This is a genomic window from Anatilimnocola floriformis, assembly GCF_024256385.1.
Lineage (GTDB): Bacteria > Planctomycetota > Planctomycetia > Pirellulales > Pirellulaceae > Anatilimnocola > Anatilimnocola floriformis.
Map to the genome: position 1 here is coordinate 1,553,700 of NZ_JAMLFW010000002.1, position 57,671 is coordinate 1,611,370.

General features: G+C 59.7%; 45 protein-coding genes (2 of these 45 cut by a window edge). 16 read left to right on the top strand and 29 right to left on the bottom strand.

Going from position 1 to position 57,671, the window contains the following annotated elements:
* The 4 genes from M9Q49_RS30750 to M9Q49_RS30765 all read right to left on the bottom strand — a co-directional run.
* Positions 1 to 867 carry the 5' portion of a DUF1501 domain-containing protein gene (locus M9Q49_RS30750; protein ID WP_254513133.1) on the bottom strand. It extends 669 nt beyond the left edge of the window, so 867 of the gene's 1,536 nt are visible here — the first part of the coding sequence; its start codon is at positions 865 to 867; the stop codon falls past the left edge of the window.
* Positions 868 to 915: 48 nt separating this feature from the next.
* Positions 916 to 1,407: a hypothetical protein gene (locus M9Q49_RS30755; RefSeq protein WP_254513134.1), complete on the bottom strand. Its 492-nt coding sequence runs from the start codon at positions 1,405 to 1,407 to the stop codon at positions 916 to 918.
* 4 nt (positions 1,408 to 1,411) lie between these two features.
* Complete coding sequence (locus M9Q49_RS30760) at positions 1,412 to 1,999, bottom strand: hypothetical protein (protein WP_254513135.1); 588 nt, start codon at positions 1,997 to 1,999, stop codon at positions 1,412 to 1,414.
* A gap of 182 nt (positions 2,000 to 2,181) precedes the next feature.
* Positions 2,182 to 3,792, bottom strand: a complete 1,611-nt coding sequence (locus tag M9Q49_RS30765) for a sigma-54 interaction domain-containing protein (protein ID WP_254513136.1) — start codon at positions 3,790 to 3,792, stop codon at positions 2,182 to 2,184.
* Positions 3,793 to 4,007: 215 nt separating this feature from the next.
* Here M9Q49_RS30765 and M9Q49_RS30770 point away from each other — a divergent pair, with 215 nt between their 5' ends.
* The 5 genes from M9Q49_RS30770 to M9Q49_RS30790 are packed head-to-tail and all read left to right on the top strand — an operon-like array spanning position 4,008 to position 8,215.
* On the top strand, positions 4,008 to 5,120 hold the full coding sequence (locus tag M9Q49_RS30770; RefSeq protein WP_254513137.1) for a sulfate ABC transporter substrate-binding protein: 1,113 nt from the start codon (positions 4,008 to 4,010) through the stop codon (positions 5,118 to 5,120).
* Between the two features lie 37 nt (positions 5,121 to 5,157).
* Positions 5,158 to 6,000, top strand: coding sequence for a sulfate ABC transporter permease subunit CysT (gene cysT / locus M9Q49_RS30775; RefSeq protein ID WP_254513138.1), 843 nt, complete (start codon positions 5,158 to 5,160; stop codon positions 5,998 to 6,000).
* Between the two features lies 1 nt (position 6,001).
* On the top strand, positions 6,002 to 6,859 hold the full coding sequence (gene cysW / locus M9Q49_RS30780) for a sulfate ABC transporter permease subunit CysW (RefSeq protein ID WP_254513139.1): 858 nt from the start codon (positions 6,002 to 6,004) through the stop codon (positions 6,857 to 6,859).
* Between the two features lie 49 nt (positions 6,860 to 6,908).
* Positions 6,909 to 7,976, top strand: coding sequence for a sulfate/molybdate ABC transporter ATP-binding protein (locus M9Q49_RS30785; protein WP_254513140.1), 1,068 nt, complete (start codon positions 6,909 to 6,911; stop codon positions 7,974 to 7,976).
* Positions 7,977 to 8,026: 50 nt separating this feature from the next.
* Positions 8,027 to 8,215 carry a YezD family protein gene (locus tag M9Q49_RS30790; protein WP_254513141.1) on the top strand — a complete coding sequence of 63 codons (189 nt, stop codon included), beginning with the start codon at positions 8,027 to 8,029 and terminating at the stop codon, positions 8,213 to 8,215.
* Between the two features lies 1 nt (position 8,216).
* Here the strand turns inward: M9Q49_RS30790 and M9Q49_RS30795 are convergent, their stop codons facing one another.
* From M9Q49_RS30795 to M9Q49_RS30805, 3 genes are all read right to left on the bottom strand, one after another.
* Positions 8,217 to 9,026, bottom strand: a complete 810-nt coding sequence (locus M9Q49_RS30795; RefSeq protein ID WP_254513142.1) for a glycerophosphodiester phosphodiesterase — start codon at positions 9,024 to 9,026, stop codon at positions 8,217 to 8,219.
* Between the two features lie 139 nt (positions 9,027 to 9,165).
* Positions 9,166 to 9,447, bottom strand: coding sequence for a hypothetical protein (locus M9Q49_RS30800; RefSeq protein ID WP_254513143.1), 282 nt, complete (start codon positions 9,445 to 9,447; stop codon positions 9,166 to 9,168).
* A 567-nt stretch (positions 9,448 to 10,014) separates the two neighbouring features.
* Positions 10,015 to 11,208, bottom strand: coding sequence for an ADP-ribosylation factor-directed GTPase activating protein isoform b (locus M9Q49_RS30805; protein WP_254513144.1), 1,194 nt, complete (start codon positions 11,206 to 11,208; stop codon positions 10,015 to 10,017).
* A gap of 495 nt (positions 11,209 to 11,703) precedes the next feature.
* On the opposite strand from M9Q49_RS30805, the gene M9Q49_RS30810 reads away from it, so the two are divergent.
* Complete coding sequence (locus M9Q49_RS30810; RefSeq protein ID WP_254513145.1) at positions 11,704 to 12,486, top strand: MBL fold metallo-hydrolase; 783 nt, start codon at positions 11,704 to 11,706, stop codon at positions 12,484 to 12,486.
* An 879-nt stretch (positions 12,487 to 13,365) separates the two neighbouring features.
* On the opposite strand, the gene M9Q49_RS30815 is transcribed toward M9Q49_RS30810, so the two are convergent.
* The 5 genes from M9Q49_RS30815 to M9Q49_RS30835 all read right to left on the bottom strand — a co-directional run bounded on the left by M9Q49_RS30815 (position 13,366) and on the right by M9Q49_RS30835 (position 17,809).
* Positions 13,366 to 13,830 (bottom strand): bis(5'-nucleosyl)-tetraphosphatase, encoded by a 465-nt coding sequence (locus M9Q49_RS30815; RefSeq protein WP_254513146.1) that lies wholly within the window; start codon positions 13,828 to 13,830, stop codon positions 13,366 to 13,368.
* A 124-nt stretch (positions 13,831 to 13,954) separates the two neighbouring features.
* Positions 13,955 to 14,908, bottom strand: a complete 954-nt coding sequence (locus tag M9Q49_RS30820) for an energy transducer TonB (RefSeq protein ID WP_254513147.1) — start codon at positions 14,906 to 14,908, stop codon at positions 13,955 to 13,957.
* Between the two features lie 39 nt (positions 14,909 to 14,947).
* Positions 14,948 to 15,388, bottom strand: coding sequence for an ExbD/TolR family protein (locus M9Q49_RS30825; RefSeq protein ID WP_254513148.1), 441 nt, complete (start codon positions 15,386 to 15,388; stop codon positions 14,948 to 14,950).
* 55 nt (positions 15,389 to 15,443) lie between these two features.
* Positions 15,444 to 16,178: a MotA/TolQ/ExbB proton channel family protein gene (locus tag M9Q49_RS30830; protein ID WP_254513149.1), complete on the bottom strand. Its 735-nt coding sequence runs from the start codon at positions 16,176 to 16,178 to the stop codon at positions 15,444 to 15,446.
* 254 nt (positions 16,179 to 16,432) lie between these two features.
* The gene (locus tag M9Q49_RS30835) at positions 16,433 to 17,809 is read right to left on the bottom strand and encodes a cation:proton antiporter domain-containing protein (RefSeq protein WP_254513150.1); all 1,377 of its coding nucleotides are present in this window, start codon (positions 17,807 to 17,809) and stop codon (positions 16,433 to 16,435) included.
* Between the two features lie 279 nt (positions 17,810 to 18,088).
* Here M9Q49_RS30835 and M9Q49_RS30840 point away from each other — a divergent pair, with 279 nt between their 5' ends.
* The 5 genes from M9Q49_RS30840 (at position 18,089) to M9Q49_RS30860 (ending at position 22,898) form a co-directional block, all read left to right on the top strand.
* A complete protein-coding gene (locus M9Q49_RS30840) occupies positions 18,089 to 20,101 on the top strand; it encodes a family 16 glycoside hydrolase (RefSeq protein WP_254513151.1) in 2,013 nt (670 codons plus the stop codon).
* Between the two features lie 213 nt (positions 20,102 to 20,314).
* Positions 20,315 to 20,566, top strand: coding sequence for a DUF4177 domain-containing protein (locus M9Q49_RS30845; protein WP_254513152.1), 252 nt, complete (start codon positions 20,315 to 20,317; stop codon positions 20,564 to 20,566).
* A 16-nt stretch (positions 20,567 to 20,582) separates the two neighbouring features.
* Positions 20,583 to 20,900 carry a hypothetical protein gene (locus tag M9Q49_RS30850; protein WP_254513153.1) on the top strand — a complete coding sequence of 106 codons (318 nt, stop codon included), beginning with the start codon at positions 20,583 to 20,585 and terminating at the stop codon, positions 20,898 to 20,900.
* On the top strand, positions 20,897 to 21,574 hold the full coding sequence (locus M9Q49_RS30855; RefSeq protein WP_254513154.1) for a hypothetical protein: 678 nt from the start codon (positions 20,897 to 20,899) through the stop codon (positions 21,572 to 21,574). Before M9Q49_RS30850 ends, M9Q49_RS30855 begins: the two co-directional genes overlap by 4 nt.
* A gap of 361 nt (positions 21,575 to 21,935) precedes the next feature.
* A complete protein-coding gene (locus tag M9Q49_RS30860) occupies positions 21,936 to 22,898 on the top strand; it encodes a glycosyltransferase family 2 protein (RefSeq protein WP_254513155.1) in 963 nt (320 codons plus the stop codon).
* A 14-nt stretch (positions 22,899 to 22,912) separates the two neighbouring features.
* Here M9Q49_RS30860 and mutY read toward each other — a convergent pair whose 3' ends face one another.
* From mutY to M9Q49_RS30875, 3 genes are read right to left on the bottom strand one after another with little or no spacing between them, the layout of a single operon-like run.
* Entirely contained in the window at positions 22,913 to 24,034 is a 1,122-nt protein-coding gene (gene mutY / locus M9Q49_RS30865) for an A/G-specific adenine glycosylase (RefSeq protein ID WP_254513156.1), read from the bottom strand.
* Between the two features lie 8 nt (positions 24,035 to 24,042).
* Complete coding sequence (locus tag M9Q49_RS30870; RefSeq protein WP_254513157.1) at positions 24,043 to 24,978, bottom strand: peptidylprolyl isomerase; 936 nt, start codon at positions 24,976 to 24,978, stop codon at positions 24,043 to 24,045.
* A complete protein-coding gene (locus M9Q49_RS30875; RefSeq protein ID WP_254513158.1) occupies positions 24,975 to 26,315 on the bottom strand; it encodes a hypothetical protein in 1,341 nt (446 codons plus the stop codon). The genes M9Q49_RS30870 and M9Q49_RS30875 overlap by 4 nt, the downstream gene beginning before the upstream one ends.
* 152 nt (positions 26,316 to 26,467) lie before the next feature.
* Between M9Q49_RS30875 and M9Q49_RS30880 the strand changes: the two genes are divergently transcribed.
* The gene (locus M9Q49_RS30880) at positions 26,468 to 27,304 is read left to right on the top strand and encodes a hypothetical protein (protein ID WP_254513159.1); all 837 of its coding nucleotides are present in this window, start codon (positions 26,468 to 26,470) and stop codon (positions 27,302 to 27,304) included.
* A gap of 18 nt (positions 27,305 to 27,322) precedes the next feature.
* Here M9Q49_RS30880 and M9Q49_RS30885 read toward each other — a convergent pair whose 3' ends face one another.
* The 3 genes from M9Q49_RS30885 to M9Q49_RS30895 form a co-directional block, all read right to left on the bottom strand.
* A complete protein-coding gene (locus tag M9Q49_RS30885; RefSeq protein WP_254513160.1) occupies positions 27,323 to 28,126 on the bottom strand; it encodes a sugar phosphate isomerase/epimerase family protein in 804 nt (267 codons plus the stop codon).
* A 198-nt stretch (positions 28,127 to 28,324) separates the two neighbouring features.
* Entirely contained in the window at positions 28,325 to 29,245 is a 921-nt protein-coding gene (locus tag M9Q49_RS30890) for a cation diffusion facilitator family transporter (RefSeq protein ID WP_254513161.1), read from the bottom strand.
* A gap of 35 nt (positions 29,246 to 29,280) precedes the next feature.
* Positions 29,281 to 30,228, bottom strand: coding sequence for a hypothetical protein (locus tag M9Q49_RS30895; protein WP_254513162.1), 948 nt, complete (start codon positions 30,226 to 30,228; stop codon positions 29,281 to 29,283).
* Between the two features lie 213 nt (positions 30,229 to 30,441).
* On the opposite strand from M9Q49_RS30895, the gene M9Q49_RS30900 reads away from it, so the two are divergent.
* Complete coding sequence (locus tag M9Q49_RS30900) at positions 30,442 to 33,687, top strand: PSD1 and planctomycete cytochrome C domain-containing protein (RefSeq protein ID WP_254513163.1); 3,246 nt, start codon at positions 30,442 to 30,444, stop codon at positions 33,685 to 33,687.
* Positions 33,688 to 33,792: 105 nt separating this feature from the next.
* Here M9Q49_RS30900 and acpS read toward each other — a convergent pair whose 3' ends face one another.
* Together acpS and M9Q49_RS30910 are read right to left on the bottom strand one after the other, a co-directional pair.
* The gene (gene acpS / locus M9Q49_RS30905; RefSeq protein ID WP_254513164.1) at positions 33,793 to 34,206 is read right to left on the bottom strand and encodes a holo-ACP synthase; all 414 of its coding nucleotides are present in this window, start codon (positions 34,204 to 34,206) and stop codon (positions 33,793 to 33,795) included.
* Positions 34,207 to 34,316: 110 nt separating this feature from the next.
* A complete protein-coding gene (locus M9Q49_RS30910) occupies positions 34,317 to 34,652 on the bottom strand; it encodes a co-chaperone GroES (protein ID WP_254513165.1) in 336 nt (111 codons plus the stop codon).
* A gap of 122 nt (positions 34,653 to 34,774) precedes the next feature.
* Here M9Q49_RS30910 and M9Q49_RS30915 point away from each other — a divergent pair, with 122 nt between their 5' ends.
* Positions 34,775 to 35,335 (top strand): DUF4416 family protein, encoded by a 561-nt coding sequence (locus M9Q49_RS30915; RefSeq protein ID WP_254513167.1) that lies wholly within the window; start codon positions 34,775 to 34,777, stop codon positions 35,333 to 35,335.
* Here M9Q49_RS30915 and M9Q49_RS30920 read toward each other — a convergent pair.
* From M9Q49_RS30920 to M9Q49_RS30935, 4 genes are all read right to left on the bottom strand, one after another.
* Complete coding sequence (locus M9Q49_RS30920; RefSeq protein WP_254513168.1) at positions 35,332 to 35,847, bottom strand: flagellar export chaperone FliS; 516 nt, start codon at positions 35,845 to 35,847, stop codon at positions 35,332 to 35,334. The genes M9Q49_RS30915 and M9Q49_RS30920 overlap by 4 nt on opposite strands.
* 35 nt (positions 35,848 to 35,882) lie before the next feature.
* Positions 35,883 to 38,618 carry a flagellar filament capping protein FliD gene (gene fliD / locus M9Q49_RS30925; RefSeq protein WP_254513169.1) on the bottom strand — a complete coding sequence of 912 codons (2,736 nt, stop codon included), beginning with the start codon at positions 38,616 to 38,618 and terminating at the stop codon, positions 35,883 to 35,885.
* Positions 38,619 to 38,950: 332 nt separating this feature from the next.
* A complete protein-coding gene (locus tag M9Q49_RS30930) occupies positions 38,951 to 41,728 on the bottom strand; it encodes a flagellin N-terminal helical domain-containing protein (RefSeq protein WP_254513170.1) in 2,778 nt (925 codons plus the stop codon).
* Positions 41,729 to 42,221: 493 nt separating this feature from the next.
* Positions 42,222 to 43,832 (bottom strand): L-serine ammonia-lyase, iron-sulfur-dependent, subunit alpha, encoded by a 1,611-nt coding sequence (locus tag M9Q49_RS30935; protein WP_254513171.1) that lies wholly within the window; start codon positions 43,830 to 43,832, stop codon positions 42,222 to 42,224.
* 255 nt (positions 43,833 to 44,087) lie between these two features.
* On the opposite strand from M9Q49_RS30935, the gene M9Q49_RS30940 reads away from it, so the two are divergent.
* Together M9Q49_RS30940 and M9Q49_RS30945 are read left to right on the top strand one after the other, a co-directional pair.
* The gene (locus tag M9Q49_RS30940) at positions 44,088 to 44,672 is read left to right on the top strand and encodes a helix-turn-helix domain-containing protein (protein ID WP_254507121.1); all 585 of its coding nucleotides are present in this window, start codon (positions 44,088 to 44,090) and stop codon (positions 44,670 to 44,672) included.
* Positions 44,673 to 44,691: 19 nt separating this feature from the next.
* Positions 44,692 to 45,300 (top strand): hypothetical protein, encoded by a 609-nt coding sequence (locus M9Q49_RS30945; RefSeq protein ID WP_254507120.1) that lies wholly within the window; start codon positions 44,692 to 44,694, stop codon positions 45,298 to 45,300.
* Between the two features lie 386 nt (positions 45,301 to 45,686).
* On the opposite strand, the gene M9Q49_RS30950 is transcribed toward M9Q49_RS30945, so the two are convergent.
* From M9Q49_RS30950 to M9Q49_RS30970, 5 genes are all read right to left on the bottom strand, one after another.
* On the bottom strand, positions 45,687 to 47,897 hold the full coding sequence (locus M9Q49_RS30950) for a hypothetical protein (RefSeq protein ID WP_254513172.1): 2,211 nt from the start codon (positions 47,895 to 47,897) through the stop codon (positions 45,687 to 45,689).
* A gap of 60 nt (positions 47,898 to 47,957) precedes the next feature.
* Positions 47,958 to 50,531, bottom strand: coding sequence for a hypothetical protein (locus M9Q49_RS30955; RefSeq protein WP_254513173.1), 2,574 nt, complete (start codon positions 50,529 to 50,531; stop codon positions 47,958 to 47,960).
* A gap of 67 nt (positions 50,532 to 50,598) precedes the next feature.
* Positions 50,599 to 52,254 carry an outer membrane protein assembly factor BamB family protein gene (locus M9Q49_RS30960; protein ID WP_254513174.1) on the bottom strand — a complete coding sequence of 552 codons (1,656 nt, stop codon included), beginning with the start codon at positions 52,252 to 52,254 and terminating at the stop codon, positions 50,599 to 50,601.
* 2 nt (positions 52,255 to 52,256) lie between these two features.
* Positions 52,257 to 56,267: an outer membrane protein assembly factor BamB family protein gene (locus tag M9Q49_RS30965; RefSeq protein ID WP_254513176.1), complete on the bottom strand. Its 4,011-nt coding sequence runs from the start codon at positions 56,265 to 56,267 to the stop codon at positions 52,257 to 52,259.
* A 46-nt stretch (positions 56,268 to 56,313) separates the two neighbouring features.
* Positions 56,314 to 57,671 carry the 3' portion of a BatA domain-containing protein gene (locus M9Q49_RS30970; protein ID WP_254513177.1) on the bottom strand. Its footprint extends 1,051 nt past the window's final position, so only the last 1,358 of its 2,409 coding nucleotides appear in the window; its start codon lies off the right edge, out of view; its stop codon occupies positions 56,314 to 56,316.

A 57,671-nucleotide genomic window follows, 5' to 3' on the forward strand; every position in this document is an offset into this window, starting at 1 on the left:
TTGCTGCAGCAGTTGAAAACGACTCTGCAGCGTTTCCGCCGTCACGCCGTTTTGCAATTGCAGCGCGGGCAACTGCCAGGTTGTCTTGTTGGGATCGCCCGTGGCGAGTAACGCATCGTAAGCAGGACCCAGCCAACCGCCGTGCTGTCCCGGCGCTTGTCCGCCGGGCGCCGAAGGATGAAAGACTTTCCACGGCAACATGACGAACGGCGGCATGCCGGCTGACTTTTCGTCGATCGCGATTTTCTTCTCTTCGCGCAGTTTGCTGAGCACCGAACCAATGTGCGGCGTATCGCGCGAGCTCGGCGGTGTGGCATCGCTGCGCACGACCGGCGCGAGTTGCCCCGTCACCGTGGTGTGGCCGCTCGAAAGATGGGCCGGGTCGTTGTGCGACAAGCTGCGCACGACGGCGACCTTGTCCATCACGCCGGCGAGATCCTTGAAATGCTCGCTGATCTGCAAGCCGGGGACCTTGGTGCTGATCGGTTTGAACGGGCCGCGAATGTTGTCGGGTGCGTTCGGCTTCATGTCGAAGGTGTCGAGCTGACTCGGGCCACCCCACATGAAGAGAAAGATGCAGCGCTTCGCCTTGCCGAAACCGGCGAGCTGATTCGCCGCGCCCGCATTCGCAACACCCGCTGCCTGAGCCTGGCCAGCGAGGAGCGCAGGCAACCCAAGACCCAACAGCGAAGCGGCCCCGGCTTGCACGACCGCGCGACGCGAGGCGCGCAGCGAACGGAATTCGGCGCAAGGCTGATCGGCGGGCGATTGGCGGTTGCTGTGGTCGCACAGACGGCGCATCGGCTCGATCTCGGGGTGGGCTATGCAGGTGGGAACCGGCGCGGGACGCCGGCTGGTGGGTTCCATCGTAACCTTCCGCACGGCGCAAGGGAACATCGAACTGGGTGCAGCTGGTTACGTACTCCGCAGCGGCACCTTGTGTTGTCGCAACAGCCGAGCCACGCGAATGGCTTGATAAGAGTTGAGCACACCCAGCATGAAACCACCCAAAAGGCAAATTCGGGCAACCAGCGTGAAGGGGACCATCAGGACCAACGCCGCGTCGATCACCAGGGCTGCATAAATGGCCCAGACGTGGCCGGCCCGAATGAACATGCCCGCCGCCGTGAGTCCGCAGAGGAGCGTGAAGGCGAGGGCGTTGTCGTTCCATTCCGCGACGATGCCGTTCGCGAAGGGCCAATTGCCGAGCAGCCAATAGAACGCATAGGTCACTGCGCCGAGCAGACCGAGGAAGAGCCAAAAGCTGCCGAGATCGCGCGATTGGCGTTGCCAGCCGGCGAAGAAAATCTTACGGCGCTGCTGCACGATCTCGGCTTCGATTTCCGCATCGTCGACTTCGGCGTTGTTGTTTTCGGTAGCGTCGTCGCTGGAATTTTCCTGAGACATGCGGCTACTTTTTCATTTCGGCCGACAGCCAGGTCAAGAAGGCGGCAACGTCTTCGCGGCTCGCTTTCTTTTCTTCAGGAAACCATGTGGCTCGTACTTTAATGAAGTGGTCTTTGTAGACGAACAGATAGAGCGCGCTTTCGCGCGCTTCTTCAGCCAGCGTGAACGAGAGCAAAACTTTGTGGGCCTTCGGCGCGGCGTCGCCTTTCGCGATCGGCACCACTTCATTGCTAATTACTTTGAGGTCCTTTAATAGACCTTTTTCGGCAGCCAATTTGATGCCGCTCAACGCCTCCTCGACTTGTTCTTTGACACGCGGATCGGCAGGATCCGCGGCAATCGTTTTCAAGCCCAAGTTGTAAATGATGGCATCGATTCGCAAGCCTTCCGGCGAACGATAGCGGATTCCAACTCCAAGCTGCACATCGCCGTAGTCCGCCTTGCTTACGAATTTCAGTCGCTCGATCGTGCTCGGAAATTTCAAGCCAGTTTGCAGATCGGTATACGAATCGGGCTTTGCTTCCTGCGCGTACAATGACGTATGCGCTAGCGTGAAAGCAAATAACAAACAGAAGATCAAACGAGATTTCATCGGCATGCGACTCCTTGAAGTGCAAGCCGCAGAATAACGCATCGACGCCGCGCATGGCAAACGCGCCGCCCGTAGGACGGACCATTGGTCCGTCTAAGAGCAGCAAGTAGAGAAATTTGGCTTGGTACCCACTTCAGGCCGGACCAATGGTCCGGCCTACGCAATACCGCCAGAGCCTCGTCTCAACCGTGCCGAAAACGGCTCCAGTCGACGCCGAGCTTGCGCATCCGCGCGCGGAGGGTGTGAGGGTTAATGCTCAACAACGCAGCAGCGCCATGCGGGCCTTCGATCTTGCCGCGTGAAGCAGTCAGGGCTTTCTCGATGTGCTCGACCATCGCCTTGTTCAGCGTCGGCACTTCGGAGTGATTGTTGTTCGCCGGTCCGCCGATTTCGGAGGTCGCCACCAACGGCTGATCGGCGACGGGAATCACTTCGTAGAGCGTCGGGCCATCGGCAGGTGGTGGCGGTGGTGGCTTGTAGGAACCGAGGGCGAGATCCACTTTCAGCGCGCGGCCGTTGCCAAGGATCGCCGCGCGATCGATCACCGCGCCGAGTTCGCGAATGTTCCCCGGCCAGGAATAATTCATCAGCAAGTGCAAATCGCCGACGGTCGGTTCAGCGACCGGCAAGCCGAAGCGATTCGAGGCCCGCAAGGCAAAGTGCCGCGCGAGGGCGGGAATGTCTTCCTTTCGTTCCCGCAGTGTCGGCAGGATGATCGGAAAGACGTTGATGCGGTACCACAAGTCTTCGCGAAACTCGCGCCGCGAAACCATCAAGCCCAAGTCGCGATGCGTGGCGGCGACGATGCGCACGTCGACGTGAATCGGACTCTTGCCGCCGACCCGCTCGACCTGATGATCTTGCAACACGCGCAGCAAACGAACTTGCGCGGCGAGGGGGAGTTCGCCGATCTCATCGAGAAACAGCGTGCCGCCGTCGGCCCGTTCGAACCAACCTTGATGTTGATCGTGAGCGCCGGTGAAGCTTCCCTTTTCATGGCCGAAGAGTTGCGAGTCGATGAGTTCGGCAGGAATAGCGCCGCAGTTCACGCGAATGAACGGCCCGCTCGAGCGCGCCGAACGATTGTGAATGGCGCGGCTAACCACTTCCTTGCCGGTGCCCGTTTCGCCGAGGATCAGCACGGGCACGTCGGAGCGCGCGACGAGATCGACTCGCTCCATGACTTGCTTCAGGCCCGAGTCGGCGCCCACGACCGTGTCGTTCATCTCCTGACGACCGAGTCGCGAGAGGAGCGAACGCCGATCGGCTTCGGCGGCTTCGCGAAGCGTGGCGAGCTCGTGCAATCGGAGATCGTTTTCGAGTGCCACTGAAAGTGGTTCGAGCAGCAGTTGCGCCAGGTCGCGATGATCGGCATGAAAGCGCTCTCCCGGGAGCGCGGCAAATACGATGATACCGCGAAGTGCCTGCGCATCGCCGAGCGGCCCGGCCATCACGTGGGCGACGATTCCCGGCGGTACGATCTTGGCAAAGCCTTCCGGCGCGGGATCACCAGCTCGCCAAACTTCGGCGCCTTGGGCCCAAGTCGAGACTTGCTTCCATTCGCGCAAAGCCAGGTTACTGTTCGGGGCGTTGGCCGAGTGCAACGGCCGCGGTGAACCGACGGCGACGGTCTCGAGCAATTCGTCGCGAGCATTCCAGCGACGGATATAGATGGCATCGAGCGGCAGGCGGCGCTGCAGGATCGCGGCGACGTTTTGCGCGGCTTCGCGGATCTCCACATGGCGACCAACCTCGCGCCAAATGGCCAATAAAACGTCTTGATAGCGGTCCATAGCGGCACCCGTGAAATGTTCTGGACCGTTATATATCACGGCTGTGTTCCATCATAATTGCTGGGTACTGCGGCCTGCAGCCCCTTTTCTCTTACCCTACGCAACATTCTTGCCGGAATTTTGGATTCTTAGGGCGTGGCATTGTTATTGCGATCGATACAGGCCAGACCCCATCGCGGGGCTGGATGCCCGTTACCTCCACAGGGATTGAACCCGTGAAATATTCCCGCCTGAGTGTTGCTCTGTTTGTTCTTTCCGCTGTGGCCGTAGGAACCTGGATTGGCTGCAAGAGCGAGTCGAATTCGACGAACTCCAGCGGTGGCGGCGCTGCCAAGCCCGCAGTCACCTTGCTGAACGTTTCTTACGATCCGACCCGTGAGCTCTACAACGAGTTCAACAAGTCGTTTGCCGAATACTGGAAAGAGAAGAACAGCCAGGACGTGAAGATCGAAACCACGCACGCTGGTTCTGGCAAGCAGGCCCGCGCGGTGATCGATGGTTTGGAAGCCGACGTCGTGACGCTGGCCCTGGCTTATGACATTGATGTCATTGCCGAAAAGGGAAAGCTGCTGCCAGACGATTGGCAAGCCAAGTTGCCGAACAACAGCTCGCCTTACACGTCGACGATCGTGTTCCTGGTTCGCAAGGGGAACCCGAAGAAGATCAAGGACTGGAGCGACTTGGTGAAGGGTGATGTGCAAGTCATCACGCCGAGCCCGAAGACGAGCGGTGGTGCTCGCTGGAATTATCTCGCAGCTTGGGGCTTTGCCCTGCAGAAGGAACTCGGCGACCTGAGCAAGCTCGCCGATGTCGATGCCAAGGCCCGCGAAGCTGCCGATGTGAAAGCCAAGGAATTCGTCGCCGAGATCTTCCGCCGCGTGCCGGTGCTCGATACGGGTGCTCGTGGCGCCACACAGTCGTTCATCAAGAACGGTCAGGGAGACGTGCTCCTCACTTGGGAAAACGAAGCTTACCTGGCGGTGAAGAATGAACCGGCTGGTGAATATGAAATCGTGACTCCCTCGCTCAGCATCCTGGCCGAACCGCCGGTGGCAGTGGTCGAAAATTTTGCCGCGAAGCACAAGACAACCGAAGTGGCCGAAGCTTACCTGCAGCATCTTTATTCGCCGCAAGGCCAACAGCTGGCCGCCAAGCACTTCTATCGCCCCGCCAAGCCGGAAACCCTTTCGGCCGAACAGCGAGCCCAGTTTGCCGATGTGAAGCTCTTCAAGATCAACGAAGCCTTCGGCAGCTGGAAAGAAGCGCAAGCCAAACATTTCAATGACGGCGGCGTGTTCGATCAGATCTATCAACCTGGCAGCAAGTAAGAAGTCGTCCGATTTCACAACGAAAAGGACTTTGCGCATGCGACTCTCTTTGCGTGAACATAGCGTCATACCCGGCTTCGGGTTGACGCTGGGCTACACGCTCGTGTATCTCAGCTTGATTGTGCTCCTCCCGCTGTCGGCGCTGTTTCTCAAAACAGCCGGAGTGCCCTGGAGCAAACTTTGGACAATCGTCACCGAGCCACGCGTGATGGCTTCTTACAAGTTGACGTTCGGCGCGTCGCTCATTGGCGCGCTGGTGAACGTGGTGTTTGGCTTCATCACGGCCTGGTGCCTGGTGCGCTATCGCTTTCCGGGCCGCAAGCTGCTCGACGCAGTGGTCGATCTGCCGTTTGCGCTGCCGACGGCCGTGTCGGGCATCGCGCTCACGGCGATCTACAACAAGAACGGCTGGATCGGCCAGTTCCTCGAACCGCTGGGCATTAAAGCGGCCTTTTCGCAGCTGGGCGTGGTCATCGCGATGACGTTCATTGGTCTGCCGTTCGTGGTTCGCACGTTGCAGCCCGCGCTGGAAGAACTCGACGGCGAATCGGAAGAAGCAGCCGCGAGCCTCGGTGCCTCGCGCTGGCAAACATTCTGGCGCGTGATCCTGCCGACGATTGCGCCGTCGCTAGTGACTGGTTTTTCGTTGGCCTTTGCCCGCGCACTCGGTGAATACGGCAGCGTGGTCTTTATCTCCGGCAACATGCCGATGAAGACCGAGATCACTTCGCTGCTGATCATCACCAAGCTCGAACAATACGACTACGCCGGCGCTGCCGCGATCGCGGTCGTTATGCTCCTCGCTTCCTTTCTTATTCTCCTCGGCGTGAACGTCCTGCAGTGGTGGGTTAGCCGCGGTTATCAGAAAGGAACTACCTAACATGTCTGGACCCGGCGGAAAAACTCGCTCCGCAGCCAAGGATCCTCTCTGGTTGCAGCTCCTGCTGATCACGATTTCAGTTTCGTTCGTCGTGCTGTTTTTGGTGTTGCCGCTGGCGGTGATTTTCATCGAAGCGTTTCGCGGCGGCGTGGGCGCGTTCCTGAAAAGCTTCGATGACTCCGCGGCCTGGCATGCGATCAAGCTCACGCTGATTGCCACCGGCATCGCCTTGCCGCTGAACCTCGTCTTCGGCGTGGCCGCGGCCTGGTGCATCGCGAAGTTCGAGTTCAAAGGAAAGAGCCTGCTGATCACGCTCATCGATATTCCCTTTGCCGTCTCGCCGATCATCTCGGGCTTGATTTACATCTTGCTGTTCGGCATGCAGGGTTGGCTGGGGCCGTTCCTCTCGCACTACGACATCAAGATCATCTTTGCCGTGCCCGGCATTGTGCTAGCCACGGTCTTTGTGACGTTTCCCTTCATCGCGCGAGAACTCATTCCGCTGATGCAAGAACAAGGGAGCGACGAAGAGCAAGCAGCCATCTCTCTCGGCGCTGGTGGCTGGCAAACGTTCTGGCGGATCACGCTGCCGAACATCAAGTGGGGCGTGTTGTATGGCGTGGTGCTGTGCACGGCCCGCGCGATGGGCGAGTTCGGCGCGGTGTCGGTTGTGAGTGGTCACATCCGCGGCCGCACGAATACGATCCCGCTGCATATCGAGATTCTTTACAACGAATACAACGCGATCGCTGCGTTCTCGATGGCTTCGTTGCTGGCCGGTCTCGGCCTGGTGACGCTGGCTTTGAAGACCTGGTTGGAGTGGAAGGTTCAATCAGAACTGCAGGATTCCTTGTCCTAATACCTTAAGCCGACAACGGCAGAGAGCTGCGTTCGCAGTAAGAATTTTCATGAGCATTCACATCGAACACGTTACGAAGACCTTCGGGTCCTACACTGCGCTCGACGACGTCAACTTAGAAATCAAGGACGGCGAACTGATCGCGCTGCTGGGACCCTCGGGCTCGGGCAAAACGACGCTGCTGCGGATCGTCGCAGGGCTTGAGACTCCCGATGAAACCGAGAACTGCGTCGTGCGCTTCCACGGCGAAGACGTCTCACGCCGCCATGTCGCTGAGCGGCAGGTCGGGTTTGTGTTTCAACACTACGCGCTGTTCAAGCACCTCAGCGTGTTCGAAAACGTGGCGTTCGGCTTGCGTGTTCGTCCGCGGCAATTTCGGCCCAGCGAACAGCAGATCCGCAGCAAGGTAAACGAGTTGCTGAGGCTGATTCAGCTCGAAAACTTCGGCAATCGCTTTCCGGCGCAACTTTCGGGCGGACAGCGGCAGCGCGTGGCGCTCGCGCGAGCGCTGGCCATCGAGCCGAAAGTGCTGCTGTTGGATGAACCGTTCGGCGCGCTCGATGCCAAGGTTCGGCAAGGGCTGCGGAAGTGGCTGCGGCGGCTGCACGACGAATTGCACATGACGACGATTCTCGTCACGCACGATCAGGAAGAAGCCCTCGAAGTTTCGGACCGCGTGGTCGTGATGAACCGCGCCAAGATCGAACAAGTCGGCACGCCGTCGGAAGTCTTCCATTCGCCGGCGTCGGAATTTGTGATGGACTTTCTCGGCAACGTAAATGTCTTTCACGGCCGTGTCGAACAAGGAAAGACCGTGCTTGGCAGCGCGGTGGAGAAGGCCGACACCAAACCGAACGGTGCGCCGAAAGTGTATGTGCGGCCGCACGAACTCGAGATTTCTCGCGAAGCGCTCAACGGCAACAGCCTGGTGGCCCGCGTATTGCGAATGAATCCCGCCGGTTCGGTCGCCAAAGTCGAACTCGCGCTGCAGCACGGTGGCGAAGTGCAAGTCGATATGCCGTTCGAGCGTTATCAAGAACTGTCGCTGCAAGTCGGCGAAACGGTGAATGTATCGCCGCGGCGGGTGCGGACGTTTGTTCCCGAGTATGTCATTTAGTGCTGATGTGATTGGCTATGAAAAGTACGTTGCGAGTGGAGAGTCCTCGGATGAATAGTCCTCAAGAATCGGCCGATGCACGCCGTGAGCAGGAGTTGCAGCAAATCCTCGATGCGCTCCGCGGCTTGCGGTTCGGCAGCGTGAACGTGATCGTGCAGGACGGCGTGGTCGTGCAAATCGATCGCACCGAGAAGCGGCGGCTGCGCAGCTCGCAAGCCAGCGCCGAGGCGAACGGCTAGCTCACTTGCCGCTGGAGATTTCTCGCAGAGTCGCCAGCAACTGCGCCGGATTGTCGGCGGAGAGCGAATCGGGCCGATGTGTTAGCAGCGGCAGCACTTCGTCCCTCTTCCCGGTCGTGCCGTTCAAATGAAGTTGCACTTTGGCGGCGCGGACCCGAGCGACCAACTTCTCGCCGCTCTCATTTTCGCTGCTCAGCCATTTCGGCCAAAGGCTAATCATCTCGACGCCGGCCGCGGCATAGGCTTCGATCTCATCCGGCTTGGCCATCAAACCGAGCTGTCGTGCCTTCGGCAGTAACTTGCGAAACTGCCGGGCGTGTTCGACGCTCCGCACCCCGACGATCGTCCGCGACTCTTCGCCATGCTCCTTGATCGTCGCGGCCACGAGCTCGGCATATTCGCTGCCGTCTTCTTTGAGGTCGAGCAGCACATCGATCTGCCCTTTGCAGATGCTCACCACTTCGGCGAGAGTCGGGATTTTTTCGCCGGCGAATTTGGGATCGAACCAACTACCGGCGTCGAGTTGTTTGAGCTCGGCGAGCGTCTTCTCGTTGATCTTGCCTTTGCCATTCGTGGTGCGCTCGAGTTCCGCATCGTGGCGCAGCACAAGCTGCCGATCCTTGCTGAGTCGCACGTCCACTTCGATGGCCGTTGCATGCACAGCGATCGCGCGACGAGTGCTGGCGAGCGTGTTCTCGGGACAGTCACTACTCGCGCCGCGGTGGGCGATGATTTGTTTCACAGCGATCGCAGCAGCGCTCATCGGAAGCGGCTCAGCAGCAGTTGCGGCCGTGGCAACGAAGATGAACACGACTAAACAGCAGTGTGTCAGGGGCATCCCGTGAGCTCAGCATTTGAGTTTTGGCTTCGCCACCGACTTCAGGCGGTGGAATCACCGCGCAAGTCTAACGGCTTGGGCCAGCGATTCGCAAATGGCTCGAGCGACTGAGTCAAAGCTCGATCCGCCAGAAGAACCACAATAGCCAAGTTGCCGCGAGGAAAACCGTGCCGACTATCGCGCCGATCACCGCATAGGCCAGGAAGAAGTAAATGAAAACCGCCAGGCAGCGTTTCCAGAGTGGTCCGAAGAGATGATTCGCTTGGAGTTGCTTTTCTAGCCGGATCACTCGGGCTTGGAGTTCGGCCAGCGACAGTTGCTCTTGCTCCGGCGAAGGTTCCTTGTCGCTAGTTCCTTGAGGCGATTGATACGGGTTGAGATTCGCCTCGTTCATGAGAAAAACCTTTTGCACTTGTTGGTAGCCGTTCACGCTGGCGCTGATTTCGGGAGGGCGAGGCTCCCGCCGAGCCGCGCCGGTCGAAAGCAGTCGCCAACGGCCTTCGCAATTCCACCTCGGCGGCTCGGCGGGAGCCTCGCCCTCCCGTCGCTCGACTCTGACCAAAGTTGTCATCACGTGCGCATTTAATTAGCGAGTGATCTTTCTCACTTTGGTTGATATTTTTGAAATCGACAGAGGTCGTTGCGCTATCGGTGCGCGCCGACAGAAACCGCAAAGTGGCGAACGGTGCCCGGCAGCGGAAGCGATCGGCTCGCGTGCGAATGATCGGCGCTGGTTATAAAAAGGTTATAGCCTGGGCCCGATATAACCGCCCGATTTTGTCGCAAGGCATTGGCTGTCAAGGCATTGCTAGAATCGAGTGAATTTTGATAACCCGTTATATATTCCACCGCGCGGGCGGGAGGACTGCTACGGAAGCGAAGAGTCCTCGCTGAAGATAGCGGTGCCCGCTGCGGGACGGACCAATGGTCCGTCCTACGAAATCGTTTTACTCCGCCAAGTCTACTTGGCAGCCGTTTCTTCCGTCTTTGGGAAGGTGCGGGGGCCGAAGACCTTGAAGCGGTAGAGACGCAGGCCGTGGGCGGCGTGGAAGAGAGCACCACATTCGACGTCGACAGCTTTCGTCTTGCGGAAGACGCTGCAGACGCTGGCGATCGCGCGGCGAGCCCATGGTTCTTGCAGTTCTTCTTTCGTCATCGACGCGGCCAGGAATTCCATGCAGTGGCCAGCCGAGCCGACGGCTTGGGCCAGGTCGGCGCTCATGCCTTCGCGCTGGAAATAGTTCGACGACAACGAGCCGTCGGGGTTTTGCAATTGCTTCGAGCGGGCGATGCATTCCTTGATTTTCTTATCGCAGTCGGCCCACACGCCTTCGAGCTTGCCGCCGGCGGCGACGTGCCGATCACGGGCCATCGTCAGACCGAACATGCGGTGCGAACCGCCGCAGGGGCTGGCGTCGAGGTTGTAGCCGAGTTCGATTTCGACGAGCTTTTCGATGCTCCACTCACTGCCGTCACCGGCAGTCCAGGTGTAGCCCGGTTTGCGATAAGCGCTCATCGCCATCAATGTCCAGCTGTATTCCTTGGCAGGATTGCGATAGACATCGCGCTCGGCTTGCACGAGATAATCGTCGAGCGTGTACTTCTCACCTTCGACCATCAGTGGTTCGGTGAGCGGCATGCCGCAGTCGCACAAGTAACCGAGCCATTGATCGGTGTGACCTTGGCCGGCTTTGGTCCCTTCTTCGAGCAGGGCCCGCACGCCGTAGCGCTGAGTCTTCTCGTCGAGCAGTTCGCCCTTCACGAGATTCCAGCCCTTCATCTTGCCGCCCGAGAGGACGTGATCGAGGGCCGAGACGTCTTTGTCACCGTTGCGAATGAGGAACGCTCGCTTGAACGCCAGCGCGCCGTGAATCATCTGCCAGGCCGCTTGTTGGCTCAGGTCGAGCCGGCGGTTTTCGTAGGTATAGTCGAGGGCATCGTCGATTTGCTTGACGAGCTCGGCGTCGGACAGCTCGTCCTTCTTTGCCGTGGTCCCTTCGTTGACGACCGGCTTGTTGACTTTCACATTCTGACCCGGCTCGGGGGCAGTTTCGCAGCCGCTAAAGCCGATCGCGGCAATGGCCAGGCCGGCGGCCAAACCAGAGCAAACGGGGAACGCAAACGAACGGAGGAGCCGTTTCCAAGAGACGGGCATGAGATCAACCTTCTCGGCCGTGGGGGCGTCCTTGGGAAAGAACGCAGGGCCTGACATGCAGTGAGGGGAAATCGGCGACCCTGCCGCGAAGCGCCTCCTTGGTATGCGAGTATACCCCTCAAAAAGCTTCTGAACCAGGAGTTTGGGCGAATTGGGCGAAGTTGAACGCGCGTTAGCGACAGTCTGTCTGAGTTTATAACCGCGCTGTTATTTGCGGTTCGGTGCGGGATCCCCCAGACCCTCGGCTGATGCCGCGGGCATGACTAGATGGCTGAGTTCTGAGAGCTTATCTCAATAACTCCTTGATTCCCTTGAATTTAGTGCGACACAGACGTTCAGCAGGTTGCTGGCTTTCGGCCTCGCTTCTAAAATCCCTTGCTCGTCTCGGGAACTGTAGGGTGGGTCGAGCGGTTGCCCCGCGAGGCCCACCAGAATTGCCGTGGGCCCTCGTGGAGTACCACTCGACCCACCCTGCGACTTTTAAGGTCTATTCGTATGTTGTCACGCAAGCCGATTTTGCCGAACGTTATTGAGCTGAACTTTCAAGCGGGGCAAATCCTCGGCTGCAATGTTTATCTCGTCTTCGATCAGAAGGAATGGCTGCTGATTGACATCGGCTTTGAGGAAACGGTCGAGGAAATCGTCGAGCTGATTCGCAAGCTCGACTTCCCCCTCAGCCGTTGCAAGATGCTGATCGCCACGCACGCCGATATCGATCACATCCAAGGCATGGCCAAAGCGAAGGCCCTGCTGAAGGCGCCGGTCTATGCGCACCAACGCGCTGTGAAGCCGCTCGAAGATGGCGATCGCCTGCGGACGCTCGCGCATATCGAAGCGCAGAACATCGACCTGGCCATGCCCGCCGTGAAGATCGACAGCACGATCGAAGATGGCGACATCATCGAAGTGGGCAAGCTCAAGCTTGAGGTCTGGCTCACGCCGGGGCACACCGATAGCCAACTCAGTTTCCGCATGGGGAACATTCTCTTCAGCGGCGACAACATTTATCGCGACGGCTGCGTCGGCGCGATCGATGCGCATCACGGCAGCGACATTCCGTCGTTCATCAAGTCGCTCGAACGCATTCGCAACAGCGATGTCGAATGGCTGTGCCCGAGCCACGGTCCGGTCTTCCGCAAGGACAACAAGTTGCTCGACGCCACGATCAAGCGCTTGACCGGCTATCTGCAAATGGCCGACTGGGGCACGTGCGCCACGCACTGGCCACTGATGGAAGAGTGGGAAAACGAAGTGGCTGAAGGCAAGCTGCCGAGCTAGTCGTCGAACGCTCTGCGGTCGATGAATCGAGGTCAAGCTACTCGCGCGTACCTATCACGCGCGCCCGCAGGTTGGTGCTCTTCTCCACTGGCGTTTAACGAGAAAATCAAGAGCAGTTTGCTGCGCGCGTCAAGCGTAAACGACTTTTGGAAAAAACGCGTTTTCCTCGGCAATTCAGGCTTTTTCTCGCTTCGCGAAAAATCGACCTTGACCCTCTTTTCGCTTTGGCATAATCTCCCGCCACGTCAGTTGTGACTGACGAAAAGAAATCGCGAGCGACGCAAAGATTGCTCTTGCTCGCGAAATCGAAATGACCTAAATCACACACCTCAACGAAACACCTTGGGCCTCGAAACGAACTGAGGCCAGCAGATACATTCGCGACAGGTCGACGGCGTCCGCATCAAGATCCAGCCAGCTCTTCGGAGTAAGCCAGAATCAGCGGACCGCGAGCCACACGCCCGGCATGGATGCTGGATCGTGGAGTTCGTAAGTCAGCCAGTCGTTCGCGGCGCGGCCAGCATGGATGCTCCAGCCGCTAACCGTCCAATCGCTCCCGGTACAGCAGCCAAATCCTTGCCCCCCTGGGATTAGCGGCCGTCCGGGGGCTTTTTATTTCTTGCCGCGATCGTCGCCGAATATTCCATATTCGGTGGTGGCGGTGACAAGCCGAGAACCGCTGGAATAAGCGCCAGCGACATTCCAGCAAGTTCGGCGAGATGAGCAGATAGCGGTTGTGTCACACTGCTAATCGGAAGTTACGCTGCAGCGCGATTCCGCTTCCAACGATACTCGCCGAGGAATTTCGCGGAGCTCATTCCTCGGCGGTGGTAGTTTTGCTTCAACCCACCGGATACGGAGTATCCGGCGACGATGTCGCTACGAGCGGGCGAAATATTCAGCTACGGCGGCGAGGAGTGGATCGATTGTTTGCGCTTGAATCTTGTGGGGCGGATTCCACTTTACCCACTCGTAGTCGGGGTGCTCGGTGAGTTTGATTTTCACCGGATTGAGCAGCTTGGCGAGATAGATCACGATCGTCTTGTGGCAGCGCTCGCCGAAGCGTTTGGAGTTTACTTCGTACTCGGTCGTCCACTTAAAGTCGCCGACCAGGTCGATGTCTTTCCCCTTGATGCCCGTTTCTTCGCGGAGTTCGCGGAGGGCACATTCCAGATCGGTTTCGCCGTCGTCGAGATGGCCCTTGGGCAGGTCCCAACGCTGGGCGTGCTTCATCAGCAGGAACGAACGCTCGGGCTCGTCGCGCATCACCAGCACGCCGCAGCCGCGGATCTGCTTGAGCTTGCCGCTGTTTTTGCCGGCTTTGTCTTTGTCCGATTTCCCCACGACGACTTCCTGTTGCGGATTCCTGCGCGCACTCGATTCAGGCAGAGTGCGAGTCGTCTACTATCTTCGCGGGGAAAGTCGCATTGGCAAGACGCCAAGCAAAGTGACGCGGCCAGAAGTCTGCTTACTGCAGCACAAACTTCACGGGGACGATGACCGTGGCTTCGACCGGTTGGCCGAATTGCTGGGCGGGAGTGAAACGCCAGCCTTTCACAGCGGCGATGGCTGATTCGTCCAGACTGGGATAGCTCGATGTTTCGTGCAGCGCGACATTATCAGCCGTGCCGTCGGGTTTGACCGTGACCCGCAACAGCACGCGGCCCGTGTGGCCGAGGCGTTGAGCTTCGGCGGGATAATGTGGCGCGCGATTGCCGTTGGCCAGGCCAGGCGCCCGGCCAGCACCGATGCCGATGCCAGCGCCCACACCGCCGCCGCGACCAGCGCCGGGTCGACCACCGCCGCCGTTGCCGGCGCCTTCGCCGTTGGTGCCGCCTTGCAGGCCCGCGCCTTTGCCGGCAGCGGCTTTCAGATCCGAGGCCGTGACCGAGATCACGCCGGTTTGCGGCAGGGTTTTGCTCGTCTTGCGCGTGAGCTTCGGGCCACCTTTGGCTTCGACCGTTTCGAGCCCCTCGGGCACGTCTTCTTTGCGTTCTGCTTCGAGCGGTTTGATCACGGCAGGAGCCGGACGCTCGGTGAGATAGACCTTCTCCGGTTCGTCGGGTCGCACTGCGGTAGCGATTTCTGCCGTGGCTTTTTCCAGCTTCGTTTCAGCCGGTGTGATTTCGATATCCTGCGCGGTCGCCGTCAGATCAGCCGTTTCATCATCGCCATCGTCCGACTTGGCGAGGACTCGGCGGAGCGAAAAACCGGTGGTCACTGCATCGACAGTGTTCACGCCACCCTCGCCGGGCTTGCCGCCGATGCCGCTCGAGCCGCCGCCGCCGATCACCACGGTGGGGGCAACATAACCCAGATAAAGGACCAGCGCGTGAGCGCCGACAATTGCGCTATGCAATCCCAGGCTCGCGAGCGCGGCGGCCAGCAGTCGTAGCAGGTAATAAGAGCTGGACGCAGTCATGCGGCGGCAGAAACTTCGATGCGGAAACTAGGTGCAAACTCACTCGGAAACAGCGGCGCTACAGTTTTCGATCTTGGCTTGATGGCAGAGATCCATCACGGCTACGACATGATCCCAAAGCGTATTGCGGTCGGCGCGAATCTCGACGGTCACGCGGCGGGGATTATCAGCGGCGGCTTGCTTCAAATAGGTGGCGAGCTCGGCCCGATCGAGCACCGCACCCTTGATGACATAAGCGCCGGTAATCCGCACATTGATGACGACTTTTTCGATGTCTTGCACCAGCGGAGCGGCTTCGCTGGCCTGCGGCAATTGCAGATCGAGCTCCCGTTCGTTGCGCACTTCATCGGCAATGATCGTGGGCATCGTGATCATGAACACGATCAGCAGCACCAGCACCACATCGACCAGCGGCGTGACGTTAATTTCAGAAATCGTGGGACCATCGCCGTCGTCGGAATAACCTGCACCACCAGCCATTGTTGTTGCTCCCTCAGATCTTGCTGCGAATATTCACGTTGCTGATGAGACTGCGCTATTCTGCCGAGGCCGGTTGCCGGCCGACGACTTTGGTGGCCGGGGGTTCGGCGAGACCGGCCTTCACCGGCGGCGGTTCGGGCGGAGTGACCGTGAATGTGGTCTTTTGAGCGTGCAACGCGAGCAATTGGTGAGCAACCGCATCGACCTGGCCCATGCGGATTTTCACGTTGCGCTGAAAATAGTTGTAGGCAATAACAGCGGGAATGGCGACGAACAAGCCGACCGCCGTGGCCACGAGAGCTTCGAACACGCCACCCATCACCGCGCTCGAACTGGCGGCCTTCTCGGCTTGGGCTTTGGCGAGATCGCCCGACGCTTTGATAATGCCGAGCACCGTACCGAGCAGCCCGACGAACGGCACGTTGTTGCCGAGGGTCGCGAGCACCGTGAGATAGGCTTCCATCTTCACGCGTTCTTTCGACTTCGTGCTGAGCATCGATTCCGAAACGGCTTCGCTGCTCTTCTTAAAATTGGCCAGGCCCGCAGCGGCGACCGCACACTCGGGAGCGCGACTTTGCGAAGCCAATTGATACGCTTCGGTCAGCTTGCCGGCCCGCAGCAGCGATTCGAGCTGTGAGCTGAAATTAGCGAACGACACGCCGTGCGTGAGAAAGTACAGCCAGCGTTCGATCATCACGGTCATGCTGACCAGGCTCAGACCGACGAGCAACCACAACACCCACTCCGCACCGAGGCCGGTGATGTTGACGAAAACTTGTGTCAGATTCATAGCGTCAAACTCAAATTCAATCTGGCGAGGATTCGAGGATAGGCACACAGACCTATCGCCGTGAACACGCGGGCCGTTACTGTGTTGTCGCAGCAATAGCCCTGTGCGGGCGGGAGCAAGTCAACATTATAACGCTGGTCAGAGTATTTTTCGCGCAGATTTGCGATTCCTGGAAATTGTTCGGCAAATCGCTGGCAGAAAACGACTTAGGACGGCTGCGGCCGGCGAAAAATGGGGGCAATCTAACGATCTGGTTAGCGCCCCACCCGCCCCAGCGAACTGCCGCTCACCGGCTCTTCGAGCTCTGTGCCCGGCGCGAGCCACAGCAGCAGCGGTGTAGTCATGAGCGTTGTGATTACCGCCATCAGCACCAGCATGCAGAACAGACTGTCGGGAATCACTCCCAGCTGATGGCCGGCGTTGATCACGATCAGTTCCATCAGCCCGCGTGTATTCATCAGCGCGCCGATGCAGGCCGCTTCGCGCAGCTTAAAGCCCCCCTGCCAGGCCGCAATCGTGCAGCCGCCCCACTTGCCACCGATTGCCGCGGCCAAGATGCCGGCGAGAATTAGCCAGTGGGTCCACGAATTCAGCGAGCCCACGTTCGTTTGCAGGCCGGTGTAGGTAAAGAAAATCGGCAAGAAGAAGACCGACAAAAATTCGCGCAGCTCGCTCCCCATCGCCTTCCGCAGCGGCAACTCATCCGAAAGCGCGGCCCCGAGCAGGAACGCGCCAAAGATCGCAAAGATGCCGATCAAGCTCGTCGCGATGCAGCACAAAAAGAGAACGACTAGCACCAAGCCCAAACCGGTCGAGCTGATCTCGTCACCCTTCTCGCCGACGTAGCACCGCCGCAACATCCACTTCATCGCCGGCCGCAGCAGGAACACCATGAACGCAAAAAACGCGAGCGAGAGGAACGTCATCTGCGCAATCCGCCAGCCGTCGAACTGCGCTCGCACAATGCTCGACACCGTGGCCAGCAAGATCCAGCCGATGACATCATCAACGGCGGCGGCCGTCATCGTTACCGCACCGATCCGCGTGCGCACGATGTCGAGCTCCATCAAAATCCGCGCGAGCACGGGTATCGCCGTGATCGACATCGAGATGCCCATGAACAACGTGAAACCCGTATACGAAACGGGCGCGCCGTTCACATGCTCGAGCGACGAATAGATCAGCGGCGCAAGGCCAAGCCCGAGTGCGAACGGCAAGACCACACCCGTCAGCGAGGTCGCGAGCGCCGCCTTGCCATGCCAGCGCAAGTGGCTGAAATCAAACTCCAGGCCTACGAGCAACAGGAGCAGCACCAAGCCGAGCTGACTCAACACATTCATGCACGCGGCGAGCGGCGTCATCACGCGCACGGCGGCTTCGCCCGTGCCGATCAATTCCGTCGCCGGCGGAAAGATCATGGCCGCTGCTTCCGGAAACAGCCAGGCGAAACACGATGGCCCGAGTAGCAACCCCGCGGCAATCTCACCGACGACTGCTGGTTGGCGGAACCACTTCGCGACACGCGCGCCAACCAGCGACGCCACGATGATGACGGCCAGCTGCACCAACACGCGCAACAACAGCGATTCGGTTTTGGAGTCGCCGGCAGCAAGTAGAAAGAAGAATGGCATGCGATGCTTGAATCCAGCTACGTCGTTGGCGCTGGCGAAGTCGGGTGCAGGTTAGTCGACGGCGAACTTACGGAGTGAGCGGTCTGTCAATGGTCAGCTCGCACGAACCTAGGGGTTCGCACTACGCGACCTGCCTGCGTCTTATCTTGCATCCCGCCAAACACATGTCAAGACGACAATTGTTGAAACGTTAGTTTGGCCGCATATTGCGACAGCCCGCCGCGCAGCGGTACGCTCTTTCCAATCGATCTGCCTCTCTCGTTCTCAGGAACTGACTTTATGAGCCTGTTTCGTTTCATCTCTGCAACGCTTCTCATCGCGCTCTTCGGCGCTCCGCTGTCAGCCGCCGAAAAGTTGACGCTCGCCAGTCTCTTCACCGATCACGCGGTGCTGCAGCGCGACATGCCGGTCCCCGTGTGGGGCCAGGCCGAGCCGAATGCCAAGATCACCGTGAAGTTCGCCGGCCAATCGAAGGAAGCCGTTGCGGATAAGTACGGCGCGTGGGCGGTGAAGCTCGACGCCCTAAAGGCCGATGAGAAATCGCAATCGCTGACCGTGAGCGCGGGGGACGATACGCTCACCAAGAACGATATTCTCGTCGGCGAAGTGTGGGTTTGCAGCGGCCAATCGAACATGGGTTGGACACTGCAGCAATCAACGGGCGGCAAAGAAGCCGCCGCGGCCGCGGGCGACAACGGTTTGCGACTCTTCAACGCCGGCGCTCGTGCGGTCGACGAACCACAAACGACGATCGGCGGCACGTGGGCTGTCGACAGTCCGCAGAGCGCGCCGAACTTTTCCGGCGTCGCTTATTTCTTCGGCCAGGATTTGCGCAAAGCCCTCGGCGTGCCGGTTGGTTTAATCAAGTCTGCCGTCGGCGGCACCGTCGCCGAAGCTTGGACCGCGAAGGCCGATCTCGAAGCGAATCCCACGCTGGTTCCACTCTTCGCCGTGCAAGCGAAGAAAATCGCCGATCATCCCGCCGCAGTTGAGAAGTTCAAGGCGCAAGAAACCGAGCTCCTCGCCAAGTGGGAAGCCGACACCGAAAAGGCCAAAGCCGCCGGCAAGCCGCTGCCGCGCAAACCAGCTCCTCCCGGCGATCCTGCCAAGGACAACAACCGCCCCTTCGGCCTCTACAACGGCAGCATCGTCCCGCTGCAACCCTACGCCATGAAGGGCGTGATTTGGTATCAAGGCGAATCGAACAACGGCCGGCCGAAAGAATACCTCACGCTCTTCCCCGCCCTCATCGCCAGTTGGCGAAAGGCTTGGGGACAGGGCGACTTCCCCTTTCTGTTTGTCCAGATCGCGCCGCATAACGGCATGAGCCCCGAGCTGCGTGAGTCGCAACGCCTCACCGCGCAAACAACGCAGAACACCTCCAACATCGTGATCGTCGACGTCGGTGACGCGGGCGACATTCATCCCGTCCGCAAACAACCCGTCGGTGCTCGCCTGGCCCTCGCCGCGCGAGCTCTCGCGTACGGCGAAAAGATCGAATACTCCGGCCCTGAATACGACGCACTGAAGATCGACGGCAAGAACGCGATCGTCAGTTTCAAACATCTCGGCGGCGGCCTGATGGCGAAGGAAGGTGATCTCCGCGGCTTTTCGGTGGCGGGTAGCGACGGCAAGTTCGTGGAAGCGAAAGCCAAGATCGTTGGCGACACCGTGAGCGTCTCGGCCGACAACGTCGAGAAGCCCGTGCAAGTGCGCTACGGCTGGTCGAACGTCCCCGATGTGAATCTGTGGAACAAAGCCGGCATCCCTGCTTCGCCGTTTCAATCAGACAAAGCGTTTGAAATCGAAGAAGGCTTCACGCTGCTGCTGAATGAAAAGGATCTCACCGGTTGGAAGTATCAAAACGGTGCGCCCTTCGATGGTCAAGCTTCGGCGAGCGATGGTCGTTACACGGCACGCGATGGCCGCATCGTGGTGAACCCCGGCAAGGGGCTCGCGCAGCTCTGGACCGTGAAGGAATTCCCAACGGACTTCCACTTGAAGCTGGAATTCCGCGCCGGCGTGAATGCCGACAGCGGCGTGTTCATTCGCAAGCCGCAGCTGCAATGTCGCGACTATCTGGTGGCCGGTCCTTACAAGGATCTGAAGAACTACCGCCCGCAGGATTGGAATGAAATCGAAGTGATCGTGAAGGGCACGACCGCCACTGCGACCTGCAACGGCGAGCCGCTGAAGTTCGACGCCGTGCTCCCTGCCACGGGCCCCATCGGCCTCGAAGCCGACCGCGGCCAAATGGAATACCGCCGCATTCGTTTGAAGGAACTGAAGTAAACGCCCCCAGTCGTCGAACGCTCTGCGGTCGATGATTGGAGATACGTAAGCCGTGCGCCGCCGAAAGAGCTCCACGATTTTCGGCGGTTGGGCGTGGGAAGGTGAACTGCAGATAAGACAAGTCCGCTGCGGCTGGCGCTAGTTGATTGATGACCGCCATTCATCGACCGCGGAGCGTTCGACGACTACTAACTCTTCTCCAAGGATTTTCTCATGACCAAGAACTTTCAAACGCTCGCCATTCTCGCCGTCGCCCTGACCGCCATCGCCGGTGCGTGGCAATACGCTGGTGCCCAAGGCGAAAAGATCGCCGCGGGCGTGAAGTTCGAATACAAAATCCTCAGCGGCACGAGCGCCGGCGCTGGTGAACTGAACGTCCTCGGCAAGGACGGCTGGGAACTCGTCGCCGTCGAACCCTCCAAGGGAATGACGCCAACGCAGTTGTATTTCAAGCGCTCGCGCTAATTTGACTTGTGAGGCGATGGCCAAGCTGCAAACGCAAATCGTACGCTTCTTCGCTTTCGACGTGATCGATTGCGAATTCGTCGATGCCGATGGCCACCTGCACACGCTGCGCGATAAGGTTCCGGTTCTCACTGTCGAATGGCTCGACGAGAGCATCGACCTGCCCCGCCCGTTGCTGGTTGACTGCGTAGTGCTCGCGCAGTGGCAGGACGAGCAAGGGCGGCAACTCGTGCGCATCAGCACCGCAGAGCCATACTGGATCGAGTCGACCGAGGACCTTTCGGAGTTCGTGGTCGAAGCGACGCAGCTTCAGATCGGCGGAGATTGTGCATGATCGAAAGCATCCGCACGGCGCAACCATACCTGAGACCTTTCCCGGAGTTCGAAGATGTCTTTACGGAGCCGCTGGCGCTTCAGCGAAGGCATTTTTTGCCGCTTATTTCGCTCGATGCATCGGTTGTCGACAAAGAACTGAGCGGCTGGCTCCATTTTGTGACGCCCATCGAACCACTCCTGGAATTGGACGTGGGTTATTTCACTCGCGAATTCCACGATTATTACAACTCGATGGGACAGTATGCATTTCAAGTTGTCGATGGAAAGTATCGCTTTACTGGTGACTTCCGGTATTTCGCCTACGAGTCGGGCGAAATCTATCGAGCGATGCCTGGATTGGAACACGAGATCGAAGCTGATTATCAGTTGCGTTTTTCAACCTATGAAGAGAGCAAGCGAGGTTATCGCTTACACGGCCGCATTCCATGGTATGCCGAGACTCCCTATGTGGCTGGAAGTGATATTTGCGGCCCATTGATCTCGCAGGTCGGCGGCAAGCCAGTCTCGTCGCGTTCGCCCGAACCGGAAGGTCCAGTAAATCGGCGAGGCACTCCCTTTCGCTACATTGGCGAAGTGCAAGGATACTCCTACTGTGGCGGTGGCATTCAAGCGATTCTGCTCTTCTATGATCCAGAAGAACAAATTGCGCTCTTTCGGACCGAATGGACCTAGCAAAAAATGCGTCCACAGTTCGTGCCGGACTTAGTTCGCAGCGCAGAACCTTCTCGGTGATTACGATTCGCCATTAATCACCAACCTTGCCTGCGGCCGCGAGTTAGAACGATTGCTTGCCACACGCTAGCAGCCCGCCTCCGCACGATTGTGGGTTTGGCTGGATTTGCTGGCAGGAGAGTGCCGAAGAATTCACAGTGCTACACTGCGAGCACGCGGCGCTAACTGCGAAAACGCGGTGTAATACCGCGTGTACGCAGTCGATCGTTGGGCTGGCCAGGGATGGTGCCGGCCGGTTCGTTCTTTCGCAGGTTTTGCTGCCACGGATCCTCTCTGCATGGGTCGCCAAGGAAGGTCTCACGTGCCTCGGCTTTCGATTGTCATACCATGTCTCGGCGCCGCCACCGACTTCGACGATACGCTCGTCTCGGTGCTGCAGAATCGCCCCGACGATTGCGAAGTGCTGGTCGTCCACGTCCAGCCCTATGACGATCCGTATGGATTGCAGAACGAGGTCCGCTTCGTTCGCGTCAACGGCAGGCCGACGCTGGTGCAACTGATGAATGCTGGCCTGTCGGCTGCCAGCGGCGATATCGTCCACATGCTCGGCTGCCGAATGATCGCGGTCGAAGGCTGGGCCGACGCCGCCGTCGAACGGTTTGCCGATAGCCGCGTCGCCGCCCTCACGCCGCTGATTGTCGACGCGGTGCATGGCCAAATCACAGCCGCCGGTGTGCGCTACAGCATGACTGGCTCGCGCAAGATCGTGGGCCGCGGCATTGAGCTGAAGAACATTCGCCGCGTCGAAAACCTTAAGTCAACGGGACCCACGATCGAAGCTGGTTTCTTCCGCCGCGATGTGCTCGAAGCACTTGGTGGCTGGCAGGAGTCGCTGGGCGTAGCAGCCGATATCGACCTCGCGATTTCGCTGGCCGCGCTCGAGCTGAAGACGATTCATCCGCTCGATGTCATGTTGCACGAGAAGTCGGCCGCGCCGCGACTGGGCGGGTTCGCTCATGGTCGCTCGCTGGAACGCCTCTTCTGTCGGCATGCTGGACGGCGGCGGACGTTGCCCGTGTTGTTGCACTCGCTCTCGGTGGCGCTCGACTTTACGCTTCGCATTCCGAAGGGCGATGCCTTGACGATGCTGATCGGCCGCGCGGTGGGCTTGTTCCACAGCGGCACTCAGCTGAAATATGCCGAGCACATCGCCGAGGCCCGCACACTGCTCGAAGCTGCGGAACCAAGCACGCTGTCGCTCGAGAGCGTTCGCGAGGAACAAGAAGAAGTCGAAGCCAGCAGACCGCGGCGGCGAGCTGCGTAACTGCGGTTGCTCGTTCAGCTTTTGACTTTCTTCCGCGCCGGTTTCGCCGGCGCGAGCAACCCGGCGATCTTGCGGCCAGTGACGCTCAGCGGCAGCTCGTGCAATTCATCGCGCGTCACCCAGCGCTGTTGCGCGCTGGTCTTGCCACCTGCAATCCAGGTCGCGTCGAGCACATGCAGCGTGATCCGAAAGCGAGTCACGCCATGTTTCGTCGTCGCCAGATGTGCGATCGGTTCGATCTGCACATCGAGCCAGTTCAGCAGATGATCGCTGGCCGTCGGCAGCCAACTTTCGTGACTGGCAGGCGGTGAAGAGAAACGCGGAAAATCCCATAGCCCGGCCCAGCGCTCGCCAGGCTGACACTGCCGGATCAAAAACTTGCTGCCGCGGCGCACCACGACGGCCGTTTCGGTGAGGTCGGTGTAAGTCGTCTTCTTCGCCGCCAGCGGTATCTCTGCCGTGCGTCCCTGAGCATACACAGCACAGTGCGCCGAAACAGGACAGACCGCGCAGCTCGGCGCTTTCGGTGTGCAAATCTCGCTGCCGAGTTCCATGAGCGCTTGATTGAATGCGCCGCAGTTTTCTGCCGGCAGAATCTCTTCAGCGAAGGTCCATAACCGGGCCTGCGAGCGCGTGGTGCGCGGATCGTCGGCGAGTGCAATCAATCGGCTAAAAACGCGGATCGTATTCGCTTCCAGAATCGGCAATCGTTGATCGAGACCGATCGAAAGGATCGCGCCAGCCGTGTACCTGCCGATGCCCGGAAGCGCGCGCACCGCTTCGTAGCTGCGCGGAAAATCGCCGCCATGTTCAGCGACGATCTTCTTGGCGGCTGTATGCAGTTGGCGGGCACGGCGGTAATAGCCGAGGCCCTCCCACAGCCGCAGAACTTGCGTTTCTTCGGCGGCCGCGAGAGCAGCGACGTTCGGAAAGGCTGCGAGGAACCGCTCGTGATAGCCGATGACAGTGGCCACCTGTGTTTGCTGTAGCATGATCTCGCTGATCCAGATGGAGTAGAGATCACGCGTCCGCCGCCAAGGAAGGTCGCGGGCGGCGGTGGAGAACCAAGCGAGGAGTTTTTTGGCAAACTGACGGCGCTGCGGCGCGGTGAAAGTTGGCGGAGTTGGGTCTTCCATGATCGTTGCTAATGCGGCCAGTGCTCGGTGTATTCAATCTTTGCGGTGGGGCGTTCTTTGTCAGCAATCCAACGAAACAAATAGCGGATCACGGCAGGACGGAGTTCATCGGCGGCTTCTTGCCAGGTGCGCTTGCCCGGTTTTTCTTCGAGCGTGGTAATCAGATGCACGCCGAACGACGATTCGACCGGCTGACTGATATCATGAACTGGCAGGGCGAATGCGGCGGCGCTGAAACTCTCTGGCATCGGTTCCCGCCGGCTGATCCAACCAATGTCGCCACCCGCGGCTGCCGTCGGCGATTGCGAATTCTTTTTGGCCGCATCGGCGAAGGAGACTTTCTTGTCGACGATCTCCTGTCGAATCGCGGCAGCGCGGGTTTTCAATTTCTCACGATCGGCAGCCGTGGCATCGGCCGGCGCGGTGAGCAGAAGGTGCGCAACATGCAGCTCCGTGCCGTCGAAATCGCGGCGATTCTTGTCGAAGTATTTTTGCAGGGCAGCTTCGGTCAGATACTTATCGAGATATTTCTGCCAGCTCAGTTCCCACAGCTGCTGATCGCGAAACTCGGCCAGCGTTTGTCCTTGCTGCTTTAAAAACTCCGCTTGCTTCACCCCTTCGTTATCGAGCTTCTTTTGCAAGCGGGCGATGACCAAGTCGACATCCTGCGAACTGGCTCCTTGCTTACTGGTGGCGAGGTAATGCAACACGAGTTGCCGATCGACGGCGAGTTGCAGGACTTGCTTCTGCAACTGCGTTCGCTCGGCCTCGGAGATTTTGCGTTCTTTGATAACGCGGGCGAGGTCGCGCTCGAGCTGAGAAACGAGAATCGCGTGGCCTTGAACAGTAGCAGCGATTGGTGGTTTGTCTTGCGCGTACGATGCGCGCGCGGTAAACATCGCCAGGCACACCACCACGAGCGTTCGGAAGGTGGGTTGGCTCATGGCAGGTCGATGTCCGTCAGTTCGAATTCGACCGGAATGCGGATGATGGCGGCGGGAGTCTTGTAGACATACTTGTAGCCAGCCGCCGATTTGGCGTCGCCGAGGTCGAACTTGTAGGAGAGTCCGACTTCGTTCACATCTTGCAGCTCGGCTTCGATGCCCGCTTGCTCGATGCGGTTGCCTTTCGGATCGAGCAGGTAGCATTCGTTGTTAAAAATCCAACCGCGGTGCGACTCGAGGGCGTTGGTTGCTTTGTCGAAACGGACTCGCATGCTGACGTCGAAGATCTCGCCGTTCTTGCGGCATTCATCGACGATCACCGTCACGCCGCCGCGTTCTTGTTCGACTTGTTTCGCTTTGTCGAGATCGGGGAATTCGAAGGTCTCGACGCGGCCGAGGACGGTGGCCATCAGCTTGCCTTTGAGCGACGCGATTTTTTTCACGCTCCGTGTGGGAGCATTCAGCATGAAGTCGATCTCGACGCCCGCGTTAGTGCCTTCGACAGGAACCTCGGGTTCACCCTGCGCGCCATCGAATGTCAAACTGTTACCGCTTTCATCCTTGGCCGTGACATCGGCCAGCGGTTGCTGCAGCACGATCGGCCGCACGCGCGGCTCCCAAGCAGCATCGACCGTCAGACGGAGCGAACTGCTGCTGGTGTTTTTCAGATTGCGCACGGCTTCGATGCGACTTGGTTCCAGCCGAAACAGACCGGCGTAAAAAGCATGGCCGGTGCGCTTGATGGCGTTCGCTTCGCGCGCGGTGTAAGCGAGAGCTTCGGCTTCATCGTCGTAGTCGTAGAGCGAAAACTCGGCGGCGTCGAGAACCGTATCGACGGCTTCCCAGAAGGTGACATTCTTCAAGCTGACTTTGATCTTGGGATCGCTGAGCTTGGGATCGTCTTCTTGATTGAAGCGAGCGCGGTAATCGACAAACTTGTTGCCGGTTTGCTCCGAGATTTTTTTGAAGGCTTCGGAGGTGAGCATCTCCCCATCGAGCGAGACAGTGGCCGGCTTGGTGGCCGCTTCGACGGCGATCTTCAGCAACGCGGCCCGCACACGAGCCAGGCGGTTGCGAACTTCGGCGGGGGTGCGATTGTTGACGACCGGCAGCAGCGGCAGCACATCAGAGCCGAGACCGACCAGGTCTTTTTCAGCCGTGTCGCGCTGAGCCGATTGATTGGCATCGAGTTGTTTGACAAGGGCGCGAACCTTGACGGCGAGTTCTTCGTTCTTCGCGGCAGCCGCGGCCACTTCGGCGGGCTCGGGGGCTTTTTTAGCCGTGTTGTCGGCCTGGCCGAGGACGAGCAATCCAATCAAGACAAGAGCAGCATTCACTGCGGCACCTCCGGGAAGAGTAGAGCACCCACGGCGATCATTGTAGGGTGCGGCCGCCAGTCAGGCGAGCGCTGCGAAATGTGCTTGCCAAACGGGGCCGCAATTCGCTATCGTTGAGAGAGCAGGGGCTGCCGGTAAAGTGGAATGTTTCCATGTCTTATGCATGGTCCGTGGTTGGGCGTGCGCTGGTTGGCCTGTTGTTGATGTGTGTGGGCGCGGTTCTCATCGCCCCATTGTTCAGCGAAGTTTCGCTGTCGGCTTATACCGATCGAGAAGCAGAAGCCGGCGAGCGAATCGAAGAAGCCTTGCAGCAGAAGGTGAGTTTTCAATTTGTCGATGTCCCGCTGAAAGATGCCATCCGTCACTTCGCCGACAAGACAAACATCACCGTCGTGCTGACGAAAAAGATCGAGGATGCGGGCGTGCAACCCGATCAGCCGGTCAATTTCGAAGTGAAGGACGTGAGCGCCAACGCCTGTTTGAAATTGATGCTCGGCAATCTCAATCTCACGACCATGACCAAGAACGAGGTGCTGAAGATCACCACGATCGAGGATGCCCAGTCGCCCGAGAACATGACCACGCGAATTTATCCGATCGCCGATCTAGCCGATGTTTGTCGGGCGCCGGCGGCGGAAGGAGGCGGCGTGTATTACAACTTCGGTCCGATCATCGAAGTGATCACTTCGACGGTCGAACCCGATTCGTGGCAGGATGTCGGCGGTCCGGGCGCGATCAACGGCCATGAAAACTCGAGGACGCTGGTGGTCTCGCAGCGGCGCGACATCCATCAAAGAGTGGCCGCCACGCTCACCACGCTCCGCCGCGCAAAGCAACTGCAAGCCATGACGCTGCAATCGCTCCCCATTTCCAACTCTGCATTACCGACCGGCGGCAGCAGCGCTTCGTTGCCGATCCGCAGCAAGAAAGTGGCCACCAACGGCTCGGCTATGGGTGGCAGCTTTGGACCTGTGGGTGGTTGTTTTTGATTTACACAACGATGCAGGTTACGTCAGCAATCGCTGAAACTCTTGCTGCGATCGATTCAGCAAATCGCAGTAGTCCATCGCTTCGATTTCTTCTCCCATTAGTTCCACTTCATAGCAACCGCGATAGCCGGCCGCGGTCAGTTGCTCGGTGATGGCATGCAGTGGGATGCCGCCGTCGCCGAGGGCACAGCGGTTGGGTTCGAGCTGCGGCGGCTTGTGGCTGTCGGCGAGTTGCACGAGGGCCAACTTCGGCGCGAGTTCGGGCAAGCGGGCGAGGGTCACTTCGTCGTGCCCCCAGTAGTAAAGATCGAACACCGCCCGCAGATAATCGCTGCCGACGTCGTTGATCAGCGAGAGGGTTTCATCCCAATCGTGCAGAAAGGTCCAATCGGTGCCAGCTTCGCGCGGCATGGGTTCGAGCGCGAGCGTCACTTGCAACGCTTCGGCCAGTGGAATGAGTTGATCGATGGCCGTTCGCAGCAAGCGGCGGGCATGTTTGTGGGTATGCACGCCGCGGCTGCCACTGTGAAGCAGCAAGCATGAGGCACCGAGGGCGTGGGCCGTGCGGACGGCCTCCATGGCGTCGTCGATGCTTTCGTTGTGCGTGCCGCCGTCGCTGCCGGTAAAACCGCCGGCCCACTGCAAGCTGCTGACATGCCAGCCGTGGTGCTTAAGCAGCTCGATGCCCCGCTCTTCGCCGAAGTCTTCGAGCTTCTGCCGCCACACGCCAATGGCCGACACGCCGGCCTGCCGGTAGTGCAGCAGGTCCTCTTCAAACGACCAGCGGAAGGTCGTGATTTCGCTGACGGCCAGGCGGTTCATTGATCGAATCGATATCAGGCAAAGCTCGGCCGACTGCTGGCAGAAGCAGGCGTGCGAGCCATGAGTCAAAGTGGAAGGGCAAGTATGCAGAATGCCCCTCGCGCTGTAAAGCAACCGAGCGGGAAAATGCGGGGTTGGTGCTAGCAGGTGGAAGGAGGCGAGGGACGAGGGGCGGGAGACGAGGGAAGGCAATTTAGTTTAGTGGCAGCAATCGTCTTTCTCTCGTCCCTCGACTCCCACTTCCTCCGCTACACACCGTTCGCCCGCCAGTTCCACATCGAGCGTGATGTGCTCGAAATGATGCTCGCGCAGCAGCTCATGCACGCGTGCTTTGAGGGCGACGATTTCTTCGCGCGTCACATCCGGCGCGAGAACGAGATGGGTCGAAAAGACATGCCGTTCGCCGTCGAGTGTCCAGGTGTTGGTCGAATGGCTGCTGATCAACTTCGGTAACTCGGCCAACTCCTTTTCAAAAGCAGCGGGATCAAAGCCGTGCGGCGCACCTTGCAGAAAAATGTGGCCGACCTTTTTGAGATTTCCCACCACGTTCCACAGAATCACGGCAGCGATCAGCAGGGCAAACAGCGGATCCAAAATCGGCAGGTCCCAGATCAACATCGCCACGCCGCCGACGAGCACGGCCAGCCAACCAAAGGTGTCTTCCAGCAGATGCCAGCGGGCCATCTGTTCGTTCAGCGAATGGCCATGCGATAACCGCCAGGCAGCCAGGCCGTTGAACAACACGCCGACAACCGCGAGCACCACAACGCCCGGCGCCTTTACCGGCTGCGGCGAACGAATCCGCTCAACCGCTTCCCACACCACGACCGACAGCCCCACAATCAGCACCACGCCCGTAATGAGCGCGCCGAGCGAAGACCAGCGGCGATAACCATAGGTGAATCGCGCATCGGCTCCGCGCTGCGCCAATCGTTGTAGATACCACGCCAGGCCGAGCGCCAGGCAGTCGCCCGAGTCATGCACCGCGTCGCTGAGAATCGCCACGCTGTTGGTCCAATAGCCGCCGGCGATCTCGATGCCGGTGAAAGCCAGGTTCAGCAGAAACGCCGTGAGTAAGTTTCCCGCGGCGTGGTCGTGGTGATGATGGTCATGGGCCATACCTCTATCGTAGTCCGCCTCTCTGACTAACTCAGCTACTCGACCTTGATCGGCGGGAAGCCGTTTCCATCGTCAGCCGCGGCCTGCTGGGCTTTCTCAGCCTCTTCCAATTCCAGCGTTCTTGCCGCCGCCGCTTCGGCCGCGGCATCGGCAGCTTGATCGACGAGCAAACGAACCTGCGCCAACTGATCGCCACTCAGCGTCATGTTGGCGATGAGTGCCGATTCCTTAGTCGATTCATCGCCGTCCTTGTCGATGGCGGTCTTTACTTTTTGAATGCTGAGGAAGTTGCTGTTCGTGCATTTCGGACAAGCATTCACATCCATCCGCACATATTCCGACAAGCTGGCCGACAGCAACGGCAGCTGCACGAGCGACTGAAATTCGCCGAGGCGGATTTTGTCCCACTCGGGTTCCAAGCCGGTCGCGTGATAGAGCGCAACTCCCTTTTCGGTTTCCGTCCATTCGTTGCACTGCTCGCAGAACGGCTGATCGATATTGGCGACGGCCATGATGTATGAAAAATAAGCGAGCACGCCAAACTCAACGACCCAAAACGCAACCAGAAACCAACTGGTAACCGGGTCGCCATTCTTCAGCCCCCACGAGCCGTTCTCGAAGAGATATCCGGCAAACATGATAACGGCGCGAGGCATGAAAACTTGCAGGCCGAGCTGCCACGCGCCGTGAGCCCACATCGTCATGCCCCAGTAGACGTAATACCCAAACAGCAACGTCAACAGCCACGTGAACCTCACGAACAGCGGGCTGCGAATTTTGCCCATGCTGGCGAGCATCGTGATGACGATGCCCATCCCCATGCCGAAGCCCAGCGTGGCGAGGAAATTCAAATAGATGAATGGGATCCAGCGAATGATGAACGCGTACACAAACGCCATCGCGGCGGCTGCAAACAGCCCGCCGGCCACGGTCATCAATCCGCCAGCAATCGGCACAGCGCCAGAAGGTGAATAGCGATGCATAAGAAACTCGCGAGCAGAGTAGTAATAGAGTCGTATTAGTTTCGTGCGCGGCAACGGCTGGAACAAGCGGCAGTAGGACGGACCAGTGGTCCGTCTACGAGCAGCGTTTGCAGCCAAGACTGCTTGGTACCCGCTTCGTTGACGGACCAATGGTCCGTCCTACTGGGGACAAAAAGTTGCTTTCCGCTCGGGCCTATGCCAGAGTCACACTTTATGCACACCCGCCATTTCCTTCCCGCCGTGCTGATCCTCTTTTTCGTCTGCGCCGCTGCTGCGACGGCCGCCGACGAGGCCGCGCTCGAGCTCTTCGAAAAGAGCGTCAGGCCCGTGCTGGTCGAGACGTGCCTCGAATGCCACGGCAGCAAAAAGCAGGAAGGCTCGCTGCGACTCGACACGCGCGCCGCCGCGTTGAAGGGTGGCGACACCGGCCCCGCCTTCGTCCCCAGCGAACCAGAAAAAAGTCTGCTCATCGCAGCGCTCCGGCAAACTGGCGAAGTGCAGATGCCGCCGAATCGCAAGTTGAAAGACGAACAGATCGCGGCCTTCGAGCAATGGATCAAACTCGGCGCGCCCTGGCCGAAGACGCCGCTCGCTGCCAAGACTGACGATGCCATTCGCACGCACTGGGCGTTTCAACCATTGCGTGATCCGCCAATTCCAGAGCTCGGCGATCGCGCGTCTTTGGCCAACAAGATCGACGCCTTCATTCGGATGAAGCTCGGTGCCGCGGGACTCGTTTCAACGCCGCGAGCCGATCGCCGCACGCTCATCGTCCGTGCGACCTTCGATCTCCTCGGCCTGCCGCCGACCAGCGAAGAGGTCGAGGCGTTTGTGCGCGACGAAGATCCGCGCGCTTATGAAAAGCTCATCGATCGGCTGCTCGAGTCGCCTCACTACGGCGAACAATGGGGCCGCCATTGGCTCGATGTCGCGCGCTATTCCGATACCAAGGGCTACGTCTATGCGCGGGAGAATCGCACTTGGATTCATGCGTGGTCGTATCGCGATTGGGTCGTCCGTTCGCTCAATAACGACTTGCCCTACGATCGCTTTCTGCTGTTGCAAATCGCCGCCGATCAAGTGGTGACAGATCACACGGCCAGCGCTGATCGAGGCGATCTCGCCGCGATGGGTTTTCTCACACTCGGCCGGCGGTTCCTGGGCGTGACGCACGACATCATCGACGACCGAATCGATGTGCTCACCCGCGGCACGATGGGGCTGACCGTCGCTTGTGCGCGCTGTCACGATCACAAATACGATCCGATTCCGACGGCTGACTATTACTCGCTCTACGGCGTTTTTCAGAACTGCCTCGAACGGCAACTCTCTGTCGCCGATCCCGCCGAACGCAACGAAGCCTGGCAGGCGTATGAGACCGAACTGAAGAAGCGCGAACAAAAGCTGGCCGATCTGCTGGCGAAAAAACGGCAAGAAGCCGGCGATCGCGTCCGAGCGCGCGTCGTCGATTATCTGCTGGCTCAGCGCGAGTTGCAGAAGTATCCCGACGAAGGTTTTGATCAGGTCCTGGAAAAGACCGACATCATTCCCGCCTCGGTTCGCCGCTGGCAGGCCTATCTGCGCAAAGAAGAGAAGAACACGAAGTCGATCTTTGTCCCCTGGTTTGAATTCAACAAACTTCCTGCCGATGATTCGTTTGCTCAGAAGGCCGTTGAAGTGACGAAAGCAATTGCCCAGCGCGAGGACTTGAATCCAGTCGTGCGCGAGGCGTTCCAAGCGCCGGTCACTTCGCATCAAGAAGTGGCCGCGCGCTACGGTCAACTCTTGGCCGCTGCGACTGCGGAGCCACTAAAAGCCGTACTCCACGGAGAGGAAGCTCCTTGCGAAGTGCCGAACACGGCTATCGTCGACAACGAAATGTATTTTGATCTCGGCAGCTGCACGGAGCTGTGGAAAGCGCAAGGCGAGGTCGATGCCTGGTTGATCGGGCAGCCGCTGTCGCCGCCGCAAGCGGTTATTTTGCAAGATCGGCCGCAACCGCAGCCGGCGTACATTCGCAAGCGCGGCCGAGCCACGCTCAATGCGCCCGAAGCGCCGCCACAGTTTCTCGCGATCCTCGCTGGGCCAGATCGCAAACCGTTTCAGCACGGCAGCGGCCGTTTGGAAATGGCCCGCGCGATCATCGATCCCAAAAATCCTCTCACGCCGCGCGTGATCGTCAATCGCGTTTGGCTGCATCACTTCGGCGCCGGTCTGGTCCGTTCACCGAGCGACTTTGGAGTGCGGGCCGAATTGCCGAGCCACCCGGAGTTGCTCGATTGGCTGACGAGCCGCTTCCTTGAAGACGGTTGGAGCCTGAAGAAACTCCATCGGCGGATCATGCTAAGTGAAGCCTATCAGCAGTCGTCGCAAGGCCCCGCTGATCGCGCGGCGCTCGCCAAGGCTCAGCAGGTCGATCCCGAAAATCGCCTCCTGTGGCGGATGAATCAACGGCGACTCACTTTCGAAGAACTGCGCGACCGCCTCTTCGCTGCAACCGGCGAACTGAAGCGCACGCTCGGCGGCAAACCGAGCGATCTCTTCACCGCGAGTTTCAAACGTCGTTCGCTCTACGGCAACATCGATCGGCAGTTTCTGCCAGCCACGCTGCGGATTTTTGATTTCGCCAATCCCGATCTACACATCTCGCAGCGCAGCGACACCACCGTGCCGCAGCAGGCTCTCTTCTTTTTGAACGACGACATCATCCTCCGCCGCGCGAAGGCGCTGGCCACTCGCACCGCGAAAACCGATTCGCCGGAAGCTCGCGTGCAGCAGATCTTTCAAGCCGTGTATCAACGCAACGCGACGCTCGAGCAGGTCGCCGCAGCCCTCGCGCTCGTGAACGCCAAGGAAGAAGAGTCGCAGCAACCGATCTCGGCCACAGCGGCTGATTGGCAGTACGGCTATGGCGAGTTCGCCGAGGACACGAAGCAGATTAAGGCTTTCACGAAGCTGCCCCACTTCAACGGCACGGCCTGGCAAGGTGGCAGCAACTGGCCGGATGAGAAGCTCGGTTGGGTGCAACTAACTGCCGACGGCGGTCACGCAGGCAACGACCTGCAACACGCTGCCATCCGCCGCTGGACCGCGCCGCGCGATGTGACCATCAAAATCGACTCGACCTTGAAACACGATACGAAAGCCGGCGACGGTGTGCGGGGCCGGCTGGTGAGCAGCCGTGGCGGCTTGTTGCACGAAGCTCACACGCACAACAAAACGGCTGATTTCAAAGTCGACACGCTCGAACTAAAAGCGGGTGACACGGTCGATTTCGCAGTCGACATCGGCGGCACGCTGAACAACGATCAGTTCACGTGGGAAGTGCGGATCACTGCCGCCGAAAGCACTTGGCAATCGAAAGCCGATTTCGTCGGTCCGCAAGTCACGCAACTCGATCCCTGGGAACAACTGGCCCAGGTGCTGTTTTCGACGAACGAGTTTTTGTTCGTGGATTGACGAAGGGAGGGCGAGGCTCCCGCCGAGCCGCTACGGTGGACGTTCAATGGCTGCTGGCGACTGCTTTCAACCGGCGCGGCTCGGCGGGAGCCTCGCCCTCCCGAACTAATCTCGCAGCCCCATCACGCCGGTATCGCCACTTCCCATCGCGAGGGCATAAGCGGTCGCATGGGTCCGGCAATGACTAATGCTGATGAGAATTTGCGAGATGCCCTGCTGGGCACAAATCTCTCTCGCTCCGCCGCCGAGGAGCACGCGGGGCTTGCCGCCGAAGTCGTTGCGGACTTCCATGTCGGCCCACGCAATGCCGCGGGTCCAACCCGTACCGAGCGCTTTGAGAATGGCTTCCTTGGCAGCAAAGCGGCCGGCGTAATGCTGCGTCGCGGCGCGGCGGGCGCTGCAATACTCGATCTCGTGCGGAGTATAGACGCGGTTGAGAAACAGCTCGCCATGCCGTTCGATCATCTGCGCAATCCGCAGACACTCGATGATATCCGTACCAATGCCGACGACGTTCATGGGGGCTCCGCTACGATAGTTTTGAGTTCTGAGTTTTGAGTTCTGAGACAAGAATCTCGATGGAGATGCTCTCTTGTCTCAGAACTCAAAACTCCGAACTCAGAACTTCTCTACTCTTCGCTCTTCTCTTCCGGCGTGCCGCGGCGAAAAACGGCGACAACGTCGTCGACCGGAATCACGAACAGTTGGTTGTCGGATTCGAAGTCGACGGGAATCGCGTTTTTCGGATGAAACAGAATCTTGTCGTATTGCCGCAGCGGCGTGTCTTCGTCGTTTTCGATTTGCGCCGAGATGGCTACGATGCGGCCGGTGATGGTCGGGATTTCCGACGCATCGGGCAGGGCGATGCCACCCTTGGTTTGCCGCTTCGGTTCGTCCTTGCGCACGAGCACGCGGGCGCCGATCGGTTCGACATATTCCAAGCCGCGAGACTTTGCTTTCACCATGTGAGCTTGAGCTAAGTTGACGATCCCGCGAGCGGATCGTAAGACAGCAGGTAAGAAACAACGTTACTGCTTCAACCTTAACCCGCACGGCGAACAGAGTCGAGGGGCTTCAGCTGATCTCTATGGGCGACGTCATCACACAACGGCCGGTGCTGCTGATCGCAGCCGTTTTCAGCCGGCACCCGGCGGCACTGGATTGGACCCGCGAACGGTTCGCCGCCGTTTGGGGGCCGGTCGCCCTGGCCAGCGATTGCTTTGAGCATCGCGAAACGACCTACTATGAAAAGTCGATGGGCCCCGACCTGCAGAAGATGTTTCTCGCCGGCGAGCGACTGGTCGATCCAGGACAACTCCCCGAGCTGAAGCTCGCGGCCAACCACTGGGAAGAAGAGTACCGCGCGGCAAACAACCACGCCGAAGCTCGGCCGCTCAATATCGATCCGGGCTACCTCACCGAAGCCAAGCTGGTATTGGCTTCGACGAAGGACCGAGATCATCGCCTCTATTTATCGCAAGGAATCTTTGCCGAAGTGACGCTGCACTTTGCTCGCGGCGGCTGGCAGACTCGGCAGTGGACCTATCCCGATTATCAGCGGGCCGATTACCACGAGTTCTTCACGCGCTGCCGCGAATATTTGCGGCAGCGTTATCGGGAACAGTTTTCTGGCCCGGCAGGGGGTTAAACCTCGAGCGAAAAACCGCTGCTCGCGCCCGTGCTCGGAAAATTGACCTGCGGCGGCGAGTAGCCAGCCGAGAAGCTGGCTTCGACGCGGCGGGGTGCAAGGATCTCGGATGCCTGCGAATATTCGCTGGCGACGGGCTGAGGCGCTTCGGGCATTTGCTGACAGAGTTCCTGCCAGGTCTGGCGGTCTTCTTGCAGCACGCGAATGACACCGGCGATGCGCTGCGCGTCGGCGTCCATCTCGGCGGCATGCAGCTCGAGCGCAAGAAAGGCATAGATGTCGATGACCTGCCGAGTGATCGGCGTGCCGTCTTCGCGCACGCTGCCGAGCAATTCCGCCACGACCGCTTGGCTACGCATCAGTGCCGACAAACCATCCTCGCCGCGGCCTTCTTCCCAGGCATTGATGGCTTGCTGAGCGAAGCGGATCGCGCCTTCGATCAGCATCAGCCGGAGCTTCTGCGGAGTCGCCGTGGTGATTTGCGTTTCGAGGTAGGTGTTGCGGTAATCCATTGCCTTTACCTTGGGCCCGGAAGCGAAGGGAGAAATTAACTCGAAGTACCGTCGGGGTTGATGTACTTGATCGAGTCGATGGCGGACGCACTACTCTTGATTTTGCTGATCGCGGTTTCCATCGCGTAAAACTGATTGGTCAGTCGTTCGCGCTGCTTGTCGAGCATGGTAGTGAGAAAATCGATGCGCGTTGTCGAGTCTTCCAGCTGCTGCTGCAGCACCTTGGCGCGATTGACCAACGTGGAATTATCTCGGCCGACGAGTCGCTCGAGCGTGTCGTCGACTTTCTTCGCAAAACCGCTGGTCGCGTCGGTGAAGAAGCTGGTCAGGCCGTCGGGGTCGCTCTGATAACGAGCCTGCAACCGACTTTTGTCGAACGTCATCTTGCCGGAATCATCAAGGCTGATTCCAAGCTCGCTGAACGAACGAACGGAGCCCGTGGTGAAGTAACGTTGCGTCACCGCGCGGCTCAGGTCAGAGTCGAGGCGAACCACATCGGAACTGCCGAACAACGTCCCTTTGGTGTCGTCTGAGGTGTTGTAGAACGTGTACGAGGTCATCTTGTCGCGCAGCTTGTTGTACTGATCGACAAACAACTGCACGGCGGACTCGACATCGGTGGAACTGGCCGCGACCGAAACATTGATGGTGTCGGTCGACGCGCCGGTGATCGAGATATCGAGGCCTTCGACCACATTGGTGAACTTGTTGCTGGTCGAAGAGACCAGCCGGCCATTAGCGCCGCCGACGCTCACCAGTGCGTCTTGGGCAGCGGTTAGCGTTTGGAACTTGAGCCCCACGCCGTTGCCGTCGACGAGCAAATCACCTGCGCGACCGGCAATGCCGCTGACCAGCGACAAGTGATTTCGGAGCGTGCCCGCGCCATCGGTGACGATGCTGGCGGTGACATTCGCGCCCAACGCGTTGAGCTTGGTGACCAGATCGGTCAGCGTATCGTCGGCATCGAGCGTCACATTAAAAGCCGTCGAACCGCCGATGACTTGCGCCGGATTGCCGCCGACCGTGGTATCGGTCGCCGTGGTGGTCAGCCGCAAATCGGCTGCTGTTTTGCCGCCGCCGACGTCGGTGACCGTCAGTCGCTGCGAGCCGCCGCCGGTGTCGACCAGCGCGATGCCATCACCCGTGTCATTGATTTTGGCCGTTACGCCGAGAGCCAGATTGTTGATGGCACTGATCACGTCGCCGATCGTCTTCGGCTGCAACGTGGTGAAATTGATCGCACCTTCGCGGCCGTTCGAATCCTTGATCAGGAAGGAACCGGTGCGCACGCCCTGGCCCGCGTTGTAGTCGCTGAGCGAAGTGTTTTCGCTGACGATTTGCCGCGACAACGTACCGCCGCGGATCGTATCGGTCGAAACACTGCCGACGATGCCGAGCTTGGTGGCCGTGTTGTTCGCGTCGCCGTCGGCGACAATCAGGTTGCTCGTGGAGGTGTTCGTCGTGTCGACAATCTGCAAACCATTGCGAGCCGAATTGATCTCGGCGCGCAGACCGAGACCGGCGCCGTTGATGGCCTTGGTCACATCGTCGAGCGTTTCGGCCCCGGAGAGATCGATCGAAGCTGTCGCGCCGCTGCGGTCAGTCAGATTGATCGTGCCGAGAGTTCCCAGGCCTTGGCCGCCATTCAATGTCCGCAGCAACGGCGATTGCAAACCGCCGCGAAGCCGGCCGCTGTTGAGCGTGCCGCCCGTGGCGGTTCCGGTCAACCCGAGGTCCTCGGCGAGCGAACCACCCGAAGTGCTCGAAACGGCAAACGTGCCACCGGTGTCCGTCGTCAGATCGGTCAGCACAATCCGATCGCCATCGGCCGAGATCTCGGCGCGCAACTTCGTAGGATCGGCTTCGTTGATCGTATTGATCAAGTCGCCCAGTGTTTTCTCGGTGCGCGGCGGCGAGACGCGATTGAAATCGACCGACAGCGAAGTTCCATCGCGGAGCGTCACGTTGAGATCGCTCACGCCCGTGCGAATACTCAGGCCGTTGCCATCGTTGAGCTGCGACAACGCCAGATCGGATTGCAACTTCAGCACGTCGTTGCCAGTGGCAGAGTTCGCCGCGACGTTGATTCCCGACAGCCCCAAATCAGCGGCGGTGCTGCCGCCCGATACTTCCTGCACTCGCAAATTGCCCGAGCCACCCGAGCGATCGGTAATTTTCAGCCGATCGCCTTCGACGCTGGCCGTGATGTCGGCGGTGTCGGTTGAATTGATCGCATTGACCACGTCATCGATCGTCTGCGCATAACGCAAGTCGATTGTCGCCGCGCCGCCATTGCGATCGATGATGCGAATCTTGCCGCGAGTCACGCCCGCGCCGCCATTGAGTTCATCGAGCGAAACCGGCGAAGTGATCGCGCCGCCAAAGCGGAACGAAAATGTTCCCACGCCCAGCGGAGCATCTTTCGAAGCCACGCCGGAGCTCAGCACTTGAGCGTTTTGAGCCTGACGAACGGCAGTGAATTGATAAGTGCCAGGAGCAACGCCGCTGGTGGCGGTCGCTGTGAGCAACGTCGAGCTGCTAGTAACGGCCCGTTTCGTAAAGAGCGAGGTTGTGGCGAGACGTTTGACGGCGAATTGCACGCCCAGGGTCGATGCCGTCAGATCGGTGATGGCAGCTTGCTGCGTTCCGAGGGCAGCTTTGCGCGCAGTGGCGGTTGTCTTCGGCTGGGAGGCAAGCTCCATCAGCTTATTAACCGTGTCTTCGATATTGATGCCGGTCGAGAGACCGATGCTCGAAGTGATCCGACCCATACATCTACTTTGCTAGCGGTTACCGGTGCGCATACCCTCTTCTCATTGCATCGGCTATCGGACTAATCGGAACAAAGCAAAAAGTTTGCCCCGGCGGTGAATACACTGCGTACTGGCAGCAACTGCGACTTAGTGACAGCAAACCTGCGCAACCGTAGTTACTTCCTGCGTACTCGCAGCAATAACCTGCGTACTCGCAGCAATAACCTGCGTACTCGCAGCAATAACCTGCGTACTCGCAGCAATAACCTGCGCAGAAAAACAGCCGCCAGCGAGAGATTTCCTCAAGCCGGCGGCTGCGAGTTTTAATCAGTGATCGCGATCAGCGGGGATTAACCACGCAGCAGCGACAGCACTTGTTGCGGGTTCTGGTTGGCGATTTGGAGCACCGAGGTACCCGATTGCACCAGAATTTGAGCACGTGTCAGCTTGGCCGATTCAGCGGCGAAGTCGGCATCGCGGATCGAGCTTTCGGCTTCGGTCAGGTTGGTCAACGTGTCCGACAGCGAAGCGATGTTCGTTTCGAGAGTCGTACGTTGGAACGCACCCAGTCGACCGCGGAGCGAAGTGACCTTGTTGATCGCTTCATCGACCACCTTGGCGGCGCCCGTCGTGTCCGACTTCAGGTCCTTGGCACTGCCCGAGCGGAGTTCGAACAAGCGGCCGTTCGTACCACCGAGGTCGGCAGTGTTCACGCTGCCGATGCCGATGCGGGCTTGTTGCGTGCTGACCACGTCCGGACCGAGTTGGAACACCGCACCACCACCACTGATGGTGAAGTTGACGTCGGTGCTGCTGCCATCGGCAACCGTCAGGTTGAGTTCGAGCGAAGAAGTGTTGATCGAGAGGCGGTTACCGTTGCCGTTGGCCAGCGTACCGTTGACCGTGGCGACGATATCCGAACCCGTGCTACGGGTCGAGCTCAGGCCGGCGGCGAACGTGCCACCCGTTCCTTCGCTGCGGACATCGACATCGACGAAGGCGTTGCTGCCGTATGCAGTCGAGTTGAGTTGCAGCGTGCCCGAGCTGATGCTGGCGGCGACACCGGTCGCATCCGACACCAGGTTGATGCTGTCGACGATGTTCGTCAGCGTGTTGCCGGCCGCGAAGGTGAACACTTGCGAGCCCGAAGCACCCGAGAGCTTGAAGACCAGGTCGGCCGAGAGGCCCGTGCCCGTGTCGTTCGTACCACCGGTCAAAGCCGTGGTCGTCGAAGTTTCGGTCGCGGCGGCAAAGCTGCCGTCACCAGCCGAGCCAGTGCGGCTGACCGTGTAACCACTCAGCTGGCCTTGGATCGCGGTGACCAGGTCATCGACGTTGTAGGTCGAAGTGTTGTTGACGTTGACCGTGATGTTCGGACCAGTCTTCGTCACGCTCACGCCGTTGGCGGGAACCGAGCCGTTGGCGGCAAAGGTCAGCGTGCCGTTGAAGGCCGAGCCGTCGGTGTTCGAGGTGATCGTGATCACGTCGTTCGCATTCACCGCGTTCGCACCACCCGACAACAGGTTGTTCGTCGTCGTGTAGTCAGCACCGGTCAGCGAGTTGCCGCTGCCGAGCGTGGCCGAAGCGTTGAAGTCGGCCAGGCCGTTGATCGCGGTGGCGATCGAGCCAACCGTCGCACCCACCGCGGCGTTCACGGTGATGAGGTTGCTGGTCGAGTTGTAGCTGACCGAGGTCGTGCCGTTGTTGCCGCCCGACAGGAAGTTGTTGTTCGTGGCGTTGTCGGCTTGTTGGTAGGTGTTACCACCACCGAAGGTCGCCGTCGCATTGAAATCGGCCAGGCCGTTGATCGCCGAAGCGATGCTGGTCACCGTGGCGCCCAACGCAGCGTTGACCGTGATCAGGTTCGTGCCGGCATTGTACGAAGCACTGGTCGTGCCGTTGTTACCACCCGAGAGAACGCTCGTGAGACCCGCGCTGTTGTCACCCACGTCGTAGGCGCCCGCACCGCCGGTCGCAACCGACGAGACGAAGGCCGAGGTGCCATCGATGGCAGCGCTGATGTTCGAGATCGTATCGCCAGCGCTGGCGACGTCGATGGTCAACGTGTTCGTGCCCGAGTCGTAAGCAGCGGTCGTGCTCGCACCCGAATTGGTCAACACGATCGTCACACCGTTGCCCGTCGCACCTTGAGCAGCACTGCCCGAAGCGGCCGAGATGTTGATCGAGCCGTTCGTCAGGGTCAACGTACCCGAAGCGTGGGCGATGCCAGCCGCGGCTTGAATGGTGACGTCGGCAGCATTGCCAACCGTACCGTCAGCCACACCACCGGCAGCAGCTTGAACGTTGATCACCGCGCCCGAGTTGCCGAGCGAGATATTGCCAGTCGCTTGAGCGACGTTGGCAGCCGCTTGCACTTGCACGTCCGTCGCATTGCCCGTGGCGCCTTGAGCGGCACCGCCGTTGACGGCTTGAATGTTGATCTGACCAGCAGCACCGCTCAGGTTGAGGTTGCCCGCGGCTTGCGACTGCGGAGTGGTAACGGTCGGCAGCGTGATCGAACCGCTCGAAGCAGCGCCCGGACCATAGTTGATGGCGGCAGCGTTCGTGGTGACCGAGGCGCGAGTCGCGGCGGCGGTAACATCAACCGCAACGCTCAGCGAGCCCGTTTGGCCCAGGTTGGCTTTTTGAATGTTCAGGTCGACCAGCGAGCTGCCGCCCGAGGTCGTGGTCTTGATGAAGTCGAGGCTGCCGTCGAGCAGCTTGCGGCCTTGGAACGTCGTGACTTGAGCGATACGGTCGATGGCTTCGAGCGAGCTGTCGACTTGCAGCTGGTTAGCAGCGATTTGTTCGTCGCTGAGCACACCGGTATTGGCGGCTTCGGTCACCAGACCGCGAACGTCGTTCAGCAGGTTGCTGATCTGGCCGAGGGCCGAGTCAGCGGTGCTGATGAGCTGCGTGGCTCGTTCGGTGTTGCTGATCGCCCGTTGCGACGAGGTGATGTCACGGCGAAGGTTTTCGCTGGCGATCAAACCGGCCGGGTCGTCTTTACCGCTGTTGATCCGCACACCGGTGCTCAAGCGGCTAAGAGCTTCTTGCAACTGATCGTTCGACCGTGTGAGGGTCTTCTGCGCGATCAAAGAACTGACGTTTGTGTTAATACGGCTCATGCCATGCACCCTTGTGAGTTGTGAAAACCTTGTGGAGCCTTAGCCGGAAAACGAAAAAGGTTCCGGATGTCGGCATTGGCTGTGCGGCTGCTGGCTGGGCTGCAAACCGTCAACACCATCGATTAACGAACCGTGACTTAAAGAACCTCAACTCGCAAATCGGCGGGACTCGGTTTCTGCCACTTTCCGAACATCGCCGATCGAGGCTGACGGTCGTAACGGGTGTTCCGAGTCCTTCGGGTAGCTGCGTCCTTGCTGCCCGTGTCTACGCGTCAGCAAAAGGTTCTATCTAACCTCTACCTTCGACTTGCTTTGTGCGCCGCTTTAGGCATTCAGGGCTCTGCCAGCACACTCTTGCAGTACGCCGCAGCAAAGAGACTGCGCAGGCGTTACAACCGGAACGCAAGCGACGAGGCAGAGTTGCCGTGGTGCGAACAGTCGCCACAATCGGCAAGGTTTAACAGGCGAGTTGATTGAGAAACTCGCAGCGCGATCACTTACCGATCAAGGTCAATGGCGTGCGCACCGGCACGCCGCAGCCACAACCGTTACCACACGACTTTCGCGCGACTAGGTCGGCTTCGATCGCCTGCGACGTCGGCGTAATCGATAAGCCACCGAGATTCGTGCAACGCAGCTCGCGGGGCATCTGCTTCGCCACGCGCATCGCGGTATCGACCACTTCATCGAAAGGAATGATCTGCGCGAAGTTCGCGAGGGCCATATTCGCACAGGCGAGCGCGTTCGTGGCCGCCATCACATTCTTGCCCAGGCAAGGAACTTCTACTCGATTGCCCACCGGATCGCAGATCAGCCCGATCATGCTCTGCATCGCCATCGACGAGGCGGCCAGCGCTTGCGGTAATGAACCACCAGCCAGCGTGACAAGAGCTGACGCAGCCATCGCCGCAGCTGATCCACCTTCGGCCTGGCAACCACCTACTTCGGCAGCGAAAGTCCAGCGCGACGCAATGAACACGCCGATCAAGCCACTCGCGAGCAGCGCCTCGGCCATCTCGCGTTCGTTCTTGCCCATGACTTCTGCCAGGGCAATAACTGCGGCCGGCAAGGCAGCACAAGCGCCGGCCGTGGGTGCTGCCACAATCACGCCCATCGAGCTCTTCACTTCCATGAGAGCGGAGACATAAAGAATACACCTATTCAAGGCGTCGCCACCGAGCAGTCGGCCAGCGCTTAGTTCGGCCGCGAACGACGGCGTTTGCGGCGGCAAAATTCGATCGGCGTATTCGGTGCCGGCGATCCCCTGCGCGATCGATTTGCGGAGGATGCGCACGATGGAGATCATCTTGTCGATGACGGCTTCTTCGCTGAGACCGCTGCGTTGTTGTTCGTACAGCAGTGCGAGCTTGGCGAGCGGCGTATTGCGGCCCGCATCGTAACTCAGCATTTCTGCGCAACTGGAAAACGGCGTCGTCATGCCGACGAACGACGACACCGGCAGCACCGGCGCGAGTCGCTGAACGGCGGTGATTGGGTGCCCTTTCGCCTGAAACTCCTGGATTAGCGCTGGCGAGACAAACTCATTCGCTTGAACAACTAGCAAACCGGGGTCGAAAAAGGTCGCCGAACACAAAGTGGGACACTTGTGCACCAGCAGCCGCTCACTGGTGGTCCAAATCAGCGTCACGTGAAAGTCGCCGAAGAGCGAAACCTCGTAGCCGTCGATCTCGATCACCTCCATCATGCCGCCACCAGTCGAGATAGCGCGCAAGAAGTGCTGCCCGTCTTTGTTGCGCAGCGTTAAGCGATACGTATTCGGATGCTCATCGCCCGCATCGACCGTTTCAATGCGAATGCGAACGCCGGATTCCTCGAGCAGCCGCGGCGAATCAGGCAGCCGTTCATCATCGGCTTCCCAGCCCATCAAGCCGCCGAACAGCCCCATGTCGGAGCCCTGGCTGTCGTGCGTCGTCGGCAGCGAGCCGTTGCGATCGAACTCAACGAGCACTTCGTCGATCTCGCCGCCCATCAGATCGCGCGCGAGCCTGCCAATCCGCAGCGCCGCCGCACAGTGCGAACTCGACGGCCCACGCATCACGGGGCCAATCACATCGTTAAAAATGCTGACAGGTAGTGAGCTCATAGCAGGTCAATCTACCACGAATCGATTTCGGCAGCGGTAAATTCCCAATAGCGGCAGTAACCATTCACGCAGGCAAATGGTCTCGCGGCGAACGAAGGGAGGGCGAGGCTCTGTCACGCGACATAAAGTTATGCCGTTAATCGCGACACATAGTTTTGCCGTTAATCGCGACATAAAGTTTTGCCGGGTTGTGGGATTCGGTAGCATGAGTTCGTCTCGGGCGTCTGGTGAATTCGTTGCTGCGGAGATTCGATCATGCCTCGTGCTTTGGCTTTGGCGGTTCGGCGGGCGATTTGGCGACGATCTAAGAATGGGCAGTCGGTGGCGCTCATCGCCCAGGAGTTGGAGTTGTGCGAGCGGACGGTGAGGAGCTTTTTGCAGCGGTTGCGGGCGCGGGGCGAGGCTGCGTTGGCGGCCAATTATCAGGCGTGCGGCAGAGAGCGTTCGCAGGATGCGGAAGTGGTGCGGCGGCGAACATTGCGATTGCGTGAGCAGCATCGGCGCTGGGGCGCTGAGCGTTTGCGAATTGAATTAACGCGGTGGTTTGTTGCGGCTCAACTTCCCAGCACGCGCACATTGCAGCGCTGGTTGCGGACCACGCGGCCTGCGCCGAGTGGTCGTCGCCAGGGCACGCGCGTGACGCGAGCAGAGCAGCCGCACCACGTTTGGCAGATTGATGCTGCGGAGCAGAAGCGACTGGCCAGCGGCGCGCCGGTGTCGTGGTTGCGCGTGGCCGATGAGTGCAGCGGCGCGGTGCTAATGTCGTTTGTTTTTTCCCCTCGGTCACTTCACGCAGGTTCCCGTGGTTCGCGTGCAGGCCTGTTTGCGGCAGGTTTTTAGCGAATATGGAAGGCCGCACGTGATGCGTGTCGACAACGGCGCACCGTGGGGTTCGTGGAGCGATCTCCCCACCGCGCTCGCGCTATGGCTCATCGGCTTGGGTATTGAGATGCACTGGAACACGCCGCGCCGACCGCAGGAGAACGGCGTGATCGAACGAAGTCAGAGCCTGGTGAATACTTGGGCGGAACCGCGGCAGTGCCGAACTGTGCGTCAGTTTCAATCGCGACTGCGGCATGAAGATCGCTTGCAACGCGAAGTTTATCCCGCAATTCACAAGCAGCCGCGAGTCGTGGCGTTCCCCGAGCTGAAGCATTCGGGGCGCACCTACACGGCAGGTTGGGAACGACGTCACTGGAACTGGGACCGCGTGCTTGAGCATCTCAGCACCTATTGCGTGCCCCGTCGTGTCGATCAGTCGGGCAAGATCGGGCCGTATCACCGCAAGCTGTTTATCGGCGCCCGACACGCCGGCCGCGACGTGTACCTGAGCTTCGACCCCGATCGCTTGGAATGGCTGGTGACCGATGAACCAGGCAACCAACTGCGAGCGATATACGCCTCCGACTGGACTCCACACGCCGTGCGCACTCTCCAAGTGCCAGGGCCGGCGCAGCGTCGCAAATGAAAACACTGGCGTAGACAAGTGAACATGAAAGCTAGCTAGATCGGCAAAACTTTATGTCGCTATTAACGCGGCAAAACTTTGTGTCGCGTGACAGGCTCCCGCCGAGCCGCGCCGGTCGAAAGCAGTCGCCTACGGCCTTCGCAATTCCACCTCGGCGGCTCGGCAGGAGCCTCGCCCTCCCGAAATCCTCGCCATGCACGGAAAGAAACGCTTGCCCAACAGAAGTGCGCAAGAGATTAAAAATAGGCTGTGATAAACTGTTATATAAAAACAGCAATATCACAGCCGTTTTTTGGCGCAAGCGCTGATCGCCGTGGTCCTTCGCGAGACGACGGAAACTCGGCGCGGGTGTTATATTTTTCGCAAGCGAAGGAACTTAAGGGAGACTACGGCTTGGGTGTTTCTTTACCTTCTAGAATCCGCTGGATGCGCTCCTTCTGTTCCTTGACGGTCCGCTCGAGCACGTCCTGCTGCGACTTCTGAATTTCGTACAGCAGGTTCACCGCTTCCTGGTAGCCTTCCGACTTCACCATCAGCGACAGGACTCGCTTCATCTTCTCGACGGCTTTTTCTTCCAGACCGAGCGTGGCAGTAATGGCTTCGGCCCGCTCCTTTTGCAGGCTTCCTTGACGGCGAACCTGATCGAGCGATTGCACGATGGCGGGCATATCGGCATCGGCCAGCTCGCGGAGCGGCTTGATGATTTCATTGAGCCGCCCCTGCAGCTTGCCGTTGGCTTCTTCGAGGCGGTTGTTCTCGACCTCGATCAGGATGTTCGCCATCCGCTCGGCGATGGCGTTGACGTTGGTGGCGTAGACCTTTTGCTTCTTCTGCATCTGCATCAGCTGGTCTTTTTGCTCCGGCGTGAGTTCGGCGGCTTCGCGTGAAGCGGCCTCCAGAGCCTTGGCGTCGGTTTGCAGATCTTCCTCACCCTTGACCAGCCGTTCGAACTCTTGCCGTTGTTCTTTTTCGCGGCGGAGCAAGTCGGTGCGGAGTTCTTCCTCGGTCACCACGCGGAGGAGGAAATCCGAAGAGCGGCCGATGTTCGGGCCAGAGACGTCGTCGTTGTCGGTCGAGGCGAAATGGAACGTCAGACCGCTGCCGGTCGGAATATTGTGCGATTCGAGTTCCAGCACGTCGTCGAGGTTGAGCTCCGCTTTGCCGAGGTTCGGTTTGATGGCGTCGAACTTGAACTCGCCCTTTCCTTCGGGGCGGGCCGGGTCATCGCCGCGCCACTGAAACTGCACGTTGAGATTGGTCACGCCGAAGTCGTCGGTGACGATGCAGCGGAAGGGAATGCGAGCCTTGGGAACGACCATGCCGCTCACGCCGATCAGGCGGACGCGCACACGCGGCTCGCGATCAGCCCGGATCCGCAGGCCAAACGAAGTCGGCCGGCGCGAGGTGAGATGGAGCGTGTCTTCGAGATCGAGCACATACTGCGTCGCGGCGATGTCGGCTGGCGGCAGTTCGCCCGAGATCTTTTTACCGCCGGCGATGCTCAGCTTTTGCGATTTGCCGTCATGGCGAATCTCCGCGCGAACCAGTTCCTTGTTCGCCGTTCCTTTCAAGTGGAGCGTGCTCCCCTTCAGAATGAAGTAGGGTCCACGACCCGGCGGCAGCGGTTGCGGCGGTAGCTTGGTGTACTTCGGCGGATCGACTTCCAGTTGCAAATCACTGATCGAAGGCTGTTCGACCAGATCGACGGTAACCCAGGGCGTGTAGGCATCGCCGCCGCGAGCGCGAAACTCGAAGGGCTCGATCACGCTGGCAAAGATGGCTTCGAACTGAGCCTTCACTTCCTCTGAGTTGGAACCTTCTTTGTGCTTCATCGTCTGCGTCGCCCGGCCGCGAGCACGGCGGAAATCGATGTAGACATTTTCGGGAACGACTTCGCTCTCCTTGGTGACCGAGACAACTTGCGTCCAGTCTTCACCGCGAGGAAACACGACCTTGCCGTTGTCGGCGCGCTCGATTTTGAGGTATGTCTTCTGCGGCCAAACCAGGTCGCCGAGCAACAGATTGCGGTTGGCCCAGATGTGCAGCAGCGGATGAGTCACGCTGCCGATGGCGAGCGCGACGAGCAGCGCACCGGCGGAGAGGAGCAAAAAGGAGTTGAGTCGAAACTCGCGATCGTCGAGGACTGCACCGAAGTTCAGATCGGCCGAGGCCGTCGCTCCGCGTTGCACGGTCTGACGGACCATGGCCTGCGAATAGCCGCGGCCTTCGAGATCTTCCATTCGCGAGAACTGTAGCGCGCTGATCATGCTCTGGCTGAGGCCCGGATTGCGGCGTTCCACTTCGAGGGCGAGCGCGTCGTCGCTGATGTTGGCCCCCAGCGGTTTCAGCAAACGGCGCCAGGTGATCCAGGCGAGCGCGCCGGCGATGAGCACCAGCATCACCGCGCGCTGCGGCTTGTCCATGCGAAAGACGAGGTCGATGACCATGTCGATCGCCAGCAGCGCGATGACCGCCCAGAGAATGCGGCTGAGACCGTCGACCCAAAACCAAACGGCCAACTGGCGGCGGAGCTGGGCCAGCCGATTGACGACATCGCTGGTTAGTTGCGACAGCTGAGGAAGGGAAATATCGGACATGAGGATTACTGCTTTGAATGACGGCAATGAAATCGAGTGGAAATCAGAGCGAAAGTTGGCTTACATCAATTTGCATTGCTTGCGGACGAACCATTCGACACCGAGCAGACCGACAAGCGCGAAGAGCATGCCCCGCACGTCCCACAGCGGATCGGGCTTTTCACGAACTTCGATCGTTTCAGATTTATCGGGAATCGCCGCGGCGAGTTCCTTCAGTTGATTCACGGAGAAGTACTTGCCGCCGGAAAGTTCGGCGAGATTGGTGAGCCGTTCGGTATCGAGCCAAACCTGGCTGGTCTCGACGCTCGGCAACTCGACGGTGAACGGCAACTCGAGCGTGGCCCCTTCCGCGTCACCGCTAGGAATGTTGATCCGCAGCATGTTGATGCCGATCTTCTTGGCGGTGACGGTCGTTTCGTAATTTCCCTTTTGATTGGGTGTGGGTTGCAGGCGAATCGTTTCGGGTGCTTCGCTGCCGACCTGAACCGTCGCTTCGACACTCGGCAGCTCGAGCGGGTTATAGGTTGGATCTTGCAGGTTGGCGGTGATCGTCACGCGCTCACCCACTTCGTAGCGATCCTTGTCGGTATTCAACTTGCCGCGGCGACGACCTTCGAGCGAGCGACCTTCGACGAGATAGCGCACGCTTTGAATCCAGAACTTATCGAAGAACTCGGCTTGCCGGCCGGCGCGACGCCACCGCCAAGTGCCGTTCATGCCCAAGTACAACGTGTGTCCCGAGCCATAGCGGCCTGCGACGATGAGTGGCCGAGAGCCTTCGACGCTGCGGAGCGTGGGATCGCTATGTTCGAGCAATACCTGCGCCGTGGGCTTCGGTCCTTGCGACGGAAAGCTCCAGAAAATGCCCGGCAGTGTTTCCCACCGCTGCAGCGATTCCTGCCGATCGGGATAGAACCGCATGATCGCGTGATCGGCGTTCGATTGCACGACCTTCAGCGGCCAGGCACGTTGATTGGTCGTGAGGAGCGATGCCACTTCCATCGCGCCGACGTCGCCGAAACTGACGGGCAGAATCTTTTGGAATTCGCTGGTTCGTGCGCCCGTCAAAAAACGGCCGGAGTGTTTTGGTCCTGCCATGAAGAGCAGACCGCCGGAGTGTTCGCCGACGAACTGCTTCACGAGCTCGACCCACTGCTGATCGAACTCCTGCGGATTGGGATCGAAGAGCATGATCACGTCGTACCAGAACAGATCCTCGCGCGTGACCGGCAGCGCTGAGATCTGCCGCGTACCTTCCTGAGCTCGTTCTTCATCGAGCGTTTGCAGCCAGCAGGAAACGACAATCGTTTTGTCGCGCGCGAGCAGCTTTTGCACGAGGCGGAACTCCCAGGTGGGCGCACCGGCGACGAGCAGCACGCGGACGCGCTCGCGGCTGAGGATCTTCACGACGGGGGAAGACATTTCGTTGTCGGCATCGTCGAGTTCGTCTTCTAGCGGTTCGACGCGGACGCGATAGACGGCTCGGCCCGCTTCCTTGGGCGTGTGCGAGAACTGCACCTGTTTGCGCGTGTTTTGCCGATCGAAGGTAACTTGCTGCGATTGGACCACGGTCCCTTCGCCGACGGCTTGGTCGCTGTCGGAAACGCGCTGTTCGATCAGTTCGACGCGAACCTCGGTCGAGTCGATGCCGTTGGCAACGATCACGGGATCGATTTCGAAGGGCTCGTTCTGCCAGGCCTGCGGCCGGACATAAACATTCGAGACCTTGATGTTTCTCGGCACGCTGGGATCACCCACGCCGACGATGAACAGCGGCATGCCGCGTTCTTTGGCTTCGCGAGCGGCGGTCAGCGGGTCATCCTTGGCGGTGTGCTGGCCATCGCTGAAGAAAATGGCCGCGGCAGGATTATCGCTGGCGGCGGATTCGCGGATGGCGGTCCAAAAGTCGGTGCCGCGGCCGTTGGCATTCAGCTTGGGGAGCGCGGCGGGTTGCGCGGGGTCTTTGGATTTTGGGTCGTTCGCCTTGGGATCATTGGCCGGGGCGTCGGGTTTCTTTTCCGTGGTGCCCGTCGAGCCGCGGACTTCGAGTTTTTCGACGCGATCGGCGAAGTCCAACGTTTGCACGCGACCACGTGTGGCGAGTTGACTGAGCAAGTGATATTCGTTGGTCGGATCGAGCAACTTGTCGACAATCTGAGCCCGCGTCAACTTCTGCTCGCGCAGTTCATTCACGCTCATCTGCAGTGCAGCCGCCGTCGGGGCGGCTGTGAGTTCATCGGCAAAGCGGTCGGTGGTGTTCATCGACAGCGAAGCGTCGCGCGCCAGGATCAGCGTCGGCTTGATGGTGCGTTCCTTGACCACGACCAGTGCCGGTCCGAGGAAGACGATGGTCAGCAGCAGCACCACGGCAGATCGCAAACCGGCGAGGGTGTACTTGATCCAGCGCGGGCAGGTTTCGAGCTCGCGACGATAGAGAAAGAAGACCGCGTACAGCAGCGCGAAGACCACGCCGATCAGCACGAACACGCCGGCGCTGGCGGGCATGTTGGTCCACTGAAACTCGATCTTCTCGCCGGGCGCGACGTCGCGAAAATCATGACCCAGAAATTGCAACAGCCGATGCCACCACGGTTCGGCAGCAGGGGTGTCGGCGGCAAGGAGGAAAGCGTTCAATGTAAACTCGATTGCGAGAGGTTGGCTGATTTGGGTGTGATTCGTCAGTGAGGATTAGCGGTGTCGATCAATACTTCCAAGCGCGGCTGAGGCGGGGTGTGGCAACCAGGCTGACTTCTTCGCCGGCAGGGTCGATTTCATGCACGCCTTTGCGGTCGACAACCATCGTGTTGCCGTTGCTCAATCGTTGTGCGGTGTAGGGAGTCTGGAACTTTCCTTGGGCCCAAACCACTTTGCCGTCGCGGTCGAACTCCCGAACCTGAGCGTTGCCGACCGTGCAGACCAGCGTGTTGCCGTTGTCGAGCCGCTGCGCACAGAAAGCGTTTCCCACGCCGGCTAGTTCCCACACAACTTTGCCTGCCGTATCGACCTCGACCACTTTTTGAGCGTTTTGCAGCGCGACCAACGTCCGGCCGTCTTCGAGCCGGCGAGCATCGACGGGGCGACCTTCGACCTGGACACGCCAGACGATTTTGCCGCTGCGATCGACCTCGACCAGCTCCGAGCCCTCGGTGCAAGCCAGCAGCGTGTTGCCGCTTTCGAGGCGTTGCACGCTGGTCGGACCGCCAGGCAAACCGCCGGCCTTCCACACTTCGTCGCCTTTGGTGTCGTATTCGATCACTACTTTTTCGGTGTAGCAGCAAACCAGGCGATGACCGTTTTCCAAACCCTGGCAGCCCCAGGGCTGCGGCGGCGTTTGTTTGGTCCAAACCACTTTCCCTTGCGCGTCGTACTCGATGAGCTGATTCTGCTGCTGATCGCAGACGAGCAAGCGGCCGAGTTCGATCTGCGATTCGCGCAGCGGGAACTTCAGCTCTGCCGTCTTGCCGTCACCGGCGAGCCAATCGCGCCAGCCTTGTTGCTGCGTGGCCCGCTTTTCGGCGGAATCATAAACGACGAAGGAATGCGACTGACCAGTGGCTGCCTTGAGCGTGCGAAAGGCTTCGACACGCAGCGGCAGGTCGTCGGCGCCGAGCAATTCGACGAGCACCGGCAACGCTTCGCGCCGACCATGATTGGCAAGCGCGCGGGCGGCGACCATTTTCACCGCCGTTGAATCGTCACTCAGCAGCTTCGGCAGTTGCTCGTCGGCAAGCGTCGCAGAAGCCGAAGGCAGGGCGTAGGCCGCGAGTGCTCGCAGGTCCGCCTCCGGTGCTTTCAGTGCGGCTGTCAGCAGCGAAGTGTCATTCGGCAGGAGCGTGGCAACCAGCGCGCGGCGAAGGGGGCTGCGGAGCGGTTCAGCTGTGCAGAACTGCGACACTTCGAGCAGCGGAGTCGCCAGGCCGGTGATCTTTTGCTGCGCGATGGCCATCAGCGCGGCATGCAGCAGGGCCTGACTTTCGCGGGTAGTTTGTTCGGAGACGAGTTGTGCCCGCCAGCGAACCTCGGGATTGCCGCCGGCGATGGCGGCAGCCAGCAATTCGTTGAGGCCGCTTGGCTGACGAACCAGTTCGCGCGTGGCGGCTTCGCGGGTCGCGTATGATTCGTCATCCAGCTTGCCGATCAGTTTCTGCAGCGTCTGCTTTTGATCGGTCGAAGGCGTGAGCGATTTCAAATAAGCGGCAATCGACTCCGCCGTTGGCTCGACACCGTACTTGGCCAGGTGCTGAACGTAGATGTCATCCTCGCCGTAAACTGCCGTCGTCCCCAGCAACAACAACGCGACCAGCAGCACGCAGGACGCGCTGTGGGCGAAGAGTCGCAGATGACGGAAGCAGTTCATGATTAATACGACGAAACGCCGGTGACGTTGTTCTGAGCGTGGCGCCATTTCACTTGCTGGCCGGAGGCATCGACCTCGGTCACGCCGTTATTGTCGGCGATCAAGGTGTTGCCGTTCGGCAGGCGCTGGGCGCACATCGGGCTGACGAGTGGCACGCGGCTGGTCCAAACCGGGTCCTTGCCAGCGGCATCCATTTCCACCACTTGGCCGGTATGCATCTGCACGATCAGCGTGTTGCCATTCTCCAGCCGCTGGGCAAAGCAGGGCCCATTCATGGCGCGGGCTTCCCACACGGTCTCGTTCTTCGCATTCATCTCAATTACGCGGCTGCCTTGCTGCAGGGCGATTAGCGTATTGCCGTTTTCCAAACGCTGGGCATACATCGGATGCCCTGGCACCTGCATCGACTTCGTCGTGCCATCAGGAGAAATTTCCACGATCTGTTGCTGATCTTTGCAAGCCACCAGCGTGTTGCCGTTTTCGAGGCGTTGCACGCTGTAAGGAATGCCCGGCAAGCGATCCTTCCGCCAGATTTCCTTGCCGTCTTCGTTGTATTCGATGACGCTGTTCTGGCCCTGGTTGAAACCGGCGATCAAACGATTGCCGTTCGGCAAACCTTGGCAGCACCAAGGATTCATCGCCCGCGTGCGCCAGCGTTCCTTCTTGTCGCCATCGAGTTCGATGACGGTCGACTGGCCGTAAGAGACCATCAGTATGCGACCGAGCGGCAGGTCGTTTTCGGGAAGTGGAATCGTCAGCTTGGCTGTTTGGCCTTCGGCTTCGACCCATTTCTTCCATTCCTCAACTCCCTTGGCTCGCTCTTCTGGTTTAGCTTCGGTCGAAAAGGCAACCTGCTTTCCCGAGAGGGAACGCAACGCCTGATGACTGCGGAGTCGGGTGCGGGAGTTGTCTGAGTTCAGCAGTTCCAGGAACGTCTTGAGGCTGTCGCGCTCGCCGAGATTGGCCAGTGCGCGAGCGCCGGCCAGCTTCGAGCGTTCATCGCCAGTCGAGATTACTTTGGTCAGCGCATCCTTGGCTTCGGCGCCGGCGATCTTGGCGAGACCGCCGATGGAGATGGCCTGCGCGATCGGTTGATCGCTGACGATGGCTGCCGTCAGCCGTTCGCGGTCCTCAGCAGTCGCGGTGAACTGAATGGCCGAGGCGGCCGAGTGAACGAGGTGATCGGTATCGAGGAGCGGCGCGACTTGCAGCAGCGCAGCCGTCAGTTGCGGCAGCTTTTGTTGGCGAGCGTTGCGCAAGGAAGTAAGGAGCATTTCGCTTCGCTTGGCTTTCAGCTCGGCATTGAACGGCGGCGGCGAACCCTTGACAAACAACTCGTTCAACAAGTCGAGCGCGATCAGCGGCTTGTCTTGCGGCAGCTTGAGTTCGTGCATCGCTTGGAACAACCGCGTGACCGATTCATCGGGCGCGACCTTCTGGCGGAAGAGCTGATACGCGCCGCGCAGATCAGTTAGGGCTTCGTCGAGCTTCTTGTCCTTAAACATCAGCCGCATGCGCGTCAGCTGCGCTTCGGGATCGCCGGCGGCGATTTGTTCGGAAAGAGTCTTCAGCCGATGTTCGAGCGTGGTCATCGCGTAGACGCGACCCGCGCCGGCGACCCACAGCTTTTGACCATCGGAATAGATATTGCCGACCGGATCATCGGTGGGCAGGGCGACGCCGACTTGCCCCAGGTCCTTACCGGTTTCCAGATCGAGCTTGAGAATCGAATCGCGGACCGGCACGTACATCGCGTCGGCTGTCAGCACGCCGTGGCCGTACGAATCTTCGATTTCCTTTTCCCACACGCGGCTGCCGCCCGTGGCCTTGATGCAACGGACGATGTTCTTGCCGGCGACATAGAGGTAGGGACCTTTCACGCCGAGGCAATAAGTCGCGGGGAGCTTATCCGAAGGCTTGGGGAGATCGAACCGCGGCGAACTCCAGAGCTCTTCGCCCGTCCGGCGATCGAGGGCAAAGACTGTCCGGTTATCCGAAGCCATCACGATCAGTGCCCGACCGTGCGGAATAACGACGTCGTCTTCCCACTCGCGATAGAGTTCGCGGTTCTGCATGTTGCCGTAATTTCGCATCCGCTGATCGGGCGTTCCTTCGCGCGTGTAGCGAGTCGCCCAACGGACGGTGCCGGAAACGGCATCGACGTTGAACACCACGCCCGTGCCGCAGGTCAGATACAAATCGCGACCGTCGAGAGCCGGCACGATGGTCGACCAGGGATTGCAGCCCTTCGACGGTTCGTCGCAGAGGTAGCACTTCCAAACGGTGGGCATGAAATTGTCGCCGGCCTTCATACGGGCTTCTTCGAGAGCGTACAGCCAGATGGCGCCGCCATCGGTAACCGGCACGAGCAACAGATTGCCGAAGCCGACCGGAGCGCCGAGGAAGCCGACGTCTTGCGAGCCTTCTTTGTCTTCGTCACTGGCAGCGCGACGGCCTGCAAATTTGCCGGAGTTCACCTGATAGGCGGCGAGGAAGTTACTGCGCGTGCGCCGCGGCGTCACGTTCCATTGGAACGGTTTGCCTGCGAGAGCCATGCCGGGAACCGGCGGCTTGAAGGCGTCGAAGTCTTTTCCTTCGAGGCAGTAGACGATGCCTTTGTGAATCGACATCGACTGGTGCACGCGATCGCCGAACAGAAACACTTCGCCGACCGATTTCGGCTCGTTACCGCCAGTCGGCATCCCCTGTTGCTGCATCCGCGACATGTCAGCCGTCTGACCGTCGAGGTTGTATTCGTTCTGGCGAACGGTCTGCCAGGCGGGTTCGCGCTCGGACGCACCGGCTTTGAAGGCCACCAGTTCGTCGGCCGTTTTGACAATCACCATTCCTTTGTCGAAGAGCAACTGCGACGTTGGCATCCAACGATTTTGCCGCCACGCGTTGACGAGTGGTTCGCGGGGAATGGCGGGCACATTGCGGCCGCCGGGCTGCTGATGCGGACGGCCGTGCAGGCCCATCGAACCCATCATGTTGCCCCACGGATTCTGACCGCCACCCTCGCCGGCTGCGAGTTGATATTGATAGACGAAGGCTTCGGTCAGCGTGCGAGCAGTGGCTTCGCTCGGCAACGATTGCATGTGGCCGGTGCGCGAACCGCCGCCAAGCAGCATCGACCAATTGTCCGTTGCCGAACCTGCGGCCACGCTCTGCTGCGTCGATTGCGCGACATCGGTGAGGACCATGTCGAAGACTTCGCTGCTCGGCCGTTCGCCGCCGACGGTGGCATACTTCGTCAGCCACTTCTTGGCCGCTTCGCGATCGCCCATGCGAGCGCTCGCGACGCCGAGGCGCAGCAGCACTTCGCTCTTCGGCATCGACGGATCGGGATACTGCTCAATGATCTTGCCGAGCAAACGACTCGCGCCGACAAAGTCATGGCGATCGATGGCGAGACAGGCCAGTTTGTAGGCTGCATCGTCGCCAGCCGAACTGAGGAAGTAACGGCGAACGACTTCGGCCAGGGCGTTTTCTTCGTCGCCCGGCGCGGCCTTGGCAATGATCAACTCGGCCTGGCCATCGGCTTGCAAGCGGTAGGTGCGGAGAGCCTCGGGTGGCAGCGTGATGATCATCCGCTCGACTTCTTCCGCCAGCGAGGTATAAAACCCGCCGTCGCGGGTCATCAGCGTATCGCCCGCTTCGTCGAGCACTTTCTGCCACAGCACGGTGGCCAAATCGAGGCGACCGTCGGCGACGCAGACTTCAGCGCGCTTCAGCAGGCGTTGTTGTTCGGGATCGGTCTTGAGCGGAGCGCCGCCAGGAAATTCCTTCTCGGACAAGTCCTTCATCTGTTCGGCCGCGTCATCGCTGGCCTTGGCTTTGTCGGCAGCGCCGCCGGGAGCCAAGCGGCGCACGGCTGGTGCGGGGAGCACTGTGGGAGGTTGCGCAACGGCGTTCCACAGCAACGGCCCCGCGAAAATGCCGAGGAGCATCGCGAGGAACCACTTGCCATTTGATGAAACCGAGCGCGGACAAGTGGGTTGACGATGGGCCATTTCAGTTCCTCCTACCAAATGTTTTTGCCGGCGGCTGACCACCGCATTATCGCGCCCGACCGAACCACCAGGCAAATAATTGCTCCGAGCAGAGCACCACGACCACGGCCCACAGCAGGTACCACCAGATCTCCGAATTGGCGCCGCTGCTGTCGAGACCACTCAGTTTGTCGGCCGTGATGATTTCGACTTTCGCATCGCCGAGGTTCTTCTTCAAAACGGCCTGGTCGACACGCTTCAAATCACCTTCGGTCGGATCGACATTGGCCGCGAACAACACTGTTTCGGGATTTGTCGAACCACGGCGGGCGAGTTTCAATTCGTAAAAGCCCTGCAGATCGGTGCTCGGATATTCCAGCCGCCAGACGGTGGCTTGGCCGTTTGATTTGCCGTTGGTGGGAGCCACGGCAGCGACATCGAGCGGCTGGGGCGTGGTCGCTGGCTCGTCCTTCTTCGCTGGTTCGTCGCCATCAATGGCCGTGGCTTGCACGTTGGCTTTGCGTTCGCGAGGGCCTTCGAGCGAGGCGTCGATTTCGTAGTTCGTCAGATCGAGCGGTTGCCGGATCGGCTGGGCGACGCGGAGCAAACCTTGATCGCCCCGATTGCCAGCCAGGTAGCGGACCATTTCCTGCATCACGATCAAATAGCTCGGGTCGCTCGTCCAGTTCGTCCAATCGGCATCGGCCGGAACGGCGCTGAAGAAGACGCGGCCCTGACCGAACGATCGTTCGGCGAAAGCCGGCGAATCATCCGGATCGTTCAGCTTGGCCGTGATCGCCACCTGATTGCCGACCTGTTCCTTGATTGGGCTCGAGCCCCACCAGCGGAAGAGCTTCACGTTGTCGAGGAAGGGGTTGTTTTGACCGCCGAACACCTTGAGCACTTCGTGATTGGTCTGCTCGACGCGAAGGAGCGACCAAGTTTCGTCGGTTTCGTCACCCTTGATGTTCTCGAGCTTCAGCGGCGACAGTCCTTTGCCATCCTTGAAGTAATGCTGATTGAAAAAGGCTTCGTCGATTTGATCGCCGGGGAAAATCACCAGCCCGCCGCCAGCCGCGACCCAGCGCTCCAGCGCGGCGATGGTTTCTTCGGGCTTTTCTCCGAGACGATAAACATTGAGGAGGAAGATGACTTGGTACTTATCCAGCTTGAGCGATTCAAATTCGCTCTCGGTCACGATATCGGCGGCGATGCCGCTGGGAACCGGGCCGTGCGGCGACAAAGCACGCTTGAGATAAAACGACTCGGCTTTGCCGAAGGCGGACGAAGGATCGCCGTCGACGATCAAAGCCGGAATGCCGCGAACGAGCCGGGCGGGAAAGTACGAAATGCTGTCGGCGGGAAGACGATCGTCTTCGCCTTGAGCGGCTGAAGAGACTTCGATCTTCACTTTCCGCGGCGCGA

What these genes read in the sequence shown, in the direction of transcription:
- M9Q49_RS30805 (WP_254513144.1), bottom strand. Translation starts at nt 11,208, where the DNA reads ATGCCCGTCTCTTGGAAACGGCTCCTCCGTTCGTTTGCGTTCCCCGTT.
- M9Q49_RS30855 (WP_254513154.1), top strand. Translation starts at nt 20,897, where the DNA reads ATGATCGAAAGCATCCGCACGGCGCAACCATACCTGAGACCTTTCCCG.
- M9Q49_RS30960 (WP_254513174.1), bottom strand. Translation starts at nt 52,254, where the DNA reads ATGAACTGCTTCCGTCATCTGCGACTCTTCGCCCACAGCGCGTCCTGC.
- M9Q49_RS30950 (WP_254513172.1), bottom strand. Translation starts at nt 47,897, where the DNA reads ATGTCCGATATTTCCCTTCCTCAGCTGTCGCAACTAACCAGCGATGTC.
- acpS (WP_254513164.1), bottom strand. Translation starts at nt 34,206, where the DNA reads ATGAACGTCGTCGGCATTGGTACGGATATCATCGAGTGTCTGCGGATT.
- M9Q49_RS30895 (WP_254513162.1), bottom strand. Translation starts at nt 30,228, where the DNA reads ATGCATCGCTATTCACCTTCTGGCGCTGTGCCGATTGCTGGCGGATTG.
- M9Q49_RS30820 (WP_254513147.1), bottom strand. Translation starts at nt 14,908, where the DNA reads ATGACTGCGTCCAGCTCTTATTACCTGCTACGACTGCTGGCCGCCGCG.
- M9Q49_RS30840 (WP_254513151.1), top strand. Translation starts at nt 18,089, where the DNA reads ATGAGCCTGTTTCGTTTCATCTCTGCAACGCTTCTCATCGCGCTCTTC.
- M9Q49_RS30845 (WP_254513152.1), top strand. Translation starts at nt 20,315, where the DNA reads ATGACCAAGAACTTTCAAACGCTCGCCATTCTCGCCGTCGCCCTGACC.
- cysW (WP_254513139.1), top strand. Translation starts at nt 6,002, where the DNA reads ATGTCTGGACCCGGCGGAAAAACTCGCTCCGCAGCCAAGGATCCTCTC.
- M9Q49_RS30765 (WP_254513136.1), bottom strand. Translation starts at nt 3,792, where the DNA reads ATGGACCGCTATCAAGACGTTTTATTGGCCATTTGGCGCGAGGTTGGT.
- M9Q49_RS30870 (WP_254513157.1), bottom strand. Translation starts at nt 24,978, where the DNA reads ATGAGCCAACCCACCTTCCGAACGCTCGTGGTGGTGTGCCTGGCGATG.
- M9Q49_RS30825 (WP_254513148.1), bottom strand. Translation starts at nt 15,388, where the DNA reads ATGGCTGGTGGTGCAGGTTATTCCGACGACGGCGATGGTCCCACGATT.
- M9Q49_RS30885 (WP_254513160.1), bottom strand. Translation starts at nt 28,126, where the DNA reads ATGAACCGCCTGGCCGTCAGCGAAATCACGACCTTCCGCTGGTCGTTT.
- M9Q49_RS30965 (WP_254513176.1), bottom strand. Translation starts at nt 56,267, where the DNA reads ATGGCCCATCGTCAACCCACTTGTCCGCGCTCGGTTTCATCAAATGGC.
- fliD (WP_254513169.1), bottom strand. Translation starts at nt 38,618, where the DNA reads ATGGGTCGGATCACTTCGAGCATCGGTCTCTCGACCGGCATCAATATC.
- cysT (WP_254513138.1), top strand. Translation starts at nt 5,158, where the DNA reads ATGCGACTCTCTTTGCGTGAACATAGCGTCATACCCGGCTTCGGGTTG.
- M9Q49_RS30830 (WP_254513149.1), bottom strand. Translation starts at nt 16,178, where the DNA reads ATGAATCTGACACAAGTTTTCGTCAACATCACCGGCCTCGGTGCGGAG.
- M9Q49_RS30915 (WP_254513167.1), top strand. Translation starts at nt 34,775, where the DNA reads ATGGGCGACGTCATCACACAACGGCCGGTGCTGCTGATCGCAGCCGTT.
- M9Q49_RS30850 (WP_254513153.1), top strand. Translation starts at nt 20,583, where the DNA reads ATGGCCAAGCTGCAAACGCAAATCGTACGCTTCTTCGCTTTCGACGTG.
- M9Q49_RS30835 (WP_254513150.1), bottom strand. Translation starts at nt 17,809, where the DNA reads ATGCCATTCTTCTTTCTACTTGCTGCCGGCGACTCCAAAACCGAATCG.
- M9Q49_RS30935 (WP_254513171.1), bottom strand. Translation starts at nt 43,832, where the DNA reads ATGAGCTCACTACCTGTCAGCATTTTTAACGATGTGATTGGCCCCGTG.
- M9Q49_RS30890 (WP_254513161.1), bottom strand. Translation starts at nt 29,245, where the DNA reads ATGGCCCATGACCATCATCACCACGACCACGCCGCGGGAAACTTACTC.
- M9Q49_RS30755 (WP_254513134.1), bottom strand. Translation starts at nt 1,407, where the DNA reads ATGTCTCAGGAAAATTCCAGCGACGACGCTACCGAAAACAACAACGCC.
- M9Q49_RS30900 (WP_254513163.1), top strand. Translation starts at nt 30,442, where the DNA reads ATGCACACCCGCCATTTCCTTCCCGCCGTGCTGATCCTCTTTTTCGTC.
- M9Q49_RS30800 (WP_254513143.1), bottom strand. Translation starts at nt 9,447, where the DNA reads ATGAACGAGGCGAATCTCAACCCGTATCAATCGCCTCAAGGAACTAGC.
- M9Q49_RS30810 (WP_254513145.1), top strand. Translation starts at nt 11,704, where the DNA reads ATGTTGTCACGCAAGCCGATTTTGCCGAACGTTATTGAGCTGAACTTT.
- M9Q49_RS30880 (WP_254513159.1), top strand. Translation starts at nt 26,468, where the DNA reads ATGTCTTATGCATGGTCCGTGGTTGGGCGTGCGCTGGTTGGCCTGTTG.
- M9Q49_RS30940 (WP_254507121.1), top strand. Translation starts at nt 44,088, where the DNA reads ATGCCTCGTGCTTTGGCTTTGGCGGTTCGGCGGGCGATTTGGCGACGA.
- M9Q49_RS30930 (WP_254513170.1), bottom strand. Translation starts at nt 41,728, where the DNA reads ATGAGCCGTATTAACACAAACGTCAGTTCTTTGATCGCGCAGAAGACC.
- M9Q49_RS30910 (WP_254513165.1), bottom strand. Translation starts at nt 34,652, where the DNA reads ATGGTGAAAGCAAAGTCTCGCGGCTTGGAATATGTCGAACCGATCGGC.
- M9Q49_RS30785 (WP_254513140.1), top strand. Translation starts at nt 6,909, where the DNA reads ATGAGCATTCACATCGAACACGTTACGAAGACCTTCGGGTCCTACACT.
- M9Q49_RS30920 (WP_254513168.1), bottom strand. Translation starts at nt 35,847, where the DNA reads ATGGATTACCGCAACACCTACCTCGAAACGCAAATCACCACGGCGACT.
- M9Q49_RS30760 (WP_254513135.1), bottom strand. Translation starts at nt 1,999, where the DNA reads ATGAAATCTCGTTTGATCTTCTGTTTGTTATTTGCTTTCACGCTAGCG.
- mutY (WP_254513156.1), bottom strand. Translation starts at nt 24,034, where the DNA reads ATGGAAGACCCAACTCCGCCAACTTTCACCGCGCCGCAGCGCCGTCAG.
- M9Q49_RS30790 (WP_254513141.1), top strand. Translation starts at nt 8,027, where the DNA reads ATGAATAGTCCTCAAGAATCGGCCGATGCACGCCGTGAGCAGGAGTTG.